This is a genomic window from Candidatus Hydrogenedentota bacterium, from assembly GCA_035450225.1.
Taxonomy (GTDB): domain Bacteria; phylum Hydrogenedentota; class Hydrogenedentia; order Hydrogenedentales; family SLHB01; genus DSVR01.
Genome location: DAOTMJ010000026.1, coordinates 1 through 57,671 on the forward strand (window position 1 = coordinate 1; position 57,671 = coordinate 57,671).

The 57,671-nt window shown below is 58.8% G+C and carries 45 protein-coding genes and 1 tRNA gene (1 of these 46 running past the window's edge); 24 read left to right on the forward strand and 22 right to left on the reverse strand.

Going from position 1 to position 57,671, the window contains the following annotated elements:
* Window positions 1–144: 144 nt before the first annotated feature.
* The 4 genes from ftsH to P5540_13590 are packed head-to-tail and all read left to right on the forward strand — an operon-like array spanning window position 145 to window position 5,078.
* Window positions 145–2,103, forward strand: a complete 1,959-nt coding sequence (gene ftsH, locus P5540_13575; protein HRT65845.1) for an ATP-dependent zinc metalloprotease FtsH — start codon at window positions 145–147, stop codon at window positions 2,101–2,103.
* A gap of 4 nt (window positions 2,104–2,107) precedes the next feature.
* Window positions 2,108–2,941 (forward strand): dihydropteroate synthase, encoded by an 834-nt coding sequence (gene folP, locus P5540_13580; protein ID HRT65846.1) that lies wholly within the window; start codon window positions 2,108–2,110, stop codon window positions 2,939–2,941.
* A gap of 40 nt (window positions 2,942–2,981) precedes the next feature.
* A complete protein-coding gene (glmM, locus tag P5540_13585; protein HRT65847.1) occupies window positions 2,982–4,325 on the forward strand; it encodes a phosphoglucosamine mutase in 1,344 nt (447 codons plus the stop codon).
* A gap of 24 nt (window positions 4,326–4,349) precedes the next feature.
* Window positions 4,350–5,078 carry a pyridoxine 5'-phosphate synthase gene (locus P5540_13590; protein HRT65848.1) on the forward strand — a complete coding sequence of 243 codons (729 nt, stop codon included), beginning with the start codon at window positions 4,350–4,352 and terminating at the stop codon, window positions 5,076–5,078.
* Window positions 5,079–5,389: 311 nt separating this feature from the next.
* Here the strand turns inward: P5540_13590 and P5540_13595 are convergent, their stop codons facing one another.
* Genes P5540_13595 through P5540_13605 form a run of 3 tightly spaced genes read right to left on the reverse strand, consistent with a single transcriptional unit; the run spans window position 5,390 to window position 8,001 of the window.
* Complete coding sequence (locus tag P5540_13595) at window positions 5,390–6,034, reverse strand: DUF3299 domain-containing protein (protein ID HRT65849.1); 645 nt, start codon at window positions 6,032–6,034, stop codon at window positions 5,390–5,392.
* A 54-nt stretch (window positions 6,035–6,088) separates the two neighbouring features.
* Window positions 6,089–7,342 carry an ABC transporter permease gene (locus tag P5540_13600; protein ID HRT65850.1) on the reverse strand — a complete coding sequence of 418 codons (1,254 nt, stop codon included), beginning with the start codon at window positions 7,340–7,342 and terminating at the stop codon, window positions 6,089–6,091.
* Window positions 7,339–8,001: an ABC transporter ATP-binding protein gene (locus tag P5540_13605; protein ID HRT65851.1), complete on the reverse strand. Its 663-nt coding sequence runs from the start codon at window positions 7,999–8,001 to the stop codon at window positions 7,339–7,341. Before P5540_13605 ends, P5540_13600 begins: the two co-directional genes overlap by 4 nt.
* Before the next feature lie 139 nt (window positions 8,002–8,140).
* Between P5540_13605 and P5540_13610 the strand changes: the two genes are divergently transcribed.
* The 3 genes from P5540_13610 (at window position 8,141) to P5540_13620 (ending at window position 11,120) form a co-directional block, all read left to right on the forward strand.
* Complete coding sequence (locus P5540_13610) at window positions 8,141–9,016, forward strand: sugar phosphate isomerase/epimerase family protein (protein ID HRT65852.1); 876 nt, start codon at window positions 8,141–8,143, stop codon at window positions 9,014–9,016.
* A 130-nt stretch (window positions 9,017–9,146) separates the two neighbouring features.
* Window positions 9,147–10,544, forward strand: coding sequence for a Gfo/Idh/MocA family oxidoreductase (locus P5540_13615; protein HRT65853.1), 1,398 nt, complete (start codon window positions 9,147–9,149; stop codon window positions 10,542–10,544).
* A 327-nt stretch (window positions 10,545–10,871) separates the two neighbouring features.
* Window positions 10,872–11,120, forward strand: a complete 249-nt coding sequence (locus tag P5540_13620; protein ID HRT65854.1) for a hypothetical protein — start codon at window positions 10,872–10,874, stop codon at window positions 11,118–11,120.
* 277 nt (window positions 11,121–11,397) lie between these two features.
* On the opposite strand, the gene P5540_13625 is transcribed toward P5540_13620, so the two are convergent.
* Window positions 11,398–11,475: transfer RNA gene (locus P5540_13625), tRNA-Glu, on the reverse strand.
* 193 nt (window positions 11,476–11,668) lie between these two features.
* Between P5540_13625 and P5540_13630 the strand changes: the two genes are divergently transcribed.
* Window positions 11,669–13,561, forward strand: coding sequence for a potassium transporter Kup (locus tag P5540_13630; GenBank protein HRT65855.1), 1,893 nt, complete (start codon window positions 11,669–11,671; stop codon window positions 13,559–13,561).
* Window positions 13,562–13,570: 9 nt separating this feature from the next.
* Here the strand turns inward: P5540_13630 and P5540_13635 are convergent, their stop codons facing one another.
* Window positions 13,571–14,530, reverse strand: coding sequence for an alpha/beta fold hydrolase (locus P5540_13635; GenBank protein ID HRT65856.1), 960 nt, complete (start codon window positions 14,528–14,530; stop codon window positions 13,571–13,573).
* Window positions 14,531–14,582: 52 nt separating this feature from the next.
* Window positions 14,583–15,314: a 16S rRNA (cytidine(1402)-2'-O)-methyltransferase gene (gene rsmI, locus P5540_13640; protein ID HRT65857.1), complete on the reverse strand. Its 732-nt coding sequence runs from the start codon at window positions 15,312–15,314 to the stop codon at window positions 14,583–14,585.
* A 104-nt stretch (window positions 15,315–15,418) separates the two neighbouring features.
* Here rsmI and P5540_13645 point away from each other — a divergent pair, with 104 nt between their 5' ends.
* The 7 genes from P5540_13645 to P5540_13675 all read left to right on the forward strand — a co-directional run bounded on the left by P5540_13645 (window position 15,419) and on the right by P5540_13675 (window position 27,995).
* On the forward strand, window positions 15,419–15,955 hold the full coding sequence (locus P5540_13645; GenBank protein ID HRT65858.1) for a hypothetical protein: 537 nt from the start codon (window positions 15,419–15,421) through the stop codon (window positions 15,953–15,955).
* Window positions 15,948–17,123 (forward strand): hypothetical protein, encoded by a 1,176-nt coding sequence (locus P5540_13650; protein ID HRT65859.1) that lies wholly within the window; start codon window positions 15,948–15,950, stop codon window positions 17,121–17,123. The genes P5540_13645 and P5540_13650 overlap by 8 nt, the downstream gene beginning before the upstream one ends.
* Before the next feature lie 5 nt (window positions 17,124–17,128).
* Window positions 17,129–19,615 (forward strand): ATP-dependent Clp protease ATP-binding subunit, encoded by a 2,487-nt coding sequence (locus P5540_13655; GenBank protein HRT65860.1) that lies wholly within the window; start codon window positions 17,129–17,131, stop codon window positions 19,613–19,615.
* Entirely contained in the window at window positions 19,612–21,918 is a 2,307-nt protein-coding gene (gene bamA, locus P5540_13660; GenBank protein HRT65861.1) for an outer membrane protein assembly factor BamA, read from the forward strand. Before P5540_13655 ends, bamA begins: the two co-directional genes overlap by 4 nt.
* A gap of 46 nt (window positions 21,919–21,964) precedes the next feature.
* The gene (locus tag P5540_13665) at window positions 21,965–23,272 is read left to right on the forward strand and encodes an ATP-dependent 6-phosphofructokinase (GenBank protein HRT65862.1); all 1,308 of its coding nucleotides are present in this window, start codon (window positions 21,965–21,967) and stop codon (window positions 23,270–23,272) included.
* Window positions 23,273–23,341: 69 nt separating this feature from the next.
* A complete protein-coding gene (locus P5540_13670) occupies window positions 23,342–25,759 on the forward strand; it encodes a hypothetical protein (GenBank protein HRT65863.1) in 2,418 nt (805 codons plus the stop codon).
* Between the two features lie 52 nt (window positions 25,760–25,811).
* Window positions 25,812–27,995 carry a DUF1343 domain-containing protein gene (locus P5540_13675; protein ID HRT65864.1) on the forward strand — a complete coding sequence of 728 codons (2,184 nt, stop codon included), beginning with the start codon at window positions 25,812–25,814 and terminating at the stop codon, window positions 27,993–27,995.
* 377 nt (window positions 27,996–28,372) lie between these two features.
* Here the strand turns inward: P5540_13675 and P5540_13680 are convergent, their stop codons facing one another.
* The 16 genes from P5540_13680 to P5540_13755 all read right to left on the reverse strand — a co-directional run bounded on the left by P5540_13680 (window position 28,373) and on the right by P5540_13755 (window position 48,755).
* Window positions 28,373–29,242 (reverse strand): sugar phosphate isomerase/epimerase family protein, encoded by an 870-nt coding sequence (locus P5540_13680; protein HRT65865.1) that lies wholly within the window; start codon window positions 29,240–29,242, stop codon window positions 28,373–28,375.
* Between the two features lie 96 nt (window positions 29,243–29,338).
* Entirely contained in the window at window positions 29,339–30,631 is a 1,293-nt protein-coding gene (locus P5540_13685; GenBank protein ID HRT65866.1) for a Gfo/Idh/MocA family oxidoreductase, read from the reverse strand.
* A 50-nt stretch (window positions 30,632–30,681) separates the two neighbouring features.
* Entirely contained in the window at window positions 30,682–31,446 is a 765-nt protein-coding gene (locus P5540_13690; GenBank protein ID HRT65867.1) for a hypothetical protein, read from the reverse strand.
* Window positions 31,447–31,449: 3 nt separating this feature from the next.
* Window positions 31,450–32,283: a PIG-L family deacetylase gene (locus P5540_13695; GenBank protein ID HRT65868.1), complete on the reverse strand. Its 834-nt coding sequence runs from the start codon at window positions 32,281–32,283 to the stop codon at window positions 31,450–31,452.
* Entirely contained in the window at window positions 32,280–32,912 is a 633-nt protein-coding gene (locus P5540_13700) for a hypothetical protein (GenBank protein ID HRT65869.1), read from the reverse strand. Before P5540_13700 ends, P5540_13695 begins: the two co-directional genes overlap by 4 nt.
* Window positions 32,909–33,613, reverse strand: coding sequence for an HAD hydrolase-like protein (locus P5540_13705; protein HRT65870.1), 705 nt, complete (start codon window positions 33,611–33,613; stop codon window positions 32,909–32,911). Before P5540_13705 ends, P5540_13700 begins: the two co-directional genes overlap by 4 nt.
* Window positions 33,614–33,692: 79 nt before the next feature.
* Window positions 33,693–34,406, reverse strand: coding sequence for an MBL fold metallo-hydrolase (locus P5540_13710; GenBank protein ID HRT65871.1), 714 nt, complete (start codon window positions 34,404–34,406; stop codon window positions 33,693–33,695).
* A 347-nt stretch (window positions 34,407–34,753) separates the two neighbouring features.
* Complete coding sequence (locus tag P5540_13715) at window positions 34,754–35,656, reverse strand: alpha/beta hydrolase (protein HRT65872.1); 903 nt, start codon at window positions 35,654–35,656, stop codon at window positions 34,754–34,756.
* Window positions 35,653–36,420, reverse strand: coding sequence for a glycosyltransferase family 2 protein (locus tag P5540_13720; GenBank protein HRT65873.1), 768 nt, complete (start codon window positions 36,418–36,420; stop codon window positions 35,653–35,655). The genes P5540_13715 and P5540_13720 overlap by 4 nt, the downstream gene beginning before the upstream one ends.
* Before the next feature lie 6 nt (window positions 36,421–36,426).
* Window positions 36,427–38,001 carry a glycosyltransferase family 39 protein gene (locus P5540_13725; protein ID HRT65874.1) on the reverse strand — a complete coding sequence of 525 codons (1,575 nt, stop codon included), beginning with the start codon at window positions 37,999–38,001 and terminating at the stop codon, window positions 36,427–36,429.
* A 92-nt stretch (window positions 38,002–38,093) separates the two neighbouring features.
* A complete protein-coding gene (locus P5540_13730; protein ID HRT65875.1) occupies window positions 38,094–39,401 on the reverse strand; it encodes a pyridoxal phosphate-dependent aminotransferase in 1,308 nt (435 codons plus the stop codon).
* Window positions 39,402–39,547: 146 nt separating this feature from the next.
* Entirely contained in the window at window positions 39,548–40,555 is a 1,008-nt protein-coding gene (locus tag P5540_13735; protein ID HRT65876.1) for a DUF1559 domain-containing protein, read from the reverse strand.
* Between the two features lie 16 nt (window positions 40,556–40,571).
* Window positions 40,572–41,798, reverse strand: a complete 1,227-nt coding sequence (locus P5540_13740) for a PQQ-binding-like beta-propeller repeat protein (GenBank protein ID HRT65877.1) — start codon at window positions 41,796–41,798, stop codon at window positions 40,572–40,574.
* 474 nt (window positions 41,799–42,272) lie between these two features.
* On the reverse strand, window positions 42,273–45,293 hold the full coding sequence (locus tag P5540_13745; protein HRT65878.1) for a hypothetical protein: 3,021 nt from the start codon (window positions 45,291–45,293) through the stop codon (window positions 42,273–42,275).
* Between the two features lie 172 nt (window positions 45,294–45,465).
* Window positions 45,466–47,760, reverse strand: coding sequence for a YfhO family protein (locus tag P5540_13750; GenBank protein HRT65879.1), 2,295 nt, complete (start codon window positions 47,758–47,760; stop codon window positions 45,466–45,468).
* The gene (locus tag P5540_13755; GenBank protein ID HRT65880.1) at window positions 47,760–48,755 is read right to left on the reverse strand and encodes a Gfo/Idh/MocA family oxidoreductase; all 996 of its coding nucleotides are present in this window, start codon (window positions 48,753–48,755) and stop codon (window positions 47,760–47,762) included. Before P5540_13755 ends, P5540_13750 begins: the two co-directional genes overlap by 1 nt.
* A 239-nt stretch (window positions 48,756–48,994) precedes the next feature.
* Between P5540_13755 and P5540_13760 the strand changes: the two genes are divergently transcribed.
* The 9 genes from P5540_13760 to nuoF form a co-directional block, all read left to right on the forward strand.
* Window positions 48,995–50,647, forward strand: a complete 1,653-nt coding sequence (locus P5540_13760) for a peptide-binding protein (protein HRT65881.1) — start codon at window positions 48,995–48,997, stop codon at window positions 50,645–50,647.
* Between the two features lie 240 nt (window positions 50,648–50,887).
* Window positions 50,888–53,164: a GH92 family glycosyl hydrolase gene (locus tag P5540_13765; GenBank protein HRT65882.1), complete on the forward strand. Its 2,277-nt coding sequence runs from the start codon at window positions 50,888–50,890 to the stop codon at window positions 53,162–53,164.
* A gap of 13 nt (window positions 53,165–53,177) precedes the next feature.
* Complete coding sequence (locus P5540_13770; GenBank protein HRT65883.1) at window positions 53,178–54,038, forward strand: alpha/beta hydrolase; 861 nt, start codon at window positions 53,178–53,180, stop codon at window positions 54,036–54,038.
* A 247-nt stretch (window positions 54,039–54,285) separates the two neighbouring features.
* Complete coding sequence (locus tag P5540_13775) at window positions 54,286–54,660, forward strand: serine kinase (protein ID HRT65884.1); 375 nt, start codon at window positions 54,286–54,288, stop codon at window positions 54,658–54,660.
* A gap of 13 nt (window positions 54,661–54,673) precedes the next feature.
* Window positions 54,674–55,426 carry a PHP-associated domain-containing protein gene (locus P5540_13780; GenBank protein HRT65885.1) on the forward strand — a complete coding sequence of 251 codons (753 nt, stop codon included), beginning with the start codon at window positions 54,674–54,676 and terminating at the stop codon, window positions 55,424–55,426.
* Window positions 55,419–55,964 (forward strand): ATP-binding protein, encoded by a 546-nt coding sequence (locus P5540_13785; GenBank protein ID HRT65886.1) that lies wholly within the window; start codon window positions 55,419–55,421, stop codon window positions 55,962–55,964. The genes P5540_13780 and P5540_13785 overlap by 8 nt, the downstream gene beginning before the upstream one ends.
* A 100-nt stretch (window positions 55,965–56,064) precedes the next feature.
* Window positions 56,065–56,592: an NAD(P)H-dependent oxidoreductase subunit E gene (locus P5540_13790; GenBank protein HRT65887.1), complete on the forward strand. Its 528-nt coding sequence runs from the start codon at window positions 56,065–56,067 to the stop codon at window positions 56,590–56,592.
* Between the two features lie 30 nt (window positions 56,593–56,622).
* The gene (locus tag P5540_13795; protein HRT65888.1) at window positions 56,623–56,994 is read left to right on the forward strand and encodes a (2Fe-2S) ferredoxin domain-containing protein; all 372 of its coding nucleotides are present in this window, start codon (window positions 56,623–56,625) and stop codon (window positions 56,992–56,994) included.
* Between the two features lie 60 nt (window positions 56,995–57,054).
* A protein-coding gene (gene nuoF / locus P5540_13800) for an NADH-quinone oxidoreductase subunit NuoF (GenBank protein ID HRT65889.1) crosses the window boundary here: on the forward strand, window positions 57,055–57,671 show its 5' end (the start). Its footprint extends 2,455 nt past the window's final position; only the first 617 of its 3,072 coding nucleotides appear in the window; the start codon lies at window positions 57,055–57,057; its stop codon lies beyond the right edge, outside the window.

Below are 57,671 nucleotides of genomic sequence, written 5' to 3' on the forward strand. Positions count from 1 at the left end.
GACTCAATTTGACATGACCCGCCCCAATCGCTTCCTTAGCCGGGGATTACGGTTCGTTTGTTTGTTCGACCAAGGTATGGTATCATGGCTTCAAATGGAGGGTGTCTCCATTTTTGGCCAAAAGAAAAGGCGGTCGAATACGTAATGAACAGTTTTTTCAAGCAAGTCTCCCTGTGGATCGTGCTGCTGATGATTGCCGTGCTGGCATGGTCGCAGTTTTCGAACACGCAGCGATCCCAGGAAAAGTTGACGGTCCGGGATTTCGAGCAGGCCCTCAAGGATGCGAATATCAAACGCGTTTCCTACACCATGTTGGGCGATCAGCGCTACGATTTCAAGGCCGATTTCATCTCTCCGGTCAAGGGCAACAACTCGATCCGGTTCTATTACCACGAAGTTCCCAAGGAATGGCTCGAAACGTTGGAGCGAAACGGCGTCACCATCGAGCCGAAAATGGAAGACACGCTCTGGATGGGGCTTTTGTATCAGGTCGTCCCGCTGATCCTCATCATCGGTGTCTTCTGGTTTTTCATGTTTCGTCAAATGCAGGGGGGCAGCAACAAGGCGCTTTCCTTCGGGAAAAGCCGCGCGCGCCTGATCAATCAAAGCGACAAGCCCGTCACGTTCAACGACGTGGCCGGCGTGGACGAGGCGAAGGAAGAACTGCAGGAAATCATTGATTTCCTCAAGGATCCGAAAAAATTCAGCCGTCTCGGCGGCAAGATTCCGAAGGGCGTGCTGCTGGTCGGACCGCCCGGATCGGGCAAGACGCTTCTGGCGCGGGCCGTGGCCGGCGAGGCCAATGTCCCCTTCTTCAGTATCAGTGGATCGGACTTTGTGGAAATGTTCGTCGGCGTCGGCGCCAGCCGTGTCCGCGACCTGTTTCAACAAGGCCAGAAACATGCGCCGTGCATCATTTTCATTGATGAAATTGACGCGGTCGGCCGCCAGCGCGGGGCCGGACTCGGCGGCGGCCACGATGAACGCGAGCAGACGTTGAACCAGTTGCTGGTTGAGATGGATGGGTTCAACACCAGCGAGGGCGTTATCCTGATGGCCGCGACAAACCGACCGGACGTCCTGGATCGCGCGCTGTTGCGTCCGGGGCGTTTCGACCGGCAGGTGGTGGTCAGCAATCCCGACATCAACGGGCGCGAGGCCATCCTGCACATCCATATCCGTAACAATGGCCTGCCGCTCGACGATGATGTGGACGTGCGTAAAATGGCGCGCGGCACGCCCGGTTTTTCCGGCGCCGACTTGGCCAACATGGTCAACGAGGCCGCTTTGCTTGCCGCGCGGCGCAACAAGGACAAGGTCAACATGCAGGACTTTGAAGATGCCAAGGACCGCGTGTTGATGGGACCGGAACGCCGCAGTCTGGCCATCAGTGAAAAAGAAAAACGCCTGACAGCCGTGCATGAAGCCGGGCATGTCTTGGTCGGCCGGTTGACCCCGCATACCGATCCGATTCACAAGGCGACGATTATTCCGCGCGGGCCGGCCTTGGGGCTGACGAGTTGGCTCCCCACGGAGGACCGGCACAACGTCAGCAAGTCCTATTGCCTGGCCACCTTGCGGATGGCGATGGGCGGACGCGCCGCCGAGGAAGTTGTGTTCAACGAGTTTTCGAGCGGCGCGGCGGGCGATCTTCGCAGTTCGACGGAACGCGCGCATCTGATGGTGTGCGAGTGGGGGATGAGCGATCTGGGGCCCATCTCCTTTGGGGCGAATGCCGAAGTCTTTCTTGGACGCGACATCCTGAAGGAACGGAATTTCAGCGAGGAAACCGCTTCGGCGGTTGACAATGAAATCCATCGTTTGCTGAATGACGCCTATGCGGACGCCAAGGATCTCATCCTGAAAAACCGGCCTATCCTCGATGCGCTGGCGCAGGAACTCTATGAAAAAGAGACGCTCGAAGCGGATGAGATAGATGAAATTATCCGGGCAAACGGCGGCCAGGATTTGATACCGCCGCCGCCACCCAAGGAACCCAAACATCGCGACCCGCTAACCCCGGCGCCGATTCCCGTCAAGCCCGAACGCGCGCCCGGACGCCCGGTGGCCCAACCCGGCGATGTAGTGCCCGGAACCGCCTGATCCCATGCTGCTTGCGGAGCGGCTTCACGCGGAAGGCCCGCGCACATGGGTCATGGGCATCATGAATATCACCCCCGATTCTTTTTTCGACGGGGGGCGAATCGCCGATTTGGACATGGCAAAAACCGTCGCCGGGGGGATGATTGCCAACGGGGCCGATATTCTCGATGTGGGCGGCGAATCGTCGCGGCCGGGCGCGGAACCGGTCCCTGTCGAAGTCGAATGGGCGCGCATCATGCCCGTTGTCGAGTCCGTCGTCCCCTTGGGCGTTCCGATTTCCGTGGACACGTATCATGCGGAGACGGCCCGCCGGGCGCTGAGGCTCGGCGCGCGCATGATCAACGATATTAGTGCGCTCCGGCACGATCCTGAAATGGCGGATATCGTGGCGGAGGCCGGTTGCGACTGTGTCCTGATGCACATGCTCGGCACGCCCCGGACCATGCAAATCAGTCCGCGTTACAACAATGTCATTGACGATATTTGCGCCTTTTTCGACGAGCGTATCTCGTTTGCCGTTCGCGCGGGCATCCGCGAGGAGGCCCTATGGCTCGATCCGGGCTTTGGATTCGGGAAGTCCGTCGGGCATAATCTCGCCATCCTACGCGGATTTCGCGCCTTCACCCGTTTCGGAAGGCCCTTGGTGATAGGCACATCGAACAAATCAACCATTGGGACGGTTCTGGACCTTCCCGTGCATGATCGAATGGAAGGCACGGCGGCCACCGTGGCTATCGCCATTGCCAACGGCGCATCGTGCATTCGCGTCCACGATGTGCGCGCCATGACCCGTGTCGCCCGTATGAGCGACGCCATCGTCTACGGACTTTCAACGTGATATAATGTTTTTCATTCCGGCAACGAGGAGACTTTGCACAATGGCAGATCGCCTTTTTGGCACCGACGGCATTCGCGGAACCGCCAACATCCATCCAATGACGGCGGAAACGGCGCTGAAAGTGGGACGGGCGGCGGGGTATATCTTTCAGCGGGAAGATCGCCCACACACCATTCTTATCGGGAAAGACACACGTTTATCCGGTTATATGATCGAAAACGCGCTGACGGCCGGTCTTTGCTCGATGGGCGTGCATGTGTTGCTCGTCGGGCCGTTGCCCACGCCGGGCGTGTCGTACATCATGCGAAGCCTCCGGTGCGACGGGGCAATCATGATTTCCGCGTCGCACAACCCGTTTCAGGACAACGGCATCAAGTTTTTTGGGCCGGACGGTTTCAAAATCGCCGATGAAATGGAGGATGAGATCGAGCGCCTGATTTCATGTCCGGAAACCGATGGAATCCGCCCGACCAATGAACGCATCGGCACGGCCCGGCGCATAGACGATGCCGTCGGTCGTTACATCGAATTTGTGAAGGCGTCTTTTCCAAAAGGTATGCGGCTCGACGGCCTCAAAATCGTCTGCGACTGTGCCAACGGCGCCACTTACAAGGTCGGCCCGTTCACCCTGTCCGAATTGGGGGCAACCGTCATTCCGATTTCGAATGCGCCCAACGGACGCAACATCAATCACAACTGCGGTTCGGTGCATCCCGAAGACATGCGCGCGGCCGTCATCAAGGAGCGTGCGGACCTCGGCATCGCCTTCGACGGCGACGGCGACCGTATCGTCATGGCCGATGAAAACGGCCGCATGCTCGACGGCAACGCGATTCTTGCCGTTCTTGGCGCCGATCTGCTCGAACGCGACAAATTGCCGGACAAGACCCTGGTTACGACCATCATGGCCAACACGGGGCTCGAACGCGCGCTGAAACCATTCGGCGGGCGCGTCCTACGCACGAAAGTGGGCGACCGGTATGTGATAGAACCCATGCGCGAACACGGATACATGCTCGGCGGCGAGTCGTCCGGCCACATTGTCATGCTCGAATACAACACAACTGGCGACGCAATGATCGCCGCGCTGCACGTCTTGGCCACGATGATTCGGCGCGACCAGCCGTTGTCCGTCCTTGCCAACGCGTATCAACCGGTGCCCGAAGCCCATGCCAAGGTGCCGGTCAACGGCGTTTGGCCTTCGGAAAATGCGCTTGAAGACGTGCGCCGGGAAGGCGAGTCGGAGATAAACGGCGTCGGATGCGTGGTCATCCGCCCATCGGGAACCGAACCCGTGATTCGCGTCATGGTGCAGCATGAATCCATCCGAAAAGCCGAGGCGCTGGCAAAACATCTTGCCGGACGAATCGCCGGATTGCGGTGAAATTGAACCACGGAGGTCACGGTAATGATCAAACTCGGAGTCAACATTGATCACGTTGCGACGCTGCGCCAGGCGCGCAGGGGCACGGCGCCCGATGTCATTGCCGCCGCGAAAATCTGCGAACTTGCGGGAGCGCACCAGATAACCGTCCATCTTCGCCAGGATCGACGCCACATTCAGGATCGCGACGTGGAACTCCTCCGCCAAGTCCTACTTGTCCGCCTCAATCTCGAAATGGGCGCGACAGACGAGATCATACGCATCGCACACCGCATCAAGCCCGATGTCGTTTGCCTTGTGCCCGAAAACCGGCAGGAAATCACCACGGAAGGCGGGCTCGATGTCGCTTCGCAAAAAACACGCTTGAAAAAAGTGGTGAGCGGTTTCAACAAGGCTGGGATCGAGGTCAGCATGTTCATCGATCCCGACAACAAACAGATTGACGCCAGCGCCGCGGTTGGAGCGAAGTATGTCGAACTCCATACCGGCTGTTATGCGAATGCGAAGGGGGATGCCGTGTTCGAGGAACTGGACCGTCTGTTCGCGGCTGCCGATCGTGCGCAACAGGCGGGGCTCGTCGTCAACGCCGGCCACGGCCTGACGGTTCGCAATCTGCCGCTCGTTGCGGAAATCCCCGGCCTGCACGAGGTCAATATCGGACATGACATCATGGCCCGCGCCCTGTTCATTGGCCTTGAAAACGCCGTCACCGAAATTCTCGACGTGCTTGAAATGTATTCGGCGGGCGAATAATCTTGGGGTGTTGTTCAGTCCAAACGTTGGGAAAACAGTGATACAGGGTCATTGTTGTCCCAAAGTATTGTAAAAAAACACAATACCGCAAGGAGGCATGTTTTACCTCGTTATCCCGTTCATCTGCTCGGTATCCGCGTGTATCTGCATCATCAGCGGAAAACCAAACGATCCACGGATGACGCAGAAACACGCGGATGGAAATCAGGGGATGAATGTTCGGGCCAGGCGATTCCAAACTCGAATCCGCATGTCAGAGTTGTCCGCAATTATACAAAGAGTATCCTGCGTTCCGGGCCGAAATGCCGGTATCAAGGCGCCTTGGGCGGTTCTTGGCCTTCCAGAAGGGGTTCTTGTTGGGCTTCTTCGCTCTGCTTGGCGCCGATGGCGTGCTGGACGTGTTCTGTGGTAATCTTTTTTCGCGTGAGTTTGCCGCCTTTTTCGGCGGCGCCGCGCGTTGCATCCTTGATTACATAGAAAAACTTTGTTCCGGGTCCCTCGTTCAATGTCAGATCGCCACTGACGATAATGGGCTCCTTGACCAGATCCACCGACGTATTTTCGGCCATTTGAACCAGCATGACGTCGCGCATGGGGGGCGCCTGGCAGAAGTAGCATTCGATTGGAACGGGCAGCAGAATGAACTCCTTGATATTTCGGAAATCATAGAGCGGCACCATGAAACCGATGATGCTGACCTTTTCGTCGCGTTTTTCCATGAGGCGCTTGTCGAAGGTGGGGCCGGTCTTGCGGGAACCGGTGGTCTTGCGCAGGATGTCCCATGAAAGCAGTTCGACGCCCGATCCGCGCTGCTTGGCCTCGGCCGCCTGCCGGACCTTTTCCATGCGATCTTTCAGCGTGCCTCGCTGCATCTGGCCGTTGACGAACACGACTACGCCCAGAATGACGATCACGCCCAGAAAAGTGCCTATATCGCGGACTACGCGTCTTCTCACGATGAATACTCCCGGATGGATTATGCAACCGGGGTGAAACGATAGCAGGAAGGACTACAATTCCGCAAGATCGCGGGCCACATCGGTGCGATATGCCTGCCATGCGGGCAAAATGCCGGCAAGCAGGCCGACAAGCGCGATGGTGGCAAAGGCCGCCCATTGCTCCTGGGTCAATAGGCCGAATAGGCCGACGCCGAGTCCGTAGCGGCGTTCAAGGTACTGGCCGATTGCCCAGCAGACGCCGTTGCCCAGCAACCAGCCCACGCCGATGCCAAGCAACGTCACCAGGAACGCTTCTATCAGGACGGAACTTACTATTTCGTAAGCGGACGCACCGAGGGCGCGCATGACGGCCAGATCGCGTTTGCGTTGAAAAATGGACAAGTAAAGCCCGATCAGGACGGATATGGCCGAAATGACCACGACGAGATAGCCGACCGCCAGCAGCACGCTCTTGGCCGTGCCTAGGATGTTGGCGTACAGATTTGCAACCTGCTGAATCGGGATCGTCGCCATCGCATTGAATGAATCGTTTACATACTCCACGAATTGAAAACGAAGCGAGGGGCTTTCCAAGGCGATGAGGATTGCGGTCACTTCGCGCGATTCATCATGATCCTCGTGATGATCGCCGTCTTCTTCCTTGGGGTGGGCGTGAACATTCCAGACGGAATCCATCGAACAAAAGATGGCGCGATCGTTCGGCGTGCCGGAAGCCGCCAGAATACCCACCACCGTGTACGGGGCGTCGCTATGATCGTGCCCCAGCCCTTCGGGCAATTCGATGAATCCGTGGGAGCCGATAAAGGAATCGCCCAGCTCGAGACCTTCCGCTTCGGCCACGGCACTGCCGACCACGGCCTCCATCGGCTTCTCGAACGGACGCCCCGACGCGAAGGAAAACGGCTGGCGCGTCTCGCCGGTGATTGCGCTGGTCCAGGTATAACCGAAGATTTCCGGGGTTGTGCCCACGATGCGGAAACCCCGGAACGTGTCGCCCATGCAAATCGGAAACGCCGCCGCGACATCCTCGTGATTTTTCAGGGCTTCATAATCGGAGAACGCGATGTTGCCCGTCGGCACGTCCATGAAGTACAGGGCGCTCAGGACGAGTTGCAGGGGGCTGCCCTTCGCGCCCACAACGATATCGAAAGCCTGGCCTTCTTCCTCGAAGCGTTTGCGGGTTTCCTCGCGGAGCGTCAACACGGAGTAGATGAGACCGACTCCCAGCGCAACCGACAGAATCGTCAACAGCGTTGTCAGTTTGCGATTCCATAAATAGCACCATGCAATGCGCCACAGGCTCATGCCGAAACCTCCTTGACGAGCCCCATGCAATTGAATTGATCCGCGCACCGCCGGGCGATTTCCTGCGCATGCGTCACGAGGAGCAGCGTCACGTTTTCCTCGCGGCACAACTCGAGCAACAAATCCATGACGCTGTCGGCGGTCCTGGGGTCGAGACTCCCCGTCGGTTCGTCGGCGGCCACGATCTTTTGCCTGTTCGCGAGCGCCCGCGCAATGGCCACCCGCTGCCGTTCGCCCACACTCAGCGTCGCCGGCTTGCTGTGCAGCCGGTGGCCGAGTCCGACCCGTTCAAGCAGTTGCGTGGCGCGCGATTTCCACTCCGCCTGCGGTATCGTGTCGCTGAATCGCATGCCCAGTATCACATTCTGCAACGCGGTAAACGGCGCCAGCAGATTGAACGTCTGAAAGACGAATCCGAACCGCTCGCCGCGAAAACGGTCCAGCCGGCCTTGGCTCAGTTTCTGGGTTTCCACGCCGTCCACCCGGATTATTCCGTCGTCCGGCCGCAACAGGCCCGATATGAGATTGAGCATCGTGCTCTTGCCGCAACCGCTCGGACCCCACAACGCCATTTGGACCCCTTCCGGCGCGGCAAACGCTTCACACCGAAACTCGACGCCCGGTCCAAGCCGGCGCCGTACCTGCCGTAATTCAACCATTTGATAAATTCCTTTGAATGGCTTTCCGTTTGATACGATATCAAAACCGCTGGAAGGCTTCCACACATGGGGGTGACGGCCGGTTTTTTTGACCGCTGCCCAAAAGCGTAATATGTCTTGGATATGAAAGGACAAAATCATGAATGATGCAAATGATTCACGACGCCGTTTTCTTGTAACGTCCCTTTCAGCCGGAGCGGCGTTGACGATGGGCGCGCTTGGAGGAGTGCCGATGAAAAGCAACGCGGAAGAGGAAAAGAAGATATCTTTCGTCACGGCCAATTTGGTTGCCCGGGTTTCAGGCTACCGTTTTGAATTGGCAAACTGGGGCGAACAACACAAGAAAACGGTCGCCGCCACGGATGAAGCCGCCTGGAGGTCCATTTGCAGGGAAATCTCCGCCCATGGATTCCGAGCCATTGAAATTTGGGAAGCCCATGCGTCGCCGGAAGTGATGGATCGCAACCGCGGGGCCGCCTGGAAGGCGATAATGGACGATTGCGGACTCAAGGCCATCGGGTATGGCGGCACGCTGAGCCGTAAGACCCTCGAGGTCTGCCAAGGGTTGGGCATTCCGCAAATCAACGGATGGATTGGGGAAAACACGCCCGAGCAAGCCACGGCTCTGTGCAAGGAAACGGGTGTGCGCTTCAACCTTGAGAACCATCCCCAGAAGACCGCCCGGGAACTGCTCGATATTGTGGGAGGCGGAAATGATTGGCTGGGGATTTGCATTGACACGGGCTGGCTGGGCACCCAGGGCGTATCGGGACCTGAAATCATCCGTGAATGCGGCCAACTGGTGCGAAATACACATATCAAGGATGTCAAGGCCGCCGGCGGTCACCAAACCTGCCTGTTGGGCGAGGGCGTCGCCCGGGTGGCGGACTGCATCGCCGAATTGAAGAAGATCGGTTACACCGGCTGGTATTCGTGGGAAGACGAACCGGAAGACCGGAATCCTTTTGACTCGGCGGTACGCAATCGAAATTGGATTGAGAAACAACTGGGGTGAAACCCTTCCATGCGTCATTCAATCAGGAGGGTTGCCGGGGTCATGGCGCCGCTGACTGGCCGGTAGGCTTTGGAGTATACTTTGTTCCGTTTGGTTTGGCCGTGCCAGAAAAGGAAGAAGGAGAAATGCCATGAAGAATACCGGAAGGATGAACAACGCGGACGTGAAGATGCCAAGGCGCGATTTCGTGAAATGCGCCGCCGGAGCGGCCGCCGTTTCGGTGATTCCGCGTACTTTCTTTATCGGGGCGGCCGGAAAACCGCCAAGCGAGAAACTCAACATCGCCGCGGTGGGTATCGGCGGCATGGGCAAGAGCAATCTGGGGAAATGCGAGGCGGAAAACATCGTGGCGTTGTGCGATGTGGACCAGGACTATGCCGCGCCGGTCTTCAAGAGATATCCGAAAGCGGCGAAATACGTGGATTACCGCGAGATGCTCGACAAACAAAAAGACATTGATGCGGTAATCGTGGCGACGCCCGACCACACCCACGCGGTGATAGCCATGGCCTGCATCAAAGCCGGCAAGCACGTGTATGTCCAGAAACCGCTGACACATTCCGTGCATGAAGCCCGCGCATTGACCGAGGCGGCCCGCGAACACAAGGTCATGACCCAGATGGGCAACCAGGGGCGCTCGGGCGACGGCACCCGCATGGTGTGCGAGTGGCTGTGGAGCGGCGCCATCGGCAACGTAACGGAGGTCCATGCCTGGACCAATCGTCCCGTGTGGCCCCAGGGGGTCGAGGTCGAACGTCCCAAGGACAAGCCCCCGGCGCCCGCGACGCTCAATTGGGATCTTTGGCTGGGCCCCGCCCCATTCCGCGATTACCACCCATGTTATCTTCCGCGAAGTTGGCGGGCATGGTGGGATTTTGGAACGGGCTCCTTGGGCGATCTGGGCTGCCACCTTCTGGACTCGGTGTTCTGGGGGCTCAAACTGAAATACCCGATAAGCGTTGAAGGCTGCATCTCCACCTACTGGGAGGACTTCTGGAAGTATACCGAGCCAAAGAACGAAATGTACCCGCGTTCGTCCATAGTGCGCTACACGTTTCCCGCGCGAGAAGGTCTGCCGGAAGTGAAGGTGCATTGGTATGACGGTGGGCTGATGCCCCCGCGTCCGGACGAACTCGAGGAAGGGCGCAAGATGGGCGACGAAGACGGTGGAGTCCTCTTTATCGGCGACAAGGGCAAACTGATGTGCGGATGCTACGGCAAGAGTCCGCGCTTGATTCCCGAATCCGCCATGAAAGACTTCAAGCAGCCGGAACAAACCCTGCCGCGCGTCCCCGGTGGCGAAGGAGGTCACGAAAAGGATTGGATCCGGGCCTGCAAGGATGGAAAGCCTTCCAGTTCCAACTTCGATTATTCCGGCCCGATGTCCGAAATGGTCCTCATGGGCAACCTCGCCGTCCGTTTCCCGCAACAGCGACTGCTGTGGGACGGGGAGAAGATGCAGGTTACCAACAACAAGGACGCCGACGCCTTTGTCCGTGCTCCCTACCGCGAAGGATGGAACTTGTAGGCTATCGCGTTATCTGCTTCAGCCGTCAGCCCAACGCTCCTTGCTTTGCCCCGAACGCTCGCAAGCCCAACGCAGCAAATTCGGGGAAACGGCAACCGTGTTCATTGCCGTTCCTTCCTGACGGTCTTTCTCTCGGCGGCCTCTGAGCCACCGCAAACGTCGTTCTTGACCTGATTCACGACCACGTCTACTTGTCCCTATGGGCCGTGGCTATTCGTGACGACAACGTCGCGTATTAAACCAATGATGAAATATATGCACAAAATCTGCCGGACGTACTTGTGGCAAGGGAAGGAGGGGTGCCCAGGGCATCGGATCCAAGTCCGGTTGTTCGAGAAGCACGTCCTTGAACAGATACTGACTTGGGCCTTCAGCGAGGGCAACGTCAAGACGGTTGTGGCGGAAGTGCGGAAGGCATTGCTCGAACGGCATAAGCCTGTGAAGGAACTCCGGGCCAAGATTGCGGAAGTTGACAGGAAGTTGACCTGCTACTATGACGCCTTTGAAGACGGCACGTTGGACCTGGCGAACATGGGCGACAGGGGCAAGGAACTGAATCAAGAAGAAGGTGTTTGAGGATGATCTTGAGCAGCGGACCACGATAAAGGAATTGCCGCCGCACCTGAGCAGTCCCGAAGCCATAGCCTTCATTCAGGATGAGTTGCGGAAGCTTGTGTTCACCGGCAGCCCACAAACCGTCAAACGGTATCTCGGTATGCTGGTGGAGGACATCATACTGGAAGGCAAGAAGGTGAGGATTCGAGTCAAAAACGAGGGGATTTTGGCGCTGTTGGAGCAAAAAGAAAAGTTAAATACCGGCGAAGTGGCGCCAGTACTTAACTCGGTTTACAAATGGCGTCCCCAACGAGATTCGAACTCGTGTCGTCGCCGTGAAAGGGCGGTGTCCTAGGCCGGGCTAGACGATGGGGACGCCGTGAAAAGGCTTCGCCTTGCGAAACAGGAAAAACCGGTTTCGGATGGGATGATAACAATGCGAATCGGGCCATTTCAAATTTTTATGTCCCGTTTCATGTCCCGCGAAATGGGGCCAAGGTGTTGCCGCGTGACTCTTGGACGCTTTTTTGATAGGATCCGGACTTTGTAAATGGGCAGAAGTTCAATCCATGCAACAAAACAAAGACGTAAAAAGTTCGGGTCTTGCCCTTCTTGTGCTGGGCGCGTTGGGGGTCGTTTACGGCGACATTGGAACGAGTCCGCTGTATGCCCTTCGTGAATGTTTTCATGGCATCAGCCGCCTCGAACCGTCTCCCGCAAACGTCCAAGGCATCCTGTCGCTCATTTCTTGGGCGCTGATCGTCATCATCACCGTGAAGTATGTCGGTTTCGTGCTCCGGGCGGACAATAACGGGGAAGGCGGCATTCTGTCCTTGATGACCTTGGCCTTGTCCCGGATTCCGGAAGAAAGTGCGTGGAGACGATACGCCGTCATGACCATGGGGATCTTTGGAGCGGCCTTGCTCTACGGGGACGGCATGATCACCCCTTCGATTTCCGTTCTCAGCGCCGTGGAAGGCCTCGAAGTCGCCACGCCATTTTTCAAACCCTATGTGGTGCCCATCACGCTCGTGATTCTGCTGTTGCTCTTCGCGTTTCAACGCCGGGGAACGGCGCGTATCGGCGTTGTTTTTGGCCCTATTATCCTGATCTGGTTCTTTGTCATTGCCACGCTGGGCGTAATGGCCATTGTCCGCCAGCCGTCGGTGCTGTTTGCCCTCAATCCCCTGCATGGAGTGCGTTTCCTCGCGGCCAATCGTTCGATGGGTTTCCTGGTGTTGGGGGCGGTTTTTCTGGTCGTGACCGGCGGCGAGGCGCTCTATGCCGACATGGGTCATTTCGGGCGCCGCGCCATTCGCGTGGGCTGGTATGGGGTGGCGCTTCCCGCGCTGTTGATGAACTATTTCGGGCAGGGTGCGATCCTTCTTGAAAATCCAAAGGCGGTGAGCAACCCCTTTTACGCCCTTGCCCCGCAATGGGGCATTATCCCTTTGGTTGTCGTTTCGACCACCGCGACCATCGTGGCGTCGCAGGCCATCATCAGCGGCGTCTTTTCGCTTACGCGGCAGGCCGTGCTCCTCGGATATCTCCCGCGGATTCCCGTCATTCATACGTCCTCCAGCACCATTGGCCAAATCTATGTTCCCGTGGCCAACCGATTTCTGCTTATGGCGACCATTGGGTTGGTCTTGTTGTTTCGATCGTCGTCGGGCCTTGCCGCCGCATACGGCGTCGGCGTCACGATGGACATGCTGATCACGACGTTGCTTCTTTACGTTGTTGCGCGTGAACGCTGGGGATGGCGCCCATGGGCCACCCGGCTTCTGGTCGGCCTGTTTCTCGTATTCGAGATTGCGTTCTGGTCTTCGGCCATCCTCAAGGTTCCGCATGGCGGCTGGGTGCCGCTGGTTGTCGGAACCATCCTGTTTACCGTCATCACCACATGGCGGAAAGGGCGCCAGATTTTGAATCAGCGCCTATATGCCCGGGCCGTTCCGTTGGATGAGTTCGTGCAAAAGGTCATTCCCCATGAAACACAACTCGTCCGGGTGCCGGGCGCTGCCATTTTCATGTCGGGAAACCTCGCCACAACACCCCCGGTGTTCCTTCATAACATCAAGTACAACAAGGTTTTGCATGAAACGGTGGCTATCATGAATGTCGTGGTCGAGGAGATTCCATTTGTCCCTCGCTCCGAACGGATCGTCATCGAAAATTTGGGTCATGGATTCCATCGCATTAAGGCCCGCTATGGATTCATGGAGTCGCCGCATGTCAACGAAATCCTTGCGTTGTGCGCAGAGCAAGGCTTGCAGATTGACGGGCGCACGGCGGGATTTTTCATCGGACGAGAAAATATACTTATTACTGACAATCCCGGCATGGCCAAATTCCGGCAGCGTCTTTTTGCGTTTTTGGCGCGAAATGCGCAGGGCGCCACGTCGTTCTTCGGCATTCCCCCGAACCAAGTGGTCGAACTCGGCGTCCAAGTCCAGTTGTAGGCCGTTCGGCTACATGCGCTCGCCCATCAAATGGCGGCGTGCCCACACGATCATCGTTTCGATGTTCAGCGCGCCTTCATGGCCGTTGTACGGAAACACCTCGATGAGTTTTTCGCGTACCGGTATCCGGTTGTATGCCGAGAAGATGCTCGACGGGACGCACAACTCGTCCTGTAACCCCACCGATACGAGTGTCGGGCACTGGATGCGGTCCGTCATGTTGTTCAACTCGACGTAACTCAGTGTTCGCATGGCTTGATCGATGTCTTGGGGCCGTCGTGCAAAATACGTGATCAAGTCTGTCCACAGCGCCGCCTTCGTCAATTCAAGCGTCCGCGGGAAATGACAGAAGGCCGGCACCTCGGCCATGCAGAGTTTTACCCGATTATCCAGGCAGGCCGCCGCAAGACTCAGCCCGCCGCCCTGGCTGCATCCTGTCACGCCGATGTGTTGTGGGTCCACTTCCATGCAGGTGTGGGCGAATTCGATGGCCCGAACCGTATCGAGGTAACTCCGCACGAAATAATACTGCTCCGGCTCGAGAATTCCGCTTGTCAACCATCCGGTGAATCGCCCGCCCGGATACGCCGCGTGATCCGTGCTGTCGCCCAATTGCCCGCGCACGTCGAAAGTCAGGCAGGTGAACCCCTGCAGGGCCCACATCAGGTAGTGGGCGATTCGTCCCTTGTCGCCGCTGTAGCCGTGAAAAAAAATCAGCGTTGGACGCCGCTGTGTGCGGACCGGCGTGATGGACCATCCCGCGATACGGCCGCCGTCGAATGCCGCAAACGACACTTTTTCGACCCGCACATCCGGCACCGAATAGGCCACCGGTTCCGCGGCCGGATCCAGCGGTTGTTGCCGGTTCCGAATCAACATCTTGTTCCAGAAATCCTGGAAATCCGGTTCTTGCCGCAAGGGCAGCAAGTAGGTCCACAATTGTTCCAACGGCAAATCAAACTGAAACATTGCCCAGCACCTCCTGTTCGTTGTCAAGCGCCGCGTTGCGGGCCTTAGCGGATCAGACGGATCCGTCCGATCCGCCTGGATCGTCCGCCTGCACAAACTTCGGATTCGATCCCGCGATTACCACGGTTACCTCGCCCTTGATATTCCGGTCCCGAAACTGATCCGCCAACCCGGCCAAATATCCGCGGTGGATCTCCTCGAACTTTTTCGTCAACTCGATGCAGACCGCCGCCAGGCGGTTGCCCAACACGGCCAGTGCATCATCCAGCAATTTGCCCACGCGGTACGGCGACTCGAACACCACCAGGGTATGCAGCGCATCCCTGTCCATTTCCAGAAACCGTTGCCGGGCGCCCGATTTTCGCGGTGGAAATCCCTTGAACGTGAAACTCGATGTGGGCAAACCCGACGCAATCAGCGCCGTCAGCGCCGCACTCGGCCCCGGCACGACTTCAACCCGGAATCCCCGTTCGCGGCAGGCCGCCACCAGCCGGTAGCCTGGATCGCTGATTCCGGGAAATCCGCCGTCAGTACACACGGCGACCGATGTCCCGTTTTCCAGCAAACCCAGTATGCGCCGGCCCGCTGATTCCTCGTTGTGTTCGTGGTACGAAAAGATGGTCCGGGGACTGGGGATATCGTGTCGTTCGAAAATGCGCCGCGTCAGCCGCGTGTCTTCGCATGCCAGCGCTTCGACTTCGCCCAAGATTCGCGCCGCCCGGAAAGATAAATCCTCCAGGTTGCCAATCGGCGTTGCCAGCAAATAAAGCGTTCCATTGCACATGCCGCCAACACTATACGATTTTCCCGGCGCTGCGCAATCCGATTTCATGACGGCAAATGGACAGTGGGCCGCGTGAATGGTATACTTTACGGGAGGTGGCTCCCATGTTGTGTCAACGGTGTCATAAAAATCTGGCGACGGTTCGCTACGCGGAAGTCGTAAGCGGCAAGGTGCGCGAACTTCCCTTGTGTCAAGATTGCCTGGTCAAGCGCCAGGAAGAATCGGGTGCGGGTTTTGAATTATCGGGACCGGTGCCGGCGTCGCGCACCGGATCGCCCGCGGCTAGGCCGCCGCGTCCGCGCGCGCGCTCGGTGCGGACCTGTCCGTCATGCGAAATGCACGTCGGTAAAGTCCTCGACACGGGCCGCGTGCAATGTCCGGCGTGTTATGAAGCGTTTAAGGCGGAAATCGAGCCCATGCTGGCCGGACTGCACGGTGGTATCGAACATTGCGGCAAGTCGCCCCGGCTAAACGACCATCGCGTGCGCAAGAGCGCCGAACTCCAGGCAAAACGGGCCTTGCTGCGAACAGCGGTCGAAATGGAGCATTACGAGGAAGCCGCAACGCTGCGCGACGCCATCCAGCGTCTGGAGGCCGAATTGGAAAGCGACGCCACACTGCAAGGCAGCAGCCATGGTTGAGGCATGGATCCAGAACCGTCCGCCTTGGGTTTCCGGCACGGGCCAGGAAGCTCCGGTCGTGGTGTGGAGCCAGTGTAATCTGATGCGGAATCTGGCCGGTTTTTTCTTTCCCGCCGCATGTTCGCGCGAAGAAATCCGTGCTGTCGAAGAACGGATTGTGACAGCCTTGGATTCGATGGGCACGCCGGACGCGGGGGTGTATTTTCCGTTGGAACGGCTTGAACGGCTTGACACGCTTTTTCTGGCGGAGCGCCGATTGATTCCCTTTGATCTTGCCCATGGCACGGCGCAGGGGGGGGTCTACCTTGCGCAGGATCTTTCCCATGCCATAGCCGTCAACGGCACGGATCATCTTTGCCTGACCGCGTTGGCGGGGGGACTGGAACTGGACGGATTGTGGAGCCGTTTGAACACCTTGGACGACGGTTTGGCGGACTGTGTGGACTATGCGTTCGACAAACACCGGGGATACCTGACATCCTCGCTGAGCCATGTGGGCACCGGGCTGAAAGTCAGCGTGTTGTTGCATCTGCCGGGTCTTGTCGCGGCGAATGCCATGACGGGGTTGGTGCAGGTGGCCCGTCAGCGCCGCCATGCCATCCATGGTCTCAAACCGACGGTCGTGCAGGCGTCGCCGCCCGATTCGTCTTCTTATGTGAGCGAATCTTTCTTTAGCGATCTCAGCGGGGCGCTGTATGGCGACATCAATGAAGCGCAGGGCGATCTGTTCCTGTTGACCAATCTGTCGGCCTTGGGCGTTTCGGAGGAGGAAATCCTTTTTCACATCCGCCACACCGCCGCCGACATCGTCGAACGTGAACGCCGGGCGCGGCAGGCGTTATTGAACAAGGAACGGATTCAGGTCGAGGATCGGGTGGCGCGTGCGCTGGCCATTGCCGGCAACGCACATCTGATGGGGTTTGTGGAGGGACTGGGAGTGCTGTCCTCCATCCGGCTTGGTTTCGACTTGGGGCTGGCGCCGGGGTGTACGCTGGATGCCTTGAACGAACTTTTGTTGACGTTGCAGAGCGCCCATATCAAGGCACACATCGGTCGCGACTGCGATGAATGGACGCTGAGCGTGGAACGGGCCCGGCTGTTCCGCACCCATTTCGCGCCGGCACAGACACGAACGCGCCATCGGGCCGATACGCCGAACAAGGAATAGATGTCATGTGGGAACGATTTACGGAACGCGCAAAGCATGTGGTCAGCGCCGCGCGCGAGGAAGCCGCCCGGCTGGGCAGCGAATACGTGCGGACGGAGCATATCCTCCTTGGATTGTGCCGCGAACCGGAAGGGATTGCCGCCCGCGCCCTTGAAAATCTGGGTGCGGATCTCGAAGCCATTGCGCAGGAGATCGAACAGCAAATGCCGCCGGGCGCCAGCGCCGTGTCAAGCGAGGAAATCACCTTCACCCCGCGCGCGAAAAAAGTGCTGGAATTGGCGGTCGAGGAAGCCCGGAGATTCAATCACAGTTATATCGGCACCGAACATATCCTGCTTGGTCTGCTCAAGGAGGGCGAAGGTACGGCCGCGAAAGTCCTGCATGATCTTAAAATCGATCAAAACCGGGTCCAGAATGAAATCGTGCGTCTGCTGGGCGAACAGGGTCGGCCCGGAGCGCAAACGGGCGCGGCGCGCAAGTCGCAGACGCCCGCCTTGGATGCGTTCGGACGTGATCTGACCGAACTGGCGCGTGAAAACAAATTGGATCCCGTCATCGGGCGCGAATCGGAAATTGAGCGCGTCATCCAGATTCTCAGCCGCCGCACGAAGAACAATCCCGTGCTTATCGGCGAGGCCGGCGTCGGCAAGACGGCCATTGTCGAGGGGCTTGCCCAGGCGGTGGTCAACGGGGACGTGCCCGACCTGCTCTTGCGTCGGCGGGTGCTCTCGCTCGACTTGGCGGGCATCGTGGCGGGCACGAAATACCGCGGCCAATTCGAGGAACGGCTCAAGTCCGTCATGAAGGAAATCCGCCGCGCCGACAACATCATCCTGTTCATAGACGAATTGCACACCATTGTGGGGGCGGGCGCCGCCGAAGGCGCCGTGGACGCCGCCAACATGCTCAAACCGTCGCTGGCCCGCGGCGAGTTGCAGTGCATCGGCGCGACGACGATGGACGAATACCGCAAGTACATCGAGAAAGACGCAGCGCTCGCACGCCGGTTTCAGACCATCCTCGTCGATCCGCCCACCGTGGACCAGACCATCGAAATCATCCGCGGCCTGCGCGACCGCTACGAGGTTCACCACAAGGTCAAATTTTCGGAAGACGCGATTGTGGCCGCGGCGCGCTTGTCCAACCAGTACATTACCGACCGTTTTCTGCCCGACAAGGCCGTGGACGTGATTGACGAGGCCGGCAGCCGCGCGCGGCTTCGCATTACAACCCGTCCGCAGGAATTCAAGGACATCGAGGCGGAGATCGAAAAGGTCAGCGCGGAAAAAGAGGCCGCCATCCGCCATCAGGAATACGAACGCGCCGCGCGGCTACGGGATCGCGAGCGCAATTTGATCGCCAAACTGGACGAACGCAAGCGACAATGGGAAAAGGAACGCGATTCCTCCGAAACGGTCGTGACCGGCGAGGACATCGCCTTCATTGTGTCCAAATGGACCGGCATCCCGTTGACGAAACTCGAGGAAAACGAGTCGGAACGGCTGTTGCGGATGCGGGATGAATTGCACGCAACCGTTGTGGGCCAAGATGAAGCCATTGACGCCATCACCCGCGCCATCCAACGATCCCGCGCCGGACTCAAGAGCGCCCGGCGTCCCGTGGGGTCGTTCATGTTCCTCGGGCCGACCGGCGTGGGCAAGACGCTGCTGGCCAAGGCGCTCGCCGTGTTCTTGTTCGGCAGCGAGGATGCGTTGATTACCATAGACATGGCCGAATACATGGAAAAGTTTGCTGTGTCGCGACTGGCCGGCGCTCCGCCGGGGTATGTCGGATACAACGAGGGCGGCCAACTGACCGAACAGGTTCGCCGCCGTCCCTATTCGGTGGTCCTCTTCGATGAAATAGAAAAGGCGCACCCGGACGTGTTCAACGCGCTTCTCCAGTTGATGGAAGACGGTTTCATGAACGATGCGACCGGCCGCAAAGTGGATTTCCGCAATACGGTCATCGTCATGACGAGCAACGTCGGCGCGCGCCGAATCGGACGAAACACCACGCTTGGCTTCCAACGCGACTCGGAAACCGAACAGTACCAGCGGATGAAAGACCGCGTGATGGAAGAAGCCAAGAAAGTCTTCAATCCGGAGTTTCTCAATCGCATTGACGAAGTGTTGGTGTTTCACCGTCTCAACCACGAGGAATTGTTGCGGGTGGTTGACATCCAATCCGCCGAAGTGGTACAACGAGTAGCCGAAAAGGGCATTCAGCTCAGGCTGGCGCCCGAAGCCAAGGAATTCATCGTCGAAGTCGGATGCGACGACGAGTATGGGGCGCGGCCGTTGCGGCGGGCCGTGCAATTGTACCTCGAGGATCCGTTGGCCGAACTCCTGTTGCGCGGGGGATATCGGCCGGGCGATGTGTTTGAGGCGAAGCGTTCCCCGGAGGAAAAAAAGCTTGTGTTCGAACGGGTTTCGAGCGTCGAATCCCCCACGGACGCGGGCCAACCCCTAGCGGAAGGTGTTGCCACGTGAAGACATGCTCGACCTGGGTTATCCTGCTGGCGCTGGCATGGACCGCGATGTCCGTTTCAGCCCAGGACACGGCCAGCCGGAACGTCAAAAGCATTGATGTGACGGGTTTATCGGCCGTCAGTGAACAGTTGGTTCGCTCCCATATCGAATTGCAGACGGGGCGCGATTACAATCCGACCGTTGTGGCGCGCGATCTTCGCCGCCTGTATAGCCTCGGCCATTTCGATACCATTCGCGTGGATGTGGAATCCGGCCCGGACGGATTGGCCGTTACCTATGTCTTTTCCGAAAAGCGAAACATCGAATCCATCAAGATCATCGGCAACGACAAACTGCGGGCAAACAAAATCCGCGGCGTCATCACATGGAAAGAAGGCGATGCGTTTGCGCCGGACGCCTACGACGAGCAGCGCAAGGCGATTCTGAAACTGTATGAAAGCAAAGGATTCGCCAATACCACCGTGGACATCGGCGCGGAAGACGTGGGCCAGGCGAAGGTCCGCGTCGTCTTTACCATCAACGAGGGCCGGAAAGCCCGTATTCATTCAGTCGTGTTCGACGGCAACCAAGCGCTCAGCGACCGCCAACTCAAGAAAGGCCTGAAGACCAAGCGCGGGTTCTGGTTCGTCGGCGGCAAATACAATGAAGAAAAGTTCGAGATGGATTTGAAAAAAGTCGTGGACAAATACGGCGATGCGGGCCATCTCGACGCGGAAGTGAAGGGCACCCAGATTACGTATACGCCCAACGGCAAAAAAATGGATATTCATATCGCCGTCGTCGAAGGGCCGGAATTCAAGGTCGAGAGCATCGAACCGGCCAACAATGTCGTCTTTGACGACGATGAAATGATGACGATCGCGAAAGTGCACGCGGGCGATGTGCATAACAAGGGCCAAGTGGCCCGCGACGCCGACGAAATCGCCAAGGGCTACCAGGACAGCGGCTATGTCAACGCCGAAGTCACGCCGCAAGTCACGCTCGATCGTGAAAAGAACACCACCCATATCGTCTACAACGTCAAGGAAGGCGATTTAAAATATCTCAAGCAGATTGACATCACAGGCAATTCGGTGACGAAGGACGAGGTGATTCGTCGTGAAATGCTGGTTTCGCCCGGGGATCGCGTGGACGGCAACCGTTTGACGCTGAGCCGCCAGCAACTCGAAAACACCCACTATTTCGACACGGTCCGCCTGACGTTGCACGACATCGAAGACAGCGATCTCTACACCAACCTTCTGGCCAATGTGGAGGAGTCGAAGACAGGCAGTTTCAACTTCGGCATGGGATACAGTTCCGAGGAAAGCGTGGGAGGATTCGCGGAATTCCGCCTGAACAATTTCGACATCGCGAATCCGCCGAGTTTTGCGGGGGGCGGCCAGATTTTTTCGACCCGCCTGTACATCGGCACGATTCGCGAGCAGTACAATCTCAGTTTCACCGACCCTGAAATCTTCGGGTATCCGCTTGGCATGGGCTTCGACGTTTTCGATGAATCGTACCGTTATTCGCGGCGGTCCCATTTCACGGAAGAAAGCCTCGGCGGCCAGATTCGTTTCATCAAACGGCTGTCGCCCAGCGTGACGCTCCGCACCGCCATCCGGTATTCCGACGTGAGTTACCACGACATCGCCTCGGAGTATACGCCCGAATGGAGGCGCGAGTTCGTCGAGAGCAATACGCTTAGCAACAGTTGGTCCATCATGCGCAAGACGCTGGATCACGACCGCGATCCGAGCCGGGGAAGCAAGCACGAACTGGTTGCAACCATTGCCGGTTTTGGCGCCGACAACAATTTTTACCGTTTTGAACACGATTCAACGTGGTATTTTCCGCTTAGCAGTTCCAAAAAATGGATCCTGTCTTTCCGCACGCGCGAGGGCTGGGCCGAGGCGTACGGTTCCAGCGATCGCCTTCCGATTTCCGAACGGTTTTTCGTGGGCGGCACGGACACGGTGCGCGGTTATGAAAACCGCGATATCGGCCCCAAGATCAAGCGCTACCAGGAGTACAAGGAGCGCGAAGCGATCGGCGGTTCCCTGCGGCTGATTGACAATCTGGAAGTGAAGTATAAAGTCACAAACATGCTGCGGTTGTACGCGTTTGTGGATGCCGGCGGCGTGTGGTGGGATGCCGGTGATTTCGATTTCGGCGACATCAAGTTCAGCAGCGGCTTGGGGCTGGGATTCGATATTCCCCGCATGGGACCGTTGCGGGTGGACTGGGGCGTGCCAATCAACCCGGATTCCGATCAGGTCCGCTCCGGACGCCTTCATCTCATGACCGGGTTTGCGTTCTAGCGTACCTCTTCCGATCCGTGCCGGGTGAACGTGCGAGGCATTGGCTGTGTTGAGCAGCGAACGGTTTGAAGTGCATACCTTGGCGCCGCGCCGGCGGCGATCCCCGTTGAAACTGACGACGGCCTGGGGAGATGGTGTGGCCAACTTCGTGCCGGATGAGGCGCGAGTTCGCTTTCAGGTGGTGATTGCCCCGGATTTGCCGCCCTGCGACATCCTCGTCGAAAAGGCCGGTCCCCGCGAGCGTATCCATTTCGATCCGGCGCGGACCTGCGCGGCCATTGTGACCTGCGGTGGTTTGTGCCCCGGCCTTAACAATGTAATCCGAAGCGCCTATTTTGCGCTGCACTACAATTACGGCGTGGAAAATATCTTTGGCATCCGTTACGGATACATGGGAATGGATCCGGCCGCAAATCTGGAGCCCATTCGGTTGACCCGCGAATTTGTCGAAAATATTCACGAACGGGGCGGTTCGGTGCTGGGGTCGTCCCGTGGCGCGGTGGATGTGTCGGCCATGGTGGATTTTCTAATCGCGCGGAGCATCAACATTCTTTTTTGCATTGGTGGCGACGGCACCCAGCGCGGCGCCAATGCCATCGCGCAGGAGGCGCTGCGGCGCAAGGCCGATATCGCCGTGGCGGGCATCCCCAAGACGATTGACAACGACATCCTGTATGTGTCTCGCACGTTCGGATTCAACACCGCCCTCGAAAAGGCGAAAGAGGTACTGGACTGCGCGCACGCCGAGGCCACCGGCGCGCCCAACGGCATTGGACTGGTCAAATTGATGGGGCGCGACGCGGGATTCATCGCCGCCGGCGCCACGCTGGCGAGCCAGCAAGTCAATTTCACGCTCATCCCCGAATGCCCGTTCAAACTGGAAGGCCGGCAGGGTTTTCTACCGATGCTGATGAAGCGTCTCGAAAAACGCGGCCATGCCGTCATTGCCGTGGCCGAGGGCGCCGGACAGGACCTTTTTCCCGATGCCGACGCGGGCGCCGATGCCTCCGGCAACAGGCGGCATCGCGACATCGGCCTGTTGCTGAAAGAGGCCATTGCGGCCTATGCCGCCGCGCACAAAATCCCGATCAATCTCAAGTATTTCGATCCGAGTTACATCATCCGAAGCGTTCCGGCCAATTCCGATGACAGCCTTTTCTGCAATGCGCTGGCCCGAAATGCCGTGCATGCCGCCATGGCCGGAAAAACCGGGGTCCTTGTCGGACTGCTGAACGATCAGTTCGTTCATATCCCTATCGCCACGGCCGTCGAGGGGAAAAAGCAGGTCTCGCTCGAAAGTGAACTATGGCTTGGCGTCATCGAGGCCACGGGGCAGCCCCACTCGTTCAGGTAGCAACCCTCCGTATTGTTGTGATATCCTCCCCTGTGTTGCAGCAGGCTCTATGTCCATGGTGTCGCCCGCATGACCGATTTGATGCAGAAGAATCCCTTTTCCCTTCGGCTGGCCTCCGTTCAGGTCTTTCTCGTCAGTCTTTCCCTGATGCTTTTCGAGATCAACCTGATACGCCTGTTCTCCGTGGTCATGTTCTATCATTTGGCGTTTTTTGTGTTGGCCATCGCCCTTTTCGGCATCGGTCTCGGCGGTTTGTACGCCCACATGCGCCGATCGGGCGAGACGGATGCGTTGCCGCGTTTGACGCCTTACCTCCCGTTGTTGTTGGGTATCGGCGTGATCGGTGTCCTGTTCCTGCTGGTTCATCTTCCCCTCCAGAGCAGTTTGAATGTGTACCCATTCCAAATCCGCTGGATTTTTTTGGTCTTTCTCGGCACGATGCTCCCGTTTTTCTTTGGCGGCATTTTTCTGTCACGCATCTTCGCGGCGCGGCCGCAATGGGCCGGCGCCCTCTATTTTGGCGATCTTCTGGGCGCGGGCGCGGGATGTTTTCTGGCCATACCGGCTCTCGAATGGCTCGGCGGCACGTACACGCCATTTCTTGTGGGAATGCTTGCGGCCGCGTCGTCGTTCCTTGCGCCGGGATCGGTTCGCCCTTCCCGGTTGGCGTCGTTGGGCGTTCTGGCCGGCATCGCGATCCTTGGCCTTGCCAGTTATCGCTGGAATCTGGCGCCGGCGCCCATTCCGGATCCAGACCACAACGTCGAATTCTCGAAATGGAATTTCTTTTCGAATATTGTCATCCAGCCCTATCCCGAATGGAAGGGATGGCGGCTCAGTCCCAAATACGACGGGCCGATTCCGCAACATTTGCGCCTGACGCAGGATGGGCGCGCGCCGGCTTTCCTCGAACGGTTCGATGGGGATTTCGGCCCGCTTGCCTATCTTCGATACGACATCACCTCGCTTCCGTTTCGCGTGGCACAGCCTAAAAAAGCGCTGATCATCGGAGCGGGAGGGGGGCGGGATATTCTTACGGCAAAACTGTACGGGGTGTCCGAAATTCAGGGCGTCGAACTCAATCCTATCACCGCCGCTGCGATGCGGGGACCGTTTCGTGAATATACCGGAAACATCTATGGACTGGACGGCGTTGACGTCGCGGTGGAAAACGGGCGCACGTTCGTTCGCCGCGACAAGGAGACCTATGATCTGGTTTTCCTGTCGCTGGCCGACACGCAGGCCGCAAGCGCGCAGGGCGCGTATGTCCTGTCCGAAAATCATCTGTATACCGTCGAGGCCTTCGAAGCGTACTGGGATCGCCTGGGGCCCGATGGTGTCTGCTGCGTGGTATCCAGCACAGGCTGGGCCGATTTCCTGTTGCGCATGGCGACCAGTGCGGCGGTGGCGCTCGAGCGCAAAGGCATTTCCGATCCGGCCAGCCACATAATCGTCATGATGACCCATGATTATCCCTACATCGGAAAAGGGATGTGCATCGCCCTGTCGAAGACGCCGATTGGCCCCGCCTTGCTCGAACGGGCGCGGCAATCCTGCGAGGAATTGGGTTTTTCAGTGGTGTGGCCGGCGCAAACCACGCCGCACGAATGGACCGATCGCGTGCGCGGCCTTTTGAATGCCGCGGCGAGGCCGGGGATTTTGAAATCCGCGTATGAGGATCTTTCGCCGCTGTGGGACGACCGGCCCTATCTTTTTTACGCCTTGAAACCGGTCTCTTTTGTAAAACTCCTGTTCAATCCATCGGGCGGCCCCGCGGAAATGCGCTGGCATGTGCGATCGTTCCAATTGCTTGTGGATTTCTTCCTTGTGGCTTTCGTTTGCGTGTTCGCGTTGATGCTGGCGCCGCTGATCTGGTTCCGCCGTTCCGAAATCGAGGCCGGGCGGCGCGCCCATCAGGGATTTTTCCTTGGGATCTTTTTCCTGCTGGGAATCTCCTTCATGCTCGTCGAAGTGTCGCTGTTGCAGTCCATCTTTCTCATGATGGGAAATCCGACGCTGACCTTTGCCGTCACGCTGGGCGTCATGCTGGTCTTCACGGGAATCGGAAGCATGCTGTCGGGACGCGTGGACGCGGGATCGCTGCGCCCGTTTCTTGTGCGCGCGGCGATCGCGGCGGCGGGATTGCAGATTGCCGCCGTTTGTGCCCTTCCCGTCCTCGCGCCTGCCTTGCAGGGCGCCTCGTTGGCGTTGAAATTTGGTTTTGTGCTGGTCTTGATGGCGTTGCTGGCGACGCCCATGGGCATGCTGTTTCCAAGCGCCCTCCGCCTTGCGGCGTCCCGTGGATTCGACATGACCTGCTGGGTCTGGGGCATGAACGGCGTCGGCTCCGTGCTCGGAAGCGTTTGCGCCACGATCGTTGCGATGAACCTTGGCATTCGCGCCGTTTTCATGGTTGGGATTGCCGGTTATGTGCTGATTGCCCTGCTGGCGTTTTGCCTGCGCCGTTACCAGACCGCGATGAACTGATCATACGCGCGGGTAAAGATTTTTCCCCTGGCTACCGCGTGGGAGGGGATGAATGCCGGAAAATGACCGGAAAATTCTGAACGAGGCGCTGCGCGATGCCGTCCGCGAGGCAAAATGCCCCGGCGCGGTGGCGTATATCGGACGCTGCGGCGACAAACTCTTCCATGAATCGGAAGGGTTGCGCCAGATTGTGCCGGATCGCCGTCGTGCCGAAAAAGACACGATCTACGATCTCGCGTCGCTGACAAAAGTCGTGGCCACGACGACCGCCGTTCTGATGCTGCACGAGGAGGGCGTCCTGGATCTTGATGCGCCGGTTTCGGAGTATCTTCCCGTGCCGGCCTTTGGGCGTTTTACCATTCGCCAATGCCTCACGCACACGGCCGGATTGCATCCCGGCATGCCGTTTTACCGGGAATGCACGACGCTGAATGAAATGCTTCAGCGTTATGCCGCCACTGAACCTTCCCGCGAACCAGGAACGCGCCGCGTTTATTCCGATGTGGGGTTCATGATCCTGGGCGCGGTGGTTGAACTGGCGTCACGCGATTCGCTGAACGGATTTTGTTCCCGGCGGATATTTCGTCCGCTCGACATGCGCGATACCGCGTTCAATCCGCCGAAGGAATGGGCGGATCGCTGTGCGGCCACGGAACAGTGCGCATGGCGCAAGCGAATCGTGCGCGGCGAGGTGCATGACGAAAATGCGTATGCCGTCGGCGGCGTGTCCGGCCATGCGGGATTGTTCTCGACGGCATTCGATTTGGCGAAATTCTGCCGTGCGCTGCTTGAAGGAAAATTACTCAAAGACAACACGGTCGCCGCCATGCGAAGAATCGGGCAGGTACCCACCTATCCGTGGCAAGGGCTGGGGTGGAAACTGGATCCATGGTCCGGCGGCAGCGAGGGATTTCTTCCATCCCGCGCGGCCATAGGGCACACCGGCTGGACCGGTACGAGCATCTGGATTGATTTCGACAGCGGCCTGTTTTCGATTTTGCTGTCGAACGCATGCCATCCATCGCGCGAAAAACGTGACGCGTCCACCTTGCGGCATGTGTTTCACGAGGGCATCGCCCGTGCGTTTTATAGCGACCGCGCCAATGTCCACACCGGTTTGGACCGCCTTCTTTGGGATGGATTCGATTCAATTCGCGGGAAGCGCCTGGCCGTGTTGGCCAACCATGCCGCGGTGGATCAACTGGGCAGGCCGCTGCTCGATGTGTTGGCGATGGAACCCTCGGTGTCCGTCCGGCGCGTGTACAGTCCCGAACACGGATTTCACGGCCAAGCCGAAGCGGGAGCGAAGGTGGCCTCGGAATCGGGCAAAATTCCCGTGGTCAGCCTATACGGGGATCGCAAGGCCCCGTCGCGCGCGGAACTGGCGGAAACCGACCTCTTCGTTGTGGATCTGCCCGATGTGGGGTCCCGGTACTACACCTACATGGCGACGATGAAAGATTGCCTGGCGGCCTGCGGGGATGCCGGTGTGCCCGTGCTCGTTCTGGATCGCCCGAATCCGCTGGGCGGACTCATTCTCGAAGGACCGGTTGCGGAACGATTCGATTCGCCCGTGTGCTGCGCGCCGGTGCCGGTCCGCCACGGCATGACGCCCGGAGAACTGGCCCGATTCTTTGCGTCGTCCATGACCAATCCGCCGCGGATCGCCGTCGGCGAGTTGGACGCTTGGCGCCGCGAACTCTTTTTTGCGCAATGCGCGCTGCCGTGGATTCCGCCCTCGCCCAATATGCCCGATCCGGAAACCGCTCTACTGTACGCGGGCGTGTGTCTGTTCGAGGGGACGAATCTCAATGAGGGGCGGGGAACCGACTGGCCTTTCAAAATAATCGGCGCCCCATGGCTGGACGCCGAAGCGATCATCGAATCGCTCGACAGGGGGGATTGCGAAGGCTGCGCGATCGAGGCCACGACCTATGTTCCGAGGGCCATTGCCGGAAAGGCCGCCCGCCCGAAATACCTTGATGAACCCTGCAAGGGAATTCGCATGCGCGTGGAGGATGCCATCCGAATCCGTCCGTTCCGGCTGGCGATAGCCCTGATTGCCGCCATTCGCCGGCATCATGCCGCGTTTGCCTTGACGGACTGGTTCGACACGCTGGCCGGAACACCCCAAGTGCGGCGATCGATCGAGGCGGGGAAGACACCCCGGCAGATCGTTGCGGAGTACGAGGCGGCGCTTGTCCGATTCGACAGCCGCCGTCCGCGAATTTATTGAGTTGAAATCCCCGTTACTTGAGAGCGTGTACGGAAAGTCCCTTGGGCACGGAACGTAGGACAGGCTGTCCAGCCTGTCATCCTGGAACCGGAAAATTTACAAGGATCGACAGACTGTCCAGCCTGTCTTTTCCGAAACCACGCCATGTCCGTGGACGGACAGGTTGAACAGCCTGTCCCATGCACTCGCCCTTGTTGCAGATCCTTTTGGAATTTCGCGTTCAATACTTCAATATGATTCTGTAATCCATTGAACCGAAAAACGACATTTTTCGGGCAATTACAGCCTGTAACAAAGTTCGAGGACTCGATACTCTCATGCCCGATATCGTTGTCCGAATTGCGTGAAACAACATCCGCGCAAAGATGAATCGGGAATTATTCGATGTCTTTGAGCGTATCGCGTATCCATGCCATGCAAACCTTGCTGGCGCCTTCGCGGCCTTCGCCGGCCAGATAATGCCCGTATTTTTCCATCGTTTCCGGCGGGCACTGGTCGGGATTTACATGGGTTTCGAGCGAACAAAACCCGGCGTACCCATCGGAGGCGAGCGCCGCGAACTGCTCCCGCCACCGGCAGATGCCCGTTCCCATGAAGACGTTGGGAACGTTTCCATCGGGAGTGGGCGCGGCATCCTTGACATGCACATGAACCAGATCCGTCCGAATCAGATTGAAGCTGTCCGGAAAGGCGGGCACATTTGTGCCTTCGGGATCCTGCACGTGATTCGCCGGATCCCACAATGCCTTGATCCTTGGACAGGCAAGGCCGTCGAGAAAATAGCGCAGGTGCCGGGCCGTACCGACGTAACACGCGGCCTCATTTTCCAGTCCAAGGACAATCCCTTTTTCTTCAAGGATCGCGGGCACGGGCGCATAGGCGTCGAACATTCGCCGCCATGGTTTTTCACGCTTGCCGTGGCCCCAGAAAGCGAATCCACGCACGATCGTGCAATCCAGTTCGCGCGCAATGTCGCCGCAACGTCGAAGGTAATCCATGTGCTTCGCCACCTCGGCGGAGTCCTCCAATTCGCATTTGCCGAATGGCGACGCGATGCTGCACACGACGCGGCCGTAATCCGCCGCGATTCGCCTGATGTCGCGCACCTGCGCATCCGTCAATTCCTGGCACGGCGTCCGCCATACCCCGCGAATTTCCAGGCCTTCGAAGCCGAATTCGACACAGATCCGGCATGCCCGTTCGAGATCCTGCGATATCTCATCAGTGAACGCGCCCAAGCGAAACACGTATGTCCTCCTTCTTTTTTTCTTCCTGAAAAACGGCCGGATAGTGCGGTTCGGACCGTTTATTCATCGCATCGCCCGATTTAGCCGCACAGGGCATCACGCCAGTTTCCATGGCTTGCGGTATTCGTAATGAAGCAGTGCATTGGCCTTGTCGTTGTTCGTGATGCGTTCGGCGTCCGCATCCCATTCGATGACCGATCGGGTGGCGAGCGCGATGTTCGCCAAGTGCGAAAACGTGGTCGAACGATGGCCGGTTTCGGCATCCGCCGAAGGCTGTTCGCGGCTCTTGATGCAGTCAAGGAAATTGCGGATATGCTGCACGCTCAAATCGCCGTCCGTGCTTTTTACCTCGGCCGGTTCCATGCGCGGCGCATTGTCCTGGAACTGGCCGCCGCGTTCCGGCAGGATTTCATACCCCCGGTCGTCCATGTAAATCGTGCCTTTTGTTCCCCGCAGTTCGACATATCCGCGTTTCATGGCATCCGCGCCGCTGGCCTCGTACTGCCCGAAGACGGCCAGCGCGCCCGAAGGCAGTTCGTAGGTGACTTCCATCGTGTCGGGGATGTCGCGATCGTCGTCCACGGCGAACTTGCCGCCCAGCGCCGCCACGGCGCTCGGCCCCGTTTCGCCAAGCATCCAACGGATTACGTCGAGGAAATGGACGCCCCAGTTGGCGACCTGTGAACTATACGCCTGCCACCACCGGAACTTGTAGGGCGCAATGGTGTCGCGGAACGGACGCATGGGACGGGGCCCCAGCCACATATCCCAATCGAGATCCGCAGGCGGATCGGCGTCTTGGGCCTTGCCGATGCCGTTCGGCCACATGTTGGTGATGCGGTAGCAGCGCGCCACGGTGACTTTTCCGATCAATCCGTCGCGCACGCGCTGCGCCAATTCCGAATACATTTGGCCCGAACGCCGTTGAATGCCCACCTGAACAATCCGCCCGGTTTTTTTCGCGGCGTCGGCTATTTTACGGCCCTCATGAATCGTGATGGACAAAGGCTTTTCGACGTACACGTCCTTCCCGGCCTCGCATGCCATGATGGTGTGCAGCGCGTGCCAGTGATCCGGCGATGCGACCACAACGGCATCAATGGAATCCTGTTCCAGCAAAGCGCGAAAATCACGGTATTGCCGAACGCCGCCGCCCAGTTTTTCCGCCCATTTTTTCAGAAACGGATCGTATACGTCGCAAAGGGCCACGATTTCCGCGTCCGCGTGCTTTTGGGTGAATTCGATAAGTTGCCCCCCGCGATTGCCGACGCCAATGAAGCCAAGGCGTATTTTTTCGTTCGCGCCGCGAGCCCGTCCCGTGGCGAATCCCGCCGCGACGCCCGCCGCCGCCGTTCGCACGAATGTCCGCCTGTCCATTTTCGCCGCCATGTTCATTCCCTCCTTACGTTTGGCCGCGTGCAACGATCCGGCGTGTCGGATCATTGGACGGCGCCGAAACCATAAATCACGCGGACTTTCACCTTGCAGACCAGTTTGCGCAGTTCGGCCCGCGGGGTTCCTTCCGACGGATGCGTGTTCCATTCGATGCTTTGCACGATAACGCTGTCAACCGCCGTGACTTGACCTTTCATGACGCCCGCGATTGCCTTGGCGGGGGGATAGGCCAACTCGATTGCGCGAACGATGGCCGACTGTTCCGCCGTTTCGGGATCTTGGGGGATCAACGTGGGACCCTCGATACGGGCTTGGAGATTTTTGGCGATCGAAGCCAGTTTGTCGCACAACCGGGCGAAATCGCGCGGGCCTTCCGTGCCTGTCACGAAGGGCGCCGCATGGAAGCGCAGACGGGCGAATGCGCACGCAATCCGCGCGTCCGGTTCGGCGGTGGCCTCACGCAAATCGCCCGGCACGGGCGTTGAAAACTCCATTTCGACCGGGGATAGTTCGGCGGTTTGCAACGCTTCACGAAGCGCCGGCTCGAATTCGAGGGCCTTGTTGGCGGCTTCGAGGAGGGTCGGCGCCTTGAATTCGGCGTTCAGGCGGAATTCCACTTGCGAGGCGATCGTTTCGACCTCGGCCACGCCTTCGGTTTCGATGGTGGAGACCTTGGTTTCCTGTGCCGCCGCCAAACCGATCAGCAAAACGAAACACGCCGCCGGAAAACGCGCGGCATGCACGGCGAAACGAAATCCATTTCCGATCAATCCCAATGCCCTCCGCCTGATTTGGCCATCCAAGATCATGTCTTACCCCTTTCGCCTTCGGGCGGTTGCCGCCGGAAAAAACGGAAACAGACGGCGTATTTCCTGTTCGGAAGGCTGATGGCCGTATTCGCAAATCTCGAAGATTTCTGCAAAGCGGATCTTGGCCGCCGAGGGGCCGTACCATTTTTCCAGCGCCTTGCGCGCCTGTTTGGCCGGGGTCTCGAAGAAAGGCGTCCACGTGCGTTCGAGCCATTCGCGCCGCGCGGCCGCATCGCCGGGCACAGTCTGGAGGGCGCCGTCGAGCCAGGGAAGCCATTCGTACATCTGCGATTCCATCGCATCGAGCATGGCCCATTTCGTGTCCATCGCATCGGACACGTCAACGGCGATGTCCGGCCGGAACGGCACAGGCTTTTGAAATGAATCCATGAGGTAGAGAAATACGGGATTCTTGCCCAATGCGGGAACCAATGGACAGAAATGCGGCACTGTAACCATGAATGCCGCGTCCTGCACGACGACCGATGTGTAGCGGTGATCGGGATGGTAATCGTTGGGACGATGCGTCAGGACAATATCCGCCTCGAATTCGCGAAGAATTCCAACAACCTGTTTTCGCAGGGCCAGCGTAGGTTCAAGTTCCCCGTCGTGATGATCGAGCACGAGACTGCGCACCCCCGCTCGTTCCGCGGAGAGATGCGCTTCGGCGGCGCGCCGCATGGCGAGGGGACCTCCGGCCATTTCGTGATGGCCCACATCGCCGTTGGTCAGCGAAACCATCAGCACACGATGGCCCAGCCGCGCCCACTTGACGCATGCGCCGCCCGCGAAAACCTCGGCATCGTCCGGATGTGCGCCCACGACCACGATATTCATGGAGCCGCCGCTCCCGCACCGAAATTGATCCGCATCGGGCTTCCTATCACGACGCCCGTCATGTCTGGTTCGCCCGTGACCGTGGCGGGATCCACTGTGGCCGTTTCGGTTCCCGGCGGCAGCATGATGAGATCCGCCTCGGCATGAACCAGCAGGGTGGACGGCGCCGAGTCAAGGCCGGTCAGCACGTCAAAACGCTGTTCGTGAGGATTGTTGTACCAGCCGGGATCAAAAAAGGTCGCGAATTCGGCAATGGGCTGTTTGTCGCGCAGAATCCTGACACGCACGGCTACAGGAACACGCTCGATGAGCCGAACGCCCACCAGCCGGAACGTAACCCAAAACTGCGCGGGGCGGGGAGGAGAGACATTGGCGGATGCCATGAGGACGTGCCCTTGGGTATCTTTCATTTCTTCAACATGCACTCCCGGCCCCGCCGATTCGGCGGCAACAGCGGGGATGATGCGGAGCGCGGCTTCAACGTCGCCGATGTCAATCGGTCGCGGCGGTTCCTTGGTTTCGGTCGTTGGAGGGGAGGGTGGCGCGGAAACGGACGCGGGCGGCTTGACGTTGCACGCCGCAAGCGCCGCCAAAAGCAGCAACATGAACTGAAAACGAAGAAAGGTCATTTTGAAAGTTCCCGCCGGCCATGCGGAACGGCAGCCGTCCGCACCGCCTCGAAAAAGGCCTCCTGATCTAGAAAATCGGCAAGGCATACCGAAGCGCCCTCCGCTTTCAGGCGATCGGACGGCGCATCGCCTGTAATGCCGATGAACCGCATTCCCATGGCGGCGGACGTCCGCGCATCCCATGGCCCGTCGCCCACATACACGATGTCATTGGCGTTTCCGTCGGCTTGGGCAATCGCATGGCGTGCGATGTCCTCGCGCGTCAGTGCATCGTTTGAGAACCCGGCAGGCATGGCCGCCGCGTCAACGCCAATCCGCGACAACTTGTAACAGGCCGAACCGCGCATGCCGCCCGTGGCCAGCGCCGCACAAAAACCATTGCGCCGCGCAATGGCCTCGAGGATTCGTTTCGCGCCGGGAATTTCGGCGAATCCGTCCGGATTGACCGAAAATTCCACTGTAAGATCCGCCACAAACTGTTGCTCGAAGGAGTCTATTTCCGCTTGTGCCGCGTGGGATCCCCGTTGTTTTTCCACCGCTTCATGGATGATCGCGCGGTCGGTGCAATGCGTGTAGACGTCCCAGTCCGTACTGGGCAGGTCGAAGCCGAACACCTTTTTGAAGGCCGAGGCGTAACATTTGGCATCCACGGCGTTCGTCGCCGTCAATGTGCCGTCTATGTCGAACAAAATCAACGTCACTGTGGAAAACTCCGCTTGAACTCCCGTATCACGAAGGATCAAACCATATCCGCATGCCGGTGTGCAACGCCTTGAATCGCTACCGCCATTGAATGAGCGCGCTGTTGAGCGCCTGTTCGACGCGCCGCCGGGGTTGATGGAAATAACAAAGTCCGTGGCCGGCCAACATGATGTCGGTGTCCACCCGCGCAAAACGGCGAAGCGATTCGGTATAGATCTTCTTGTCGAAATCGATCGATCCGCTCCAGCCGAAATCGCCGCACAACAGGGTGCCGATGACGTCGCCGCAGGCCGCAACGCGCTTGCCTTCATGCGTGAAGAAGTACGCGGTGCATCCCTGCGAATGGCCGGGCAAGTGCATCGCTTCGATCGTTATTCCGCAAACGGATACCTGTTGGCCGTCGTCGAGCGGCACATCCACGGGGCAGGGCGTGAAGGTTTTGTGATAGAGGAATCCGCAGCAGCGTTCGTCGCCCGCCCGGACGGCATCGGCGGTGTTGCGATGCGCATACAGGGTGGCGCCCCGTGCTTGCAGCAGGCAGGCCGCGCCCGCGTGATCCCAGTGCGGATGCGTCAGAAAGCAGGCGCGGATCGCGTCCGGTTCCAATCCCCAATAGCGCATGTTGTCGAAAATCTGCGGCAGCGTGTCGCCATTTCCGCAATCAATCATCACGATGCCCCCGGGTGTGGAAATGGCATAACTGTTTCCATCCTCGAATCCCGCATCCACGCCGTTCCAAGTAATACCGTTCAGGTCGCCGCCCACCTGGTACAGACCGCGCAAAAGTTGCATGTATTTCTCCACATACTGTCGAAAAGGGAATCCTTTTCGCGATTATACCGTCTTCACGATCCAAATGGATAAAGGCGCCAATTCAAAAGCATCTGTTTGTATTAGTAGCCTTAATACTTATTATTGCTATACCTCTATTTTATCGTGCTCGTGCCCGTACTCGTGCCCGTGCTCGTGCTCGTAATTGCAATCCCAGTGAGTCGAACAAAACATGATCAAACGGGTCTCCGATGACTGTCTGCCCTCGGTCCTTGGTTGTTGGGGGCGAATATCCGGAACCGCGATCTTCGATTACGAGCACGAGCACAAGTAGAGCGGCGATCGAATTTTTCGGAGTAGGCGGCCGGCTATGCCGGCTTCGATTGGGAAGCGGAATGTTTGGCGAAAAAGTCCAGCATTCCGTTGCGAAACCGGGGGCCCAGAATGGCTGTCATGTGATCGCCTCCCTGAATGAACAGGTTTTCGTGGTTTGCCAGGACCCCCGTTAGGGCGTCCACGCCGTTTCGCAGGGGATCCGCGGTTCCGACAATCGTCAAAATGGGAACCTTGTTTGCGCGCAGTTCCGCCTCGCTGACTTCGAGTTGATCGATCGCGCGCATTGTGGCGCCCAGTGCGGGCAGGTCATTGGTGTTGTTTATGAACGTCACGACCAACCATTCAAGCAGCCGGTTCTGCTTGTGTCCGACAGGCCGCAGCCATTCGGCGAGCGGTCGTATGCCCCGGCCGCTTTCCATGGACGACACGACTTTATCCAGCAATACGCGGTTTTCGTCGGTGGGAAGCGTCCAGCCCGCGCCGCCCACCACCGCGCTCAGCAGGCGCTCAGGGTACATCATGGCCAGTTTCAGGGTGATGAATCCGCCCATCGAATACCCGGCAACATGCGCTTTGGCAATGCCCAGATGGTCCATAAGCCGTATCACGTCCCGGACGGTTTCAAGGCCGTATTTGCCGGCGTCGCGGGGTTTGTCGCTCAATCCGTGGCCTCGATCGTCCATCGTAATCACGCGATACTTTTTGGACAGCGCGCGCACGATGCCGGGTATGCGCCAGTTCTGATCGGCGGTCACAGCGTAGCCATGCACGAGAATGACGGGCTCCCCTTGGCCCTCGTCGGTGTAGTGGATGCGGACACCGTCCGAATCGAAGAAAGAACCTTTCTTGCGGTGCAGCAGCAGTAACAGGACGGCGCCGATGATCGCGGCGAGAAAACAGAGGACCGATGCGAGAATCAACAACAGGAATTTCATGGTGTTTGCTCCTCCCTTGCTGAACAGACATGGCTGCATGCCGGCGGACGCCAGCCGAACCAGGACAACATGCGATACCGCAGTATCATCGCAATCATTTCGCAGCCGAGCAGGGCCGCGCGCAGTTTGTTGCCCGTTACCGACGACGTGCCCACGCGCCTGCGGTAATTCACGGCGATTTCAATGAATGGAATGCCGTTCAGTATGGTCAGGAGCATGATCTGCGGGCCGAAGGCGCTGCCGCCGACCGAAAATTGCGGCGCGATGCGTTCGTAGGCTTCCCGCCGCAACAGGCGCATCGAGCAACCCACGTCGGTCAGGATGGTCGTGTTGAACAGGAATTCCATCAACTTGCCGACGGCCCAGTTTCCGAACTTGAGAAAGAAGCCCATGTTGGCGCCTTCCCAGACGAATTCGCGGCTTGTGCGCGTGCCGAACACGACGGGAACGTCGTCGGAATAGGCCAGCATTTTGATGACGTCATGTCCCGAAAAGGTGCCGTCCGGCTCGGAAATGATCAAGAGATCGCCGGTTGCTTCCGCCAGACCGCGCCAAATCGCATGGCCGTATCCCTGCCGGGGTTCATGAACAAGCCGGGCGCGGGTTTGGCGCACCTCCTCGTCGGTGCCGGGCGCCGCGTTGTTGTTGACCACCACGATTTCGTCCACGAGGCCGTCCTCGAAGAATTCCTCGATGGCCGCGCGGATCGAATCTTTCTCGTTATAGGTGGGAAAGACGACCGAAACTTTCTTGCCTCGCCACATGCGTCATCACCAAAACGTGTAGAACCACGACTCCGTCAACCAGCATTGAAACGCCAGAAAGAGTATCGTTGCCCAGAACGGCCCATAGCATCGGGCTTTCCGGCACATAACGTCAAGTCGGCATGCGGCGGGCAACACGACGAACGGCAGGATGTACATTGCGCTGCGTTCGCCTTCGCCCCGCGCCAAGTAAAGAAGATTGAGCGCCAGGAGCGTCGCGATCATGACGGTGGCCATGCCCGGCGATCCGGATTGCGCGCGTCTTGCAAATCCGAGGAACAACAGCGACACGGGAATTCCCGCGAAATAGAACCAGCACGCCGGATTGAGAAAACGCCAAGTCCATGCCGGAAAACGCGGAGTCAGCCGATCGAGGTGCATCTGATCCGCCTCGAACTGCGCTTTGCACGCCTGAAAACAGGCGACGACATCAAAACCGGTTCCGTATCGCAAGGCGGCATGCAGGCCGAGAAACGCCGCCAACATGACCGCGGCGGTCTGGACAACGGCAAAGCGCTTGTCTTTGTCCCCCAATTGCCATAGTCCGTAAAAGGCAAAGTAAACTCCTACCGCAATCAGCGAAAACGACAGCAGCGACATGAGGGCGTATCCCGCGCCGGCCGCCGCGGCGTAGACGACCGAACGGCGCTGGATCGCGCGCGTAAAGAGAAAGAGCGTCGTCAGCGTGAAAGGCATGAAGAGAATATCGGCGCTCGTCGCCGTGAACAGCACGATCGAGGGCATGAGACTGTACAGGATGCAGGCGATCAGCGCCGTGCGGCGTCCCGCGAGATCCGACACCCATCCGTACAACGGCAGAATGGCCAGCACGCCAAAGGCCATTGTCGCCAGCGATAGCGGCAACGGCTCCTGGCCAATCCCGTATGAGAAAAACCAAAGCAATGCGATGGGGCCGGGCGGATGCACCTTTGCGTGCATCGAGAGATAGGGCCGCACCTTGAGGTAGTCGCGGAACAGCGCTTGGATGCCGCTTGTCGTGCCGATATCGCTTGCATACTCGTAACCGTGGCGCGCGTACGCCTGCGAAATGCCGGTTGTGCCGTCGCGTATCATCGCCACGGCCCCCGCGAAGGCAAAGGAAAAAATCATGAGTCCCAGCAGAAACCAGCGAATCGTTTTCGGCGCCGGTTCGGGTTCCGCGGAGAGCCAGTGATGGGCCGAAAGGCGCGCCGCGGCCAGTCCCGCCAGGAAGATCGCCGGCGCCAGCGCATGCCATCCCAGACAAGAAAAGAAGGCCCTGAACGAAATGGGGTTGAAGTGGAACCGGACGAATGCCAACAGAAAAAGGCCCAATGCCGCAATGGTCCATAGAAGCAGTCCGCGTGTCCGGCGGGAAGGTTCCGGCGCCGACCCCAGCCAAAGAATGAAACCGGCCGCCCACATGACAACGGCTGGCACGATGGCGGATGGAAAAGCGGGCGCGACAAGGGCATAAAAGGGCAACGGGCTGCCGTAGATGCCCTCGATGCCGATGGCCCACAGTGTCATCAGGACGAGCAGATACCACGCCACGACGCGCACACATAAGCCCGCCCACCGTGCGCCCGTATTCTCTCCCATGGCTTCTGAATGCATACGCGGCATTGTAGCGGCAGGGAAGGGGGCTTTCTACTTTTCGGCGAGGCGGCGGATCCGGCGGACCTTACCGATGTTCATCCAGCGCTGGCGATGTACCGGTCGATCGAATCCCGAAGCGTCTTGAAGACCCACGTGCGTTTGGCGTCGTCCGTTTCGAGCAAGGTCACGCGAAAGCCTTCATGCTCGCATTGGAAACCCGTCAACGGCACGACCACGATGCCGGTCGAGCCCATCAGGTAATAGACGAACCGCTTGTCCGGCGAAACATTTCCGGTAAGCGCCTCGATGCGCTGTCGGATAACCGGGTTTTCGATGGGCAGCGTTTGACGGTGATTCAACGTCCCGTCCCTGAACATCACCGTCATGTAAAATGCCCCGCACGGTTTGTTCACAATCACTTGGTCGCAACCCGCGAAATGGGCGGCGGCCTCCGTGGCGCGTTCCTCGAACATGCGCGATCGCCGGTCCAGGTGCGCCGGATAGCGCGCATCGCCAATCACGCGCGGAATGGACATCTGCGGCAAGGTGGTCGAGGACACTTCGAGGCGTTTCGCCGCGAGAAGGCTCTTCACATAGGCCGCGAAATTCTCGTCCTTGTCCTTGTTCAACACTTCGATCCAGCCACAGCGCGACCCCGGCCACGGATATTCCTTGCTGATGCCGCGCATCGCGATGGCCGGCACGTCGCCTATCCACTGGCTCAGATGAAGCCGCGTGAACCCGTTGTACACGATATGGGCATAGATCTCGTCCGCAACCACGAAGAGTTTGTATTCGCGCGCGATGGCCGCGATTTCCTCGAGGATCTCGATCGGATACACCGCGCCGGTCGGATTGTCCGGCGAAAGCAGCAGGATGCCCGCGATCGAGTCGTTGTACTTGACCTTGTTGCGAATGTCCTCGACGTCCGGCATCCAGCCGTTCATCGGATCCAGTTCGTATTTGATGTGGCTGTCGTTGGCATGCGCGGCCTCCGCGCTCGAATGGGTGCTATACGCCGGCGACGGGCCCAGCACGCGCGCTTCGCGGCGAAGGAAACCGTACACCTTTGCGACCGCGTCGCCAAGCCCGTTGAAGAACATGATGTCGTCAGGCGTGATCTGCACGCCGCCGGGCCGCTTGTTGACTTCCGCCGCCAGAAATTCGCGCGTGGCCGGCACGCCGGCTGTGTCGCAATATCCCCACGAACCCGGTTCGTCCACCAGTTCATGGATGATATTCCGGATCCATTCCGGCACCACCTCGCCCTTTTCGATCGGATCGCCGATATTTTCCCATGTAATGGACTGTCCCAGGCTGCGGATCTCGCGGCCCACGGCCACAATTTCGCGTATCTCATAACTAAGACTGCCCGCGCCTGCATGAACGATGTTGCGTCTCATAGGCCACTTTCCAACAGGGAAACATCCTTCAACGGCCTGCACCCGGTGTGTCATGCCTCAATAAACGACAAGGAGGAACGCGCGTCTGCCGTCCCTCCCGTATGGGCGTATGATACGCTTGAGGGCGCGTGAAAATCAAAACCGCGTTAGAAAAACGAGCCGACCTGAGCGAAGGCGATCGTGGCGGGAAATTCGCCGGGGTAACGGTTGAACTGGACGTGTCCGTCCATGTAGAGGGTATTGGCGCCGCCGGGGATGTGATTGAACTGGGCGCGCCCCGAGGAGTTCGACGTGACAACATCCCACATGACCGCCAGTTCGCTTTGGGCGCTTGCGGATGCGGCGGGATTGTTGATGTCCGTGACAAGAAAACGCTCGACGCCTTCACGCAGGCGGTATAATTTGGAACCCTCGCCGTTGCCGAGCGGCATTCCGGGCGTGGTCGTTATAAACTTCAACAGGTTATGTTTGACAGGGTCGTCGAGGTCATTGTTCAGCAATCCGTCGTTGGCGGGATTTTCGTCGCCGAGGGGGCCCTGGAGGAACGAGGATCCCTGTTGGAAGGAAATGCAGGACATGAGATAGGCGATCTGCGCGCAGACCTTTGCGGAAGGAGCCACGCCGAACACGGCCGTGTCAATGACCGGATCGCTTTCGGACACCTTGTCGAACACGAAACCGTAATAAAGATAACTGGCGTCGGCATTCGACGGCAGGCCGGCGTACGCGCATTCCTGGCCCGGTTTGGCCGACACGATTTTCAGCGGGTTTGCGGACGCGGATTCGGGATCGGACGGGCAGATCAAAACATTGAGATCCGCTAGGCATTCCGGATAGATCGCCTGTATAAGCGGCGCAAGTTCAGCCGCCTTGTCGGCCGCCTCGCAGCCGCTGGGAACCTGGCTTCCCCAAGGTTCGTCGCCGTGAACACGGGGAAACCATCCGCCGGATTCGCCCGCGTACATCTTGAACACGACGCCCATTTGCTTGAGATTGTTCGCGCAGGAGGAGCGCCGCGCCGCTTCGCGCGCACGCGACAAGGCCGGCAGCAAAATCGCGGCTAGAATACCGATGATTGCAATCACCACCAGCAGTTCGATCAACGTGAAGCCGGCCGCGGGGACGGCGTTCTGCTTTTGCAAGGTTCTTTTCATGGATGGCTCGCGGTTCTCAATTCTCCTTGACATTATACGCGATAAGCGCATCGCCATGGCGAATGAGCAACAATCCATTCGCAAGGGCGGGATGCGCCCAATGATTTTCCGTTCCTTCCGTGACCTTGAACTGACCGGTGCGTTGGAAACCGGCCGGATCCGGTTTTACCAGACTGACAACGCCCTCTTGGGGCCCCTCGTACAAATACAGCATGCCGTCGGCATAGACAGTCACGGCCTGCCGGATTTCCGGGGCTTTCCACATCAGCGTGCCGGTAGCCATTTCCAGGCAGACGAACTGCCCACGGTGACGTCCTCCATACAGATAGCCGTCCACAAGGACAACGCCATGATGTTGGCAATCGAGGACCTTGTCCGTCCATTTCTGTGTCACCGTTGAGCCGTCCGGAGATAGTTCCAATGCGCCGCCGCCCGAATCGTAACCGGCGGTATAGTACACGAGGCCCTTGTCGTAAATGGGCGCACAGGCATGGATGTCGTACTTCGTCAGATGCTCGTGTTTCCACAGCAAGGCGCCGGAATCGGCGTCAACGCCGACCACTTGCCGCGCGGTTTCGGTCAACAAAATCCGGCGGCCGTTGTGCATGGCGACAACCGGTGAAACATACGCCGCATTATCGTCAATCCCCTTGGCCGCCCATACGGTGTCGCCCGTCATTTTGTTCAAAGCGGCGATTCCGCCCTCCTTGCCGCCCGGGGTGCAAATCACGCGGTCGCCGTCCACGAGCAGCGATTCGGAAAGGCGCCATTCGATGTTTTCGGCATGAAAGCGTTCGAGGATGTTCACACTCCACCTAACGGAACGGGCATCGAGATCCATGCAATAGACAACGCCCAGTCCCGACAGGATATAGAGACGGTTTCCGTCAATCGTCGGCGTGGATCGCGCGCCGGAGGCCGCGTCATTGACGGTTTCCTTTCCATACGGAATGCTGCCGATGAGCCGCCCCTGCATGTCCAGGATGTGGATATGGCCGATCTGATCGTCCGCCGTCATGCCGGCAACAAAGATGCGCCCTTCGGCCACGGAAGCCGACGAATAGCCCTGGCCGAGTCCTTTCGCGATCCAGGCCACGGGAGGGCCTTCTTTCGGCCATGATTTTAGAAGGCCTTGTTCGTTGAATTTGCCGTCGCCGTTTGGTCCCCGAAACCGGGGCGCGTCAGCCGCAAACCCCGCGGCGCCCACCAACAACGACAAGACAATGACGGAAAATCGGCTCATTGGTTTCCTCGATACCGCTTAGGCAATTGGCTTTCGTTTGACTATACATAACCACATGGAATCGGAATTATTCCAGAATTGGGGGAGACAGGCAACGTTGCCTGCTGAAAAAGGCGAAAAAGCCGGGTTTCCTTGTGCCATTTCGGTCGAAATGAAACACAACATGAGAGTAGCGAATTCTCAAACCTTATTACAGATTGCAATTGCCCGAAAAATGTCATTTTCCCGGTTGAACGGATTACGAATCGTATTGAAGCATTGATTGCAGAGTCCCAACAGGAGCTGAAATAAAAGCGAATGTGTGGGACAGGCTGTCCAGCCTGTCCGTCCACGGGCATGGCGTGGCTTCGGAAAATACAGACAGGACAGTCTGTCCTACGTTCCGTACCAGTAAACTATTTCCATGCGCGTTCAGAACAGATGAATACATGCAAGAAATCGGTACTCTCAAGAAACACAAGAAACTATTCGATGTCAATAATATGCAACAATGTTCATCGGTCCTGAAAAAGCCGGCAGGACAGCGTATTCGTTTTCGGGATCGTATTCCATGCAGGGGGTCCCGTTGACTTCGCATCGCGTCATCCGTTTGCCTTCGGGATGGCGGAAACGCGCGATGATGCGTTTGGGCGGATTGCGCCGGGGCGGATCGAGACGCAGGGTGATTCGTCCGGCGGCGGCTTGTGATTCGATGGTCGCGGACATGGGGCCGAAATGGGTCGCGGCGTTTTCGATGCCGATGCGCTGTCCGTCGGCGAGCCAGTAACGCGGGATGGCCGCGCCGATCCAGAGGTCGTCTCCGCGTTCATGGATGAACATCATCCGAAGCCAATAGGTCGAATTGGCCTCATCCGAGGTCTTGTAATGGTCGCCGCGGAAGTCGCCCATGTTCGGCAGGGCGTGTTCGGTCATCATCCGCGTGTCGGGGAAATAACTGACGGCGAAGGCGTTGAAGTAGGCGCGCAGAAAATGCGGGATTTCATCGCGCAGGAGGTAAGGGATCGGATTGCACAAAAGGTTGGCCTGCTGGGAAATGCCGCCGCGGCTGAACCAGTGCCGGTCGAAATCGTCGCCCGTCAAACTGTATCCGAACTGTTCCGAAAGGTATAGATTGTCTTCATAATCCTGGATAATCCAATCCGACATCCGTTCCTTCGGCTCGATCAAGCCGCATCGAACCAGATGGATCGATCCTTCGAGCGTCTGCGTGATCCAGCCGAACGAACGCCCGCGCCGGTGCGCCTCGCTGGGAATTTGCGGAATCCAGCGGCCGTTGCGCAAGCGCACGACCGGCGAGCGGCGCATGGCTTCCGTGAAGGCGGCGAGGATGTCCTTCCGGTACTTTTCGGCCTCGCCCAGCAGAGATTCGCCCTCCGCATATCCCGCCGCCTTCAATGCGCGCGCGGCGTTGTCCATGCCCCACCACGCATAGACATTGTTCGACAACCAGCACCGCCAGTCGGCGATGTCTTCGAGCGATCCGGGGGGCAGCAGTCCGCGTTCGATGGCCCGCAGGGGCCTGCGCGCCGCCCACTCGATGGTTCGCGCCCGCTCGCGCGCGATCCAGTCGCATGCTTTCAGGATGTTTGGTTTGGTCCTTTCAATCCATGCCGCGTCGCGCGTATACCAGTAATGTTCGCCGATGCACCAGAGCACCCAGCCGTGATGCTGGTTGTAGCCGTTGTCGTCCTCATAGCCGCCCGCGCTGTAAAACACGCCTTCGGCATCCAGATAGTCGCCCGGCAACGGCCGTTTCCCCTGGTAATGGAGCCACGTTTCGATGGCCTCTTCCGCGCGTTGGTGAAACCCGCGCCGGTCGAGATCGGTGATCATCATGCAGGCCTCGTTTGCATAGACGCCGTAGCTGAACGTGCCGACTTTGGCCATATAACGCAGGCTGCCGGTTACTTCCCGCTCGGTGTTGATGAGCAGATGGGGCAGGTGCGCGTCGTAGAATTCGTTGATCATCGGTTCCGGTGTGCGAATCCGGGCGCCCGCTTCGATGCGCTTCCTCCAATACGAACGGGTTGCGTCGAACATTGTATCGAAACGGACGGGGAGGAGCCGATCCGTTTCCGGATCGTTTTTGCGCAGCGTGACGAAGGGAATCGCCATGTCGAGCACGCGCGAGGGGCCGCCGGGCGCAATGTTCGCCTCATAATGAACGACAGGGCCATTTCCCGACAAGCCCTTCGTATTGGACACGAGGATCCGCAACTGTTTGCCGGCCACGATCGCGGGACCGTCCAGTTCCAGGGATTCCGTTCCGCCGCCATCCGAGGATGCGATCCGCAAACGGGCGCGCGCCGGAACGTTTGCGACCGGTTCCATGGCGAAGCGGACATACAACGCAATGGGATCGTCCGCCAGGACGCGTTCCCCATCCCCGGGTATTCCTGCGATGGGTGCGGCAAAGGCGGTCTGGGTATAACGGACGCCGTTCAGTTCCCATGAGGTTATGGTCATGGGCAGGCAGCCATCCACCAGCGTGCGATCCTTCATGGCTTCGGGAGGCAATCCAAATTCACACCATATTTCATCGCCCCGCCAATCGCAGCGGTCCGTGTCGCGACCGGCCAGACGCCTGATCCAGTTCCGATTGCGGAACACATTGCATGCGCCGTCTAGACCGAAGTGTTGCCGCGTGCCCTCGAAACTTAGCGGGATATAATGCCGTCCCTTTTCCGGCATGTCGCCCCATGCGTTGGGGAAAGTCTGCTCCGGCATGTCGAAGACACGGGAATAGATGTCTTTACCGGCATTCATGCAATCGCGGGCGGCCTTTTCGTAGGTGATATCCACGTCCGCCCGGCGCACAAGGACGCCGAAATCCGGCAAAAAAATATGTCCCCATTTGACGAGATCGTTCGGAGCGAACGAAAAAGTGTCCTTGTCGTTGCGCCATGTCGCGATGGTCTCGTCGAAGGATCCATGGTGCTGTGTTTCCGCATATTGCAGGCAGCCCCGGTGTCCGTCGAACATGGTCATGCCACCGTTGAAAATTTCAAAATGGCCGATCAGGGGCCGCCCATCGGACGTTTCCACGACGAACTCCAAGGGCCGCCAGATCGTGTCGGTGTATGCCTCTATTTTCACGATGCCGGGGAGGCCGTTTTGCCGGGGAATTCGTAATTTCAGCGTCGTGCGGTAAGGCGCATCGCAGGTTTTCAATTCCGGGAATTCAAGGCGATTGACCGGATTGAAGGTGAATGTGGCCCGGGTCTCTTCAATCGTAACGTTTGCGTCGGCCGTCCGCCATTGGCCTTTGTACCAGTCGCCGACATCGAACCAGCCGGATTGTCCGGCGCCGGAAGGCGCATTGCGCGGAATTTCCCGATGCGGCCATGAACTTTGCCAATAGTGAAGGGCAAGCAAGTCCGTATCCGGCGGCGCCTCGAATTCCACCACGACGCGGTGCAATTCGCGGGGATCCTCCCAGATGATCGTGCAACCTTCCTTTTCCCGCAGCATTTCCCCGAAGGGTACAATATCCATGACGGTGCTCCCCGTCGGCAAGTTATCCGTGCCCGATGCCAGCATCAGCGCAATGAAAAAGTGGGTAAACATGGCAGTATATTACAGGCTTGAGCGCCGCTCCGGCAAAAAATCGAATCCCGTCGCTTGCCGTCCTGCGTGGAAATGGGGCGTTGGCGGTGTTTAGGGCTCGTCAGCCGCGGAGGTAGATAACGGTTCCAAGGAGTGCCAATAGTCCCAAAGCGCCAAGAGAAAGGGCCGCGCCCGTAAAGAACGGCCATGGCCGGTACGAGAACACGATTTCATGCGATCCGGCGGGCGCCGCAACCCCGCGGAAAAGTCCGTTGGCTCGCAAAATCGGGCACGGCGTTCCGTCCATCGTGGCCTTCCATCCGGGATCATAAGTGTCCGCCAGCACCACAATGCCGGGCTGCGGTGAACGGGTGCGCACGATTACGTGTTCGGCGCCGTGGTCTTCGACTGAGCACGACAGACCTTCCGGGAGATTCGGCAAGGGTGTGCCGGCCGGATCGCGCGGACCGGGAACGATTGCCGCGAGCGTGTCGAATCCCGGACTGTCCCGATCGATCGTACATTCGCGAAGACCATCGAAATCCGCCATGCCCAGCAGGTTGGCCGCGGCGGCGGCGCCCTCCGCAATCCGCCATGTCGGAACCCATAGGGCACGTGGCCATGCGGTATTGTTTCGGAACAAGATGGCGCCATCGTCGGTGTGCATGGATGACAGTTGCAGGCCGCCGCGCGTGAAACGACCGTCCGCAAGCGGACTTTCCGGCGCGACAACAATGGCGCGCACGGCCATGGCGTTCAGCAGCCCCGGCAGTTCCGCTTCGGGCGCCAAAATGGCTTTTGGGCGAACGGCCTCCGCCTTGGCCGCATCGCCGGTTCCCAGCCGCCTCCACCAAATGGCCTGATCGCGCGTGAGCGGAGCGAGTCCGCCCGCTTCGTAGAGACCTGCGCGAATCATGCCAAGCCGCAAGGGCAGTCCAAAATGAACCGGTGGCGCCGCGGTCAGCATGCGGGCGCCCAAAGTTTGTTCCTCGACGAGGCGAAGCGTGCGGCCATGGCGCTGATAGCAAGCCGGCGCATCGGAGAAGGGGTGGGCATAAAGATTCTTGTTGGCGGTGGACAAATCCGCAAGAAAAGCCGTGGCAAGCGCCAGGCCGGCTGCGATGGAAACCCATTTCCAGCGAAACAGCACAACGGGTAGCGCAATGCCCAGCAACACAGCCAGTCGGCCGCGTGTTTCCAATGGTGAAACATAAAACAGTACGGCGGTAACCACGAAGAGGATTACAGCCGCATGGCGGAGGCGCAATGCATGGGTCCCGCGGCGCGTCAACAGTAGCCGGTCAAATCCGATCGCCGCGAGCGCCGCCAGCAGAAAAGACGCGGGAAACGCGGCGCATGCATGGGGAAAGGATGCCGGAAACCGTTCGGGGCCGATAACCGCAAGAGCCAGGAGTGCGGCGGCAGCCGGCGCGAAGAAAAAGGCGTCGCGCCGGGACGCATGGTGAATGAACGCCAGCGGAATTGCCGCCAACGGAGCCGCGCCCATATAGACCAGATGCGGCAAAGCGCCTGCCTGCGGAACGATTGCCTGCGCAACGAGTTCATGGAACGACATGGGCGCCTGGGCGGGCAATTCCACCGCCCAAAGGGCATCCCATGGACGATCCAAGAGAAGTAACCATGCAAGGGTTGGGACCCACTGCACAGCTGAAACGGCCACTGCGATCACGGTTATGATGAGCAACCGCTCGAAACGCTCGCGCATGTCCGGTCCATGCGCGGCATCTGGTGCATAAAAACCCAGGAAGAGGCCATAGGTGAGTGCGGCAAGCAACATGTGGAGGGAGACGGCGGGCGTACCGCACAACATCAGCGCCGCGCCCGCCAGTCCGGCCGGAACCGCACAACCGAAACGTGTTTGCCGCATGGCTTCGCGCATTCCCCAGAACAGGCACGGAGTCCATGCCAGCGCCGCCGCGATTGCCGGCCGGGACGCCGCAGCCGCCGAAGCGCCACAAAACGCATAGAGGATTCCCCCAATCAGGGCGGCCGTATAACCGAGATCGAGCGCGCGGGCGAACGCGACAAATCCGATGCCCATCATCGCAAGGCACAAATACGCGTGAACGGCCATGGCTTGTTCGGTGGGAAGAAACAGAAAAACGACGTTGATGGGCTGGAAAAGGGCGGTGGACGGCTGGGCCAGAAACGGCGTGCCGCACAATTCTTTCGCGTTCCACAGCGGAAGCTGGCCGGCCCGAATGCGGCTGAATCCGTAATGAAACGACGGATAAATGGACTGGTACAAGTCGGCGTTTTCATAGGCGGCGCCAATCGCGTCGGGATGGAGCTGGGTTTGACGCCAGAAAACGGGCGCAATAACAATGAAAAACACCGCCACGCCGAACAGGCGCAGCAGCGAATACCGGTTTCCCTCGAAGGCAAACTCACCCATCAGCGCAGCATCTCGCTCAGGTGTATGCGCCGTCCGGCTTCCGCCGCGCGCACGATCGCGTAGGTTGTCGCCAGACTGTTCAGATTGCGCCGGCCGCTGGTTTCCGGCTCCTCGCCGGTTTCGATGGCGCGTCCGAATAATTCAAGCAGACGGGCCTGATGAACGCGCGGACATGGCACAAGCCGTATCGCACGCTTTCGGTCCGGCGTCGCCGAGAAGGCCAATTTGTCGTTTTCGCACAACAGCACACCCTTGGAGCCCTCGATGCGCCAATGTGCGTTCCATGGGGTTTCCCAGCCGGTCGAGACCCAACTTCCGAAATAATTCACGGCGATGCCGTTGGACAATTCGAGTTGCGCCATGATCGTCGCATCGCCCTTGTTCCAGTTCCACGGCGCGTTGGTGCTTGCCGCGGATACGCTGGTCACGTCCGCATCGAAAATGCACCGCATCATGTCCACGTGATGGATGGACATGTCGAGCACGAGTGGATAGGCCATTTCTTCACGGAATCCGCCGAAATGCGGGCCCTTGTGGAAATTGACGCCCGCGTATCCCACGGCGCCGAGGCGCCCTTCCGAAACCCATCGTTTCATGGTCTGCACGACGGGTTGATAACGGTAATTCTGGGCCACCATGTAGATCCGCTTGTGTTTCGCCGCGCAGGCCACGATGGCCTTCGCGTTTTTGAGATTGTCGGCCAGCGGCTTTTCCGACATGACGTGAAGCCCCGCCCCGATGGCCGTTTCGCACACGCCGCGCCGGAATTGTTGCGGCGCGACATCCAGCAACGCATCGGCCTTGACGCGGCGCAATGCTTCCCCGACCGTTGCAAAACATCGCGATTTCGGCAGGCCGTGCCGCGCGGCCGCCGCCTTCAAATGGGCCGGATTCGTGTCAACATAGGCGGCCGCTTCCCACTCGTCCGATTCGGCTATCCGGTCCGTCCAGCACGTTCCCATGCCGCCGACACCCACCTGAATTATGCGCTTCATAAACATCACCTCCCGATTGCGCGAATCATAACACAAAGCCCATGGGGCGGTTGCGAACGACAAGCGGCATGTGCTTCCAAAAATCGCTTTCAAGATTGCGTTTGATCATTGACATTCCGAACATCCTGAGTATAATCGCTTTTTTGCAAATTCTTCCTTTTGCATTTTGAATTTGATAGGGTGGCCGCCAATGAGGCGGCCGACTTCCGCCCAAAGAATAAACACGGAGCCGAACAGCGATGAAACGAGATGCCGTTTTCTGTTTTCTTGTGGTATTGTCGGGGTTTTTGTTGTCGGCTTGTGGGGGGACATCGCCGCAGGCTACGTCTCCGCCCGATCCGCAAACAACGGCCATTCCCCAAGAGATCGGATCGCCCGTGGATGGCGACTGGCTCGTGCAGCGCCTTTCCAACGAACCGGCGCATCTCAATCCGCTGACATCTTCGGACGCGTATGCTTCGGGGATCATGTCGTTTATTTTCGATTCGCTGATCGAACGTGATAACGCCACGCTGGCTATCAAGCCTAGCCTCGCCGAATCGTGGGACATCGCGCCGGACCACTTGACGTATACGTTCCGTTTGCGCAAGGGAGTCGTTTTTTCCGACGGACAACCCTTGACCGCCCACGACGTCAAGTTTACCTTCGACAAACTCATGGATCCGACGACGGATGCGGCGGCCTTGCGCAATTATTACCAGGATGTAACCTCCTGCGAAATCCTTGACGAACACGCCATTCGGTTTGTGTGCAAGAAACCCTATTTCAAACACCTTACCATGCTGGGCGGCTTGCGCATCATTCCCCGGCATGTCTATGCGGAAGGCGATTTCAATTCGCATCCGAACAATCGAAAACCCGTCGGTTCCGGCCCGTATGTTTTCGAGAAATGGGAGACGGGCCTGCAAATCGTTCTTGCCCGCAATGAAACGTATTGGCAGGAAAAGCCGCATATTCTGAAATATGTCTACAAGATCATTACCGATGCGACTGCGGCGTTCCAAGTGCTCGATCGCCAGGAACTGGACACGATGACGCTTACGCCGGAGTTGTACGTGAACCGTGCGTTGAAACCCGAATTCCAGGCGAAATTCGCCACCTGCAAATATTCCGCGCCGATGTACAATTATGTGGGATGGAATTTGCGCAGGCCTTTGTTTCAGGACAAGCGGGTGCGGCAGGCGCTGACAATGCTGCTGGATCGCCGGCTCATTCTTGACACCATCTATTATGGGCTGGGCAAGGAAGTCACCGGCGAGGCCTTCGTCGAAAGCCCCGAATACGACCCCTCGATACAGCCGCTGCCCTTCGATCCCGCGAAGGCGAAACAGATGCTCGACGCGGCGGGCTGGATCTATTCCGAAAAAGACGGCGTCCGTATGAAAGACGGCGTGCCGTTCCGATTTGAAATGTTGATTCGGGCGTCGTCGCCGGAAGCGGAACAAGTCGCCACGGTATTCCAAGAGGAATTGAAACGGGCGAACATCGCCATGAAGATCCGGCCGCTCGAATGGGCCACCTTCCTGCAAAGCGTGGACGGGCGCAATTTCGACAGCGTTATTCTCGGCTGGTCCATTCCGCCCATTGAACAGGATCCCTATCAGGTGTGGCACAGTTCACAGGCGGAAAACGGATCCAATTTCGTGGGCTTCGTCAATGCGGAAGCGGACCGGATTATGGAAGAAGCGCGGCTTGAATTCGATGAGCCGACCCGATTCAAAATGTATCACCGATTTCAGGCGATTCTGTACGACGAGCAACCCTATACGTTCCTCTTCTGCCTTCAGGAGTTGGACGCGGTCCACAAGCGATTCCAGAACGTGAACATTTACAAATTCGGCTTGGATTCGCGTGAGTGGTGGGTTCCCGCCGGCGCCCAGAAATACCGCTGAGGATTATACGATGATTGATTTCCGTCCGGATTACATTGAAAGAAACGGGCATGGGCCGCGACCTCAATCGCTTTTCCTTCCCGAACCCCAAGATGGAATGGTGAACGTATGAGGCGCGTTGTTCGTTTCTTTGCCCGTAACTTCTGTGCTGGGAGCGCAGAAAGGGCGGACAAAAAAATCACACCTGTGATTGGGCCATTGCGGCGGAGCCGCCTTGGGTGGATTGCGTGCGTTTTGATCGTGTTGGCTGCGTTACCGGTGCTCGTGTCGCTTGGGTTTATCGGCCATTATTACAGCATCGTCCTGCGCGCACCGGGTAATTTGAAGACGGGTGTGGCGCCCGGGGAACTCGGTTCGATGGTCAACGTGTTCGCGGCGACGGGGGGATATCCGTTTCTGTGCGCGCATGACACGCCCGCGGCGACGACGCCTTTCGGTATGGTGCGCCTCGCGCCGGACACCGCTTCGACCTGGTTCAACTGGAACGGGTTGAACCGGTCGGGCTACTTCTACGGCGACAACAAGATCCTCGGATTCAGCCACACGCGGCTGGTCGGCGCGGACGCGCAGGAGGGGGGCGTATTCCGCATCTTGCCCGCCGTTGAATCGCGTGCGCAAAGGCTCCATGCGAAAGACAGGCGTTATGCCAAATTTTCGCACCGCGAGGAAACGGGCTTTCCAGGCTACTATGCCGTCCGGCTGCCCAAGGATGACGTTCTAGTCGAATTGACAGCAACGCCGCGCGTGGGCGTGCACCGCTACACGTTTCGGAAGCCGGAACGGCCGCATTTGCTCATTGACATCACAAGCGGCATCGGCAAACAACGCTGCGAGGACGGCGTGGTCCTGATCAAACCGTCCGAACAAGCCATCGAGGGTTCCGTGAGGATATTCGGCTCGTTTTCGGGCCGGTATGGCGGACTCGATGTGTACTTTGCCGCGCGTTTCAGCGAACCGTTCGCGACCTACGGCACATGGAAAGAGGGACGGCCGGCGCCAGGCGCGGATGGCGCGGCGGGGAAGGATATCGGCGCGGACTTGGGTTTCAATGCCAAGACCGTCGAAGTGCGGCTGGCGCTCTCCCATGTGAGCATCGAAAACGCGCGGCAGAATCTTGAAGCCGAAGTCGCCGGCAGGACCTTCGATCGAATTGTGGATGAGGCCAAGGACGCATGGGAAAAGCGGCTTGCCACCATCCGTGTCGAAGGCGGATCGAAGAAGCAACAGCGAATATTTTATACGAACCTGTATCACGCGTTTCTCATGCCGACCACCTTCAGCGATGTAAACGGCGACTACCTTGGTTTCGACAACGCGGTCCACAAGGCGGAAGGATTTACGTATTACACCGATTTCTCGCTGTGGGACACGTGGCGTACGGTTCATCCGCTCTACAACCTGATCGCGCGCGCCGACGCGCGCGACATGATGATCTCGCTCGTGGACATGGCGAAGAAAGGCGGCGCCCTGCCGCGATGGCCTTCGGGCCGCGGCTACACGAACTGCATGCTCGGCACGCCCGCCGACATCGCCGTCACGGAGGCCTACCTCAAGGGCATTCGCGGTTTCGACGTCGAAGCCGCCTACCAGAGCATGCGCCAGGTGGCATTGACGGGACCGCCGGAAGGATCCCGCTTTGCGGGACGCCACGGCCTGGAATGGTATCTGCGCCTGGGTTATTGCCCGTCGGACAAGACCGGCGACTGCGTGGCGGCCACGCTCGAATACGCCTATGAGGATTATGGCATCTCGCTCTTGGCCGAAGCGCTGGGATACAAGGAAGACGCGGAACTCTTCAATAAACGATCACGCAACTATCGCAATACATGGAACCCGGCCACGCTCTATTTCGAGGGAAAAGATTCGGGAGGCGCTTTCCCGAAGGAACGCAATCACCATATCCTGAGTTATGTTGATTTCAAGGGCCGGTACACGCGTGCCTACTGCGAGGGCAGCGGCGAGCAATGGCGCTGGTTCGTGCCCTTCGATCCGGAAGGCCTGATGGCGTTGTTCCCCAGCCGCGAGACCTTTGTCCAGGAACTCGAAACCTATTTTGAACGATCGCGCGCGGGCATCGGCGAGTTGCCGAGCGCCTATTACTGGCATGGCAACGAACCGTACATCCACGCGCCGTACCTGTTCAATGCCGCGGGACGTCCCGACCTCACCCAAAAATGGGTTCGCTGGATTTTGGACACGAAACACAGCGACGACTACATTGGTCTCGACGGCAACGACGACGGTGGAACCTTGTCGTCGTGGCACACGTTTAGCGCGCTCGGTTTCTATCCGCGCGCCGGCACGACGCGCTACGAGCTCGGCGCGCCGTTATTCAAAAAGGCGGAAGTTCGGATTGACGGCAAGTCGCTAACGATTGTCGCGGACCATTACGGGCCCAGAAACATGTACGTCAAGAAAGTCACGCTGAACGATAAACCGCTCGACCGCCTCTATTTCACGCACGATGAAATCGCCGAAGGCGGAACGCTACGCTTCGAGATGAGTGCGACTCCGTGAAAAAGGGTGAAGGATGAAGGATGAAAACGTCGCTCGCAACCCGAAGCGCGATGTGGCCAAACACATGTTCGCAAGCATGATTACGATTGCCGTTCTTTCCCTTGCGGGATTCATGGCCCTGCTGTTCTTCGCGCAACGCCGGCTTGTCTTTCCCGTGTCGCGCGAAATATACCGAACGCCGGATCAGGCGCCTTACCGGCTCATCCACGAGGATCTGTATCTGCCCGTTTCCGGCGGCAAGATCACGAATGCGTGGTTTTTCCCTTGCGACAACGCCCAGTACACCGTGTTGTTCTGCCGCGGCAACGGCGGCACGCTGTCCGATTGGCTCGACGCGGGCGTTATGTTCCATAACGCGGGCTTTGCCATTCTCCTCTTCGATTACGGCGGTTACGGACGCAGCACGGGCCGCCCGTCCGAATCGCGCCTGTACGAGGATGGACGCGCCGCATGGCGATGGCTCACGGAGGCCCGCAAGATTCCTCCCCGGAACATTGTCCTTATCGGCCACAGCATCGGCGGGGGCGTGGCCGCGCAACTCGCCACCGAAATCACGCCCGCCGCCCTGATTTTGCAAAGCACGTTCACTTCACTGCCGGACGTTGCCCAGGAAATGCTGCCCTTCCTGTATGTCAAGCCGTTCATCCGCGACCGTTTCAATACGATCGCCAAACTCGCGCGCATATCATGCCCGCTGCTTGTGGTGCATAGCCCCAACGATTCGTTGATTCCCTTTGCCCATGGGCGTGCCCTATTTGATCGCGCGCGCGAACCGAAACGCTTCCTCGAAATCAGAGGCGATCACAACGACGGTATGTTCAGTGCTAATTATTTGAGCGGTATTGCCTCGTTTATTGCTTCTTTGGCCCGGTAGGCGGTTTCCATCTATTGTGCGCGATTTTGTGCATAAATTACACATGGGAGATTTATGCACATGGGTTGCGATAAAAAGCCATGGCGTCCCCTCTTGTAAACTCTTTTATTACCGTATTTTATCCAGATAGATGGAGGGCTGTATTTTGGCATGGCGCTTGCTCTAAATAGTTTGTGAAAATTTTAACAGCTCGTTTCGAGAGGTCGCTGGCAGCCTGCGAAGCAGCGGTTTCAAGGAGAATCAGGGCATGAACCTGAAAGAGATGGCGGACGCATTGGGACTGGAATGTCTGACGCCGGAGGTCTCGCTGGACAAGCCGTTGGTTGTGGCGGGGGGCTATTCATCGGATCTGCTCAGCGATGTGCTGGCGCATGCGCCGCGGGGCGGGGTGTTGATTACGATCCAAGTTCACATGAACGTCATCGCGGTGGCGGTTCATGCCGAATTGTCGGCGGTCATTTTTCCGGCGGGACGGCGTCCGGGCGAGGATGTCCGCACGATGGCGGTGAAGGAAGGGATTGCGTTGTTCGCGACGCCGGAGTGTGCGTTCGATGTGGCGGGACGTCTGTATGCGTTGGGCTTGCGCGGCACGCATGAGGAGTCGTGCGCCGGCGGACGGTAAAGGATGCGCGGCAGTGAGACGCTTCACGGCGGACTTGCATATACACACGGCGCTGTCGGCGTGTGCGGATGACGAGATGACGCCGCCCGCCATTGTGGCGGCGGCGTTGAAACAGGGTTTGGACATGATAGCGATCTGCGATCACAACAGCGCGGGCAACGCGGCGGCGGTTCAGGCGGCCGCCGGGGATGCGCTTTCGGTGATTGCCGGCATGGAAATCACGACGGCGGAAGAGGCGCATGTATTGGGCTTGTTTCCCGATGCGGCCTCAGCGGAGGCGGCCGGCGGGGAAGTGCGCGAGACGCTTCCCGCCGTTCGAGACGTGACGAAAATGTACGGACGGCAAATCGTGATGGACGCGGCGGGCCGGATGCTGGATGTGGACGGCCGCATGTTGTTCATGGCGTCCGGGTTTCCATTGAGCGATGCCATTGCGCTTATCCGGCGCAACAGGGGATTGGCGGTCGCTTCCCATGTGGATCGTCCTTCCCATTCGGTAATCAGCCAACTCGGCCTGTTTCCGGCGGATGCCGGCTTCGACGGAATCGAAATATCGGCGGCGGGCATGGACAACGGGCGCGAGTCCGAATTCGAATCGCTGGGTTTGCCCATGGTGTCCTCGTCGGACAGCCATTTCTTGGGCGATATCGGATCGTGCCGCACGTTTTTCACGCTGAACCAGGCCACGTTCGACGAGTTGATGCGAGCGTTTCGCGGAGAAAGCGGACGGCGCATTACGGGGCGGGAGGGCGGCGTCCGTGTATGAATTGTCGCTGCACATCCTCGATTTGATCGAAAACGCCATTCGGGCCGATGCGTCGGTCATCGCCGTGACAATTACGGAACGACCGCAGGAGGATCGAATCGAAATTCTTGTCGAAGACAACGGAACCGGCTTGCCGGTGGCGCCGGAGAATGCGCTTGATCCGTTCTTCACCACCAAGGAAGGAAAGCGGACAGGGCTTGGGCTCAGTCTTTTTCGCGCGGCGGCGGAACAGGCCGGCGGCTCGCTTGTCATCGAAAAGTCGCCATTGGGCGGCGTGGCCGTCCGGGTCACGATGCGCCTGAAGGACATTGATCGAAAGCCGTTGGGCGATCTGGCCGCCACGTTGTCTTCGGTGGTCTGCACAAATCCCCACCTGGATCTCTGGTGTCGGTTCAGCACGGTCAATGGCGAATGCACGGTGCGTGTATCGGATATCGCCAAGGAATTTGGCGCGAACGAACGTTGCGGCTTGGCCATCGCGCGGAGGGTTTCGGAAAAGATTCGTTGCGGGCTCGCGGCCATCGGGAGTTCGGCATGAGGAAAACAGCCCATAGTCAGTGGCGTGTGGTGCTGAAGATAGAAGTACGCCGTTTTTGGAGAGGCGATTGGCAGTGGCCAAACAAGAAAGGAAGAAGGAAATGACGGAACAGAAGGGATGTTGCACGTGCGGCGAAGAGGCGTCGTTGGATGAACTCCTCGTCCGGCTCGACGAAGTTATTGCCGAGTACCGCGACAAGCCCGGGGCGCTGATCCCGGTCTTGCAGATCGCGCAGGGCATCTTCGGCTATCTGCCGGAAGAGGCGCTGAAAAAAATCAGCTTGGGACTGAACAAGTCGTACAGCGAGGTGGCGGGCGTCGTCGGGTTTTATTCGTTCTTCTCGACGGTGCCGCGGGGCAAGCACATGATCCGCGTGTGCCTGGGAACGGCGTGCTATGTGCGCGGCGGCAAGCAGGTGCTCGACGCGATCAAGCACAAACTGAACATTGACGTCGGCGGGACGACCGAGGATCGGACGTTTTCGCTCGATGTGGCGCGGTGCTTCGGCGCATGCGGACTGGCCCCCGCGATCATGATAGACGAGGAAGTCCATCAACGGGTAAAACCGGCCAAGATTCAGGCTATCCTCGATCAATATAGGGAACCAGCCATGGCGGCGGCGAAGTAGGCCGCGGGCGAATCAATAAGGAGAACAACCATGTCGAAGAAAATAGCGAGTCCCGCGGATCTCAAGGCCATTCGCGACAAGGCCAAGGCCGAGGTGGATCTGAGAAGCGGTCCGAAGGAAATTCAGATTACCGTGCACATGGGCACCTGCGGCATCGCGGCCGGCGCACGTGACGTCATGTCGTGCCTGATGGACGAATTGGACACAGCCAATGCCGACAACGTGACGCTGCGGCAATCGGGCTGCGCGGGTCTGTGCGACCGTGAACCCATGTTCACGCTGACCGACAAGTTCGGCCAGACGTTTCGCTACGGCAAACTGGATCGCAACAAGGTTCATCGAATCGTGCAGGAACACATCCTGACGGGCAATCCTGTCGTGGATTATCTGATTTCGAGGTAACGGTTGGCGCAGTAGGCGCTTGGACAACGGAAGCGCGCCGGTTCGAGGAACCGGGCGCCAATGAAGAAGGAGTTGGACAGCATGGGCAAGAAACGATCGCACATTCTGGTGTGCGCCGGCGCGGGATGCGTGGCTTCGGGTGCGCTCGAAGTCAGCGCGGCCATCCAGACGGCGCTTCAGAAGGAAGGCTTGGCGGACGAGGTCAGCGTCATCGAGACCGGATGTCTCGGACCTTGCGCGGTGGGACCAGTCATGGTGGTGTATCCCGAGGGTGTGTTTTACCAAGGCGTGAAACCCGCCGATGCGGAAGAAGTGGTCAAAGAGCATTTGTTGAAGGGCCGCATCGTCGAACGGTTGGCGCACAAATCGGTGTCGGCGCAAATCGTTCCGGCGCTGTCGGAAATCGGATTCTTCCGCGAGCAGACCAAAGTCGTGCTGCGGAACTGCGGCGTAATCGATCCGACGAATATTGACGAGTACATCGCGCGGGACGGCTATCAGGCGCTGGCGAAGGTGCTCACGGAAATGAAGCCCGAAGAAGTCATTGACGTCGTAACGAAGTCCGGCCTGCGCGGGCGCGGCGGCGCGGGATTCAGCACGGGCATGAAATGGAATTTCACGCGCAAAGCGCCGGGCGACAAGAAGTACGTGCTGTGCAATGCGGACGAGGGCGATCC

Bases quoted from the DNA above. Each gene is read 5' to 3' on its own strand.
- ftsH (HRT65845.1), top strand. From the start codon at position 145: ATGAACAGTTTTTTCAAGCAAGTCTCCCTGTGGATCGTGCTGCTGATG.
- folP (HRT65846.1), top strand. From the start codon at position 2,108: ATGCTGCTTGCGGAGCGGCTTCACGCGGAAGGCCCGCGCACATGGGTC.
- glmM (HRT65847.1), top strand. From the start codon at position 2,982: ATGGCAGATCGCCTTTTTGGCACCGACGGCATTCGCGGAACCGCCAAC.
- P5540_13590 (HRT65848.1), top strand. From the start codon at position 4,350: ATGATCAAACTCGGAGTCAACATTGATCACGTTGCGACGCTGCGCCAG.
- P5540_13600 (HRT65850.1), bottom strand. From the start codon at position 7,342: ATGAGCCTGTGGCGCATTGCATGGTGCTATTTATGGAATCGCAAACTG.
- P5540_13605 (HRT65851.1), bottom strand. From the start codon at position 8,001: ATGGTTGAATTACGGCAGGTACGGCGCCGGCTTGGACCGGGCGTCGAG.
- P5540_13610 (HRT65852.1), top strand. From the start codon at position 8,141: ATGAATGATGCAAATGATTCACGACGCCGTTTTCTTGTAACGTCCCTT.
- P5540_13615 (HRT65853.1), top strand. From the start codon at position 9,147: ATGAAGAATACCGGAAGGATGAACAACGCGGACGTGAAGATGCCAAGG.
- P5540_13630 (HRT65855.1), top strand. From the start codon at position 11,669: ATGCAACAAAACAAAGACGTAAAAAGTTCGGGTCTTGCCCTTCTTGTG.
- P5540_13635 (HRT65856.1), bottom strand. From the start codon at position 14,530: ATGTTTCAGTTTGATTTGCCGTTGGAACAATTGTGGACCTACTTGCTG.
- rsmI (HRT65857.1), bottom strand. From the start codon at position 15,314: ATGTGCAATGGAACGCTTTATTTGCTGGCAACGCCGATTGGCAACCTG.
- P5540_13645 (HRT65858.1), top strand. From the start codon at position 15,419: ATGTTGTGTCAACGGTGTCATAAAAATCTGGCGACGGTTCGCTACGCG.
- P5540_13650 (HRT65859.1), top strand. From the start codon at position 15,948: ATGGTTGAGGCATGGATCCAGAACCGTCCGCCTTGGGTTTCCGGCACG.
- P5540_13655 (HRT65860.1), top strand. From the start codon at position 17,129: ATGTGGGAACGATTTACGGAACGCGCAAAGCATGTGGTCAGCGCCGCG.
- P5540_13670 (HRT65863.1), top strand. From the start codon at position 23,342: ATGACCGATTTGATGCAGAAGAATCCCTTTTCCCTTCGGCTGGCCTCC.
- P5540_13675 (HRT65864.1), top strand. From the start codon at position 25,812: ATGCCGGAAAATGACCGGAAAATTCTGAACGAGGCGCTGCGCGATGCC.
- P5540_13685 (HRT65866.1), bottom strand. From the start codon at position 30,631: ATGGCGGCGAAAATGGACAGGCGGACATTCGTGCGAACGGCGGCGGCG.
- P5540_13690 (HRT65867.1), bottom strand. From the start codon at position 31,446: ATGATCTTGGATGGCCAAATCAGGCGGAGGGCATTGGGATTGATCGGA.
- P5540_13695 (HRT65868.1), bottom strand. From the start codon at position 32,283: ATGAATATCGTGGTCGTGGGCGCACATCCGGACGATGCCGAGGTTTTC.
- P5540_13700 (HRT65869.1), bottom strand. From the start codon at position 32,912: ATGACCTTTCTTCGTTTTCAGTTCATGTTGCTGCTTTTGGCGGCGCTT.
- P5540_13710 (HRT65871.1), bottom strand. From the start codon at position 34,406: ATGCAACTTTTGCGCGGTCTGTACCAGGTGGGCGGCGACCTGAACGGT.
- P5540_13715 (HRT65872.1), bottom strand. From the start codon at position 35,656: ATGAAATTCCTGTTGTTGATTCTCGCATCGGTCCTCTGTTTTCTCGCC.
- P5540_13720 (HRT65873.1), bottom strand. From the start codon at position 36,420: ATGTGGCGAGGCAAGAAAGTTTCGGTCGTCTTTCCCACCTATAACGAG.
- P5540_13725 (HRT65874.1), bottom strand. From the start codon at position 38,001: ATGGGAGAGAATACGGGCGCACGGTGGGCGGGCTTATGTGTGCGCGTC.
- P5540_13730 (HRT65875.1), bottom strand. From the start codon at position 39,401: ATGAGACGCAACATCGTTCATGCAGGCGCGGGCAGTCTTAGTTATGAG.
- P5540_13735 (HRT65876.1), bottom strand. From the start codon at position 40,555: ATGAAAAGAACCTTGCAAAAGCAGAACGCCGTCCCCGCGGCCGGCTTC.
- P5540_13740 (HRT65877.1), bottom strand. From the start codon at position 41,798: ATGAGCCGATTTTCCGTCATTGTCTTGTCGTTGTTGGTGGGCGCCGCG.
- P5540_13745 (HRT65878.1), bottom strand. From the start codon at position 45,293: ATGGATATTGTACCCTTCGGGGAAATGCTGCGGGAAAAGGAAGGTTGC.
- P5540_13750 (HRT65879.1), bottom strand. From the start codon at position 47,760: ATGGGTGAGTTTGCCTTCGAGGGAAACCGGTATTCGCTGCTGCGCCTG.
- P5540_13755 (HRT65880.1), bottom strand. From the start codon at position 48,755: ATGAAGCGCATAATTCAGGTGGGTGTCGGCGGCATGGGAACGTGCTGG.
- P5540_13760 (HRT65881.1), top strand. From the start codon at position 48,995: ATGAAACGAGATGCCGTTTTCTGTTTTCTTGTGGTATTGTCGGGGTTT.
- P5540_13770 (HRT65883.1), top strand. From the start codon at position 53,178: ATGAAGGATGAAAACGTCGCTCGCAACCCGAAGCGCGATGTGGCCAAA.
- P5540_13775 (HRT65884.1), top strand. From the start codon at position 54,286: ATGAACCTGAAAGAGATGGCGGACGCATTGGGACTGGAATGTCTGACG.
- P5540_13790 (HRT65887.1), top strand. From the start codon at position 56,065: ATGACGGAACAGAAGGGATGTTGCACGTGCGGCGAAGAGGCGTCGTTG.
- P5540_13795 (HRT65888.1), top strand. From the start codon at position 56,623: ATGTCGAAGAAAATAGCGAGTCCCGCGGATCTCAAGGCCATTCGCGAC.